Annotated in this window: 48 protein-coding genes and 11 pseudogenes (2 of these 59 cut by a window edge); 21 read left to right on the top strand and 38 right to left on the bottom strand. The window is 57.8% G+C overall.

What is annotated here, in order from left to right; genetic code table 11:
• The 3 genes from HGP17_RS11590 to HGP17_RS11580 form a co-directional block, all read right to left on the bottom strand.
• On the bottom strand, positions 1–490 hold the 5' portion of the coding sequence (locus HGP17_RS11590) for an HD-GYP domain-containing protein (protein WP_168808953.1). Its footprint begins 464 nt before the window's first position; the window shows 490 of its 954 coding nt (coding positions 1–490); the start codon lies at positions 488–490; its stop codon lies off the left edge, out of view.
• A gap of 517 nt (positions 491–1,007) precedes the next feature.
• A complete protein-coding gene (locus HGP17_RS11585) occupies positions 1,008–1,793 on the bottom strand; it encodes an ABC transporter ATP-binding protein (protein ID WP_168808952.1) in 786 nt (261 codons plus the stop codon).
• On the bottom strand, positions 1,786–2,952 hold the full coding sequence (locus tag HGP17_RS11580) for a hypothetical protein (protein WP_168808951.1): 1,167 nt from the start codon (positions 2,950–2,952) through the stop codon (positions 1,786–1,788). The genes HGP17_RS11585 and HGP17_RS11580 overlap by 8 nt, the downstream gene beginning before the upstream one ends.
• Positions 2,953–3,298: 346 nt before the next feature.
• Between HGP17_RS11580 and HGP17_RS11575 the strand changes: the two genes are divergently transcribed.
• The gene (locus tag HGP17_RS11575) at positions 3,299–3,613 is read left to right on the top strand and encodes a hypothetical protein (RefSeq protein WP_168808950.1); all 315 of its coding nucleotides are present in this window, start codon (positions 3,299–3,301) and stop codon (positions 3,611–3,613) included.
• Positions 3,614–4,114: 501 nt separating this feature from the next.
• On the opposite strand, the pseudogene HGP17_RS33440 reads toward HGP17_RS11575, so the two are convergent.
• The 5 genes and pseudogenes from HGP17_RS33440 to HGP17_RS11555 form a co-directional block, all read right to left on the bottom strand.
• Positions 4,115–4,333, bottom strand: a pseudogene (locus tag HGP17_RS33440) (ATP-binding protein); the annotation flags it as partial.
• 18 nt (positions 4,334–4,351) lie between these two features.
• A pseudogene (locus tag HGP17_RS33620) lies at positions 4,352–4,852 on the bottom strand (IS21 family transposase); the annotation flags it as partial.
• A 239-nt stretch (positions 4,853–5,091) separates the two neighbouring features.
• Positions 5,092–5,568, bottom strand: a complete 477-nt coding sequence (locus tag HGP17_RS11565; RefSeq protein ID WP_168808949.1) for a chemotaxis protein CheW — start codon at positions 5,566–5,568, stop codon at positions 5,092–5,094.
• Positions 5,568–7,508, bottom strand: coding sequence for a methyl-accepting chemotaxis protein (locus HGP17_RS11560; RefSeq protein WP_168808947.1), 1,941 nt, complete (start codon positions 7,506–7,508; stop codon positions 5,568–5,570). Before HGP17_RS11560 ends, HGP17_RS11565 begins: the two co-directional genes overlap by 1 nt.
• Before the next feature lie 366 nt (positions 7,509–7,874).
• On the bottom strand, positions 7,875–8,609 hold the full coding sequence (locus HGP17_RS11555) for an autoinducer binding domain-containing protein (RefSeq protein WP_168808946.1): 735 nt from the start codon (positions 8,607–8,609) through the stop codon (positions 7,875–7,877).
• Positions 8,610–9,519: 910 nt separating this feature from the next.
• On the opposite strand from HGP17_RS11555, the gene HGP17_RS33615 reads away from it, so the two are divergent.
• The 5 genes from HGP17_RS33615 (at position 9,520) to HGP17_RS11530 (ending at position 13,044) form a co-directional block, all read left to right on the top strand.
• Complete coding sequence (locus HGP17_RS33615; protein WP_348648918.1) at positions 9,520–9,792, top strand: hypothetical protein; 273 nt, start codon at positions 9,520–9,522, stop codon at positions 9,790–9,792.
• Between the two features lie 134 nt (positions 9,793–9,926).
• Positions 9,927–10,172 carry a hypothetical protein gene (locus HGP17_RS11545; protein WP_348648917.1) on the top strand — a complete coding sequence of 82 codons (246 nt, stop codon included), beginning with the start codon at positions 9,927–9,929 and terminating at the stop codon, positions 10,170–10,172.
• A gap of 97 nt (positions 10,173–10,269) precedes the next feature.
• Positions 10,270–11,409 carry an RHE_PE00001 family protein gene (locus HGP17_RS11540; protein ID WP_168808942.1) on the top strand — a complete coding sequence of 380 codons (1,140 nt, stop codon included), beginning with the start codon at positions 10,270–10,272 and terminating at the stop codon, positions 11,407–11,409.
• A 26-nt stretch (positions 11,410–11,435) separates the two neighbouring features.
• Positions 11,436–11,942: a GIY-YIG nuclease family protein gene (locus HGP17_RS11535; protein ID WP_168808939.1), complete on the top strand. Its 507-nt coding sequence runs from the start codon at positions 11,436–11,438 to the stop codon at positions 11,940–11,942.
• Positions 11,943–11,970: 28 nt separating this feature from the next.
• Complete coding sequence (locus tag HGP17_RS11530) at positions 11,971–13,044, top strand: hypothetical protein (protein ID WP_168808938.1); 1,074 nt, start codon at positions 11,971–11,973, stop codon at positions 13,042–13,044.
• Between the two features lie 630 nt (positions 13,045–13,674).
• Here the strand turns inward: HGP17_RS11530 and HGP17_RS11520 are convergent.
• Complete coding sequence (locus HGP17_RS11520) at positions 13,675–15,582, bottom strand: UvrD-helicase domain-containing protein (protein WP_168808934.1); 1,908 nt, start codon at positions 15,580–15,582, stop codon at positions 13,675–13,677.
• A gap of 6 nt (positions 15,583–15,588) precedes the next feature.
• On the bottom strand, positions 15,589–17,538 hold the full coding sequence (locus tag HGP17_RS11515; RefSeq protein WP_246704027.1) for an AAA family ATPase: 1,950 nt from the start codon (positions 17,536–17,538) through the stop codon (positions 15,589–15,591).
• A 62-nt stretch (positions 17,539–17,600) separates the two neighbouring features.
• On the opposite strand from HGP17_RS11515, the pseudogene HGP17_RS11510 reads away from it, so the two are divergent.
• Positions 17,601–18,221 (top strand): annotated as a pseudogene (locus HGP17_RS11510) (Ku protein); the annotation flags it as partial.
• A pseudogene (gene ligD / locus HGP17_RS11505) lies at positions 18,218–19,248 on the top strand (non-homologous end-joining DNA ligase). The pseudogenes HGP17_RS11510 and ligD (HGP17_RS11505), both read left to right, overlap by 4 nt.
• Before the next feature lie 31 nt (positions 19,249–19,279).
• On the opposite strand, the gene HGP17_RS11500 reads toward ligD (HGP17_RS11505), so the two are convergent.
• The 6 genes from HGP17_RS11500 to HGP17_RS11475 form a co-directional block, all read right to left on the bottom strand.
• Positions 19,280–19,699 (bottom strand): DUF4112 domain-containing protein, encoded by a 420-nt coding sequence (locus HGP17_RS11500; protein WP_168808930.1) that lies wholly within the window; start codon positions 19,697–19,699, stop codon positions 19,280–19,282.
• Positions 19,696–22,359, bottom strand: a complete 2,664-nt coding sequence (gene ligD, locus HGP17_RS11495; protein WP_168808927.1) for a DNA ligase D — start codon at positions 22,357–22,359, stop codon at positions 19,696–19,698. Before ligD (HGP17_RS11495) ends, HGP17_RS11500 begins: the two co-directional genes overlap by 4 nt.
• Positions 22,360–22,917: 558 nt before the next feature.
• Positions 22,918–23,691, bottom strand: coding sequence for an SDR family oxidoreductase (locus HGP17_RS11490; RefSeq protein WP_168808925.1), 774 nt, complete (start codon positions 23,689–23,691; stop codon positions 22,918–22,920).
• A gap of 34 nt (positions 23,692–23,725) precedes the next feature.
• Positions 23,726–24,520: an SDR family oxidoreductase gene (locus tag HGP17_RS11485; RefSeq protein ID WP_168808923.1), complete on the bottom strand. Its 795-nt coding sequence runs from the start codon at positions 24,518–24,520 to the stop codon at positions 23,726–23,728.
• 152 nt (positions 24,521–24,672) lie between these two features.
• Complete coding sequence (locus HGP17_RS11480; RefSeq protein WP_168808921.1) at positions 24,673–25,563, bottom strand: LysR family transcriptional regulator; 891 nt, start codon at positions 25,561–25,563, stop codon at positions 24,673–24,675.
• A gap of 162 nt (positions 25,564–25,725) precedes the next feature.
• Positions 25,726–26,622: a LysR family transcriptional regulator gene (locus tag HGP17_RS11475; protein WP_246704026.1), complete on the bottom strand. Its 897-nt coding sequence runs from the start codon at positions 26,620–26,622 to the stop codon at positions 25,726–25,728.
• A gap of 96 nt (positions 26,623–26,718) precedes the next feature.
• Between HGP17_RS11475 and HGP17_RS11470 the strand changes: the two genes are divergently transcribed.
• Positions 26,719–27,456, top strand: coding sequence for an SDR family oxidoreductase (locus tag HGP17_RS11470; RefSeq protein ID WP_168808919.1), 738 nt, complete (start codon positions 26,719–26,721; stop codon positions 27,454–27,456).
• Positions 27,457–27,467: 11 nt separating this feature from the next.
• Positions 27,468–28,145 (top strand): SDR family oxidoreductase, encoded by a 678-nt coding sequence (locus tag HGP17_RS11465; RefSeq protein WP_168808918.1) that lies wholly within the window; start codon positions 27,468–27,470, stop codon positions 28,143–28,145.
• 102 nt (positions 28,146–28,247) lie between these two features.
• On the opposite strand, the gene HGP17_RS11460 is transcribed toward HGP17_RS11465, so the two are convergent.
• Positions 28,248–28,775 carry a DUF6196 family protein gene (locus HGP17_RS11460; protein ID WP_205925924.1) on the bottom strand — a complete coding sequence of 176 codons (528 nt, stop codon included), beginning with the start codon at positions 28,773–28,775 and terminating at the stop codon, positions 28,248–28,250.
• Positions 28,776–28,797: 22 nt separating this feature from the next.
• Here HGP17_RS11460 and HGP17_RS33610 point away from each other — a divergent pair.
• From HGP17_RS33610 to HGP17_RS11445, 4 genes and pseudogenes are all read left to right on the top strand, one after another.
• Positions 28,798–28,986 (top strand): annotated as a pseudogene (locus HGP17_RS33610) (LysR family transcriptional regulator); the annotation flags it as partial.
• A 15-nt stretch (positions 28,987–29,001) separates the two neighbouring features.
• The gene (locus HGP17_RS11455) at positions 29,002–29,679 is read left to right on the top strand and encodes a substrate-binding domain-containing protein (protein ID WP_246704065.1); all 678 of its coding nucleotides are present in this window, start codon (positions 29,002–29,004) and stop codon (positions 29,677–29,679) included.
• Between the two features lie 177 nt (positions 29,680–29,856).
• A complete protein-coding gene (locus HGP17_RS11450; protein ID WP_168808916.1) occupies positions 29,857–30,912 on the top strand; it encodes a Gfo/Idh/MocA family oxidoreductase in 1,056 nt (351 codons plus the stop codon).
• 216 nt (positions 30,913–31,128) lie between these two features.
• Entirely contained in the window at positions 31,129–31,866 is a 738-nt protein-coding gene (locus tag HGP17_RS11445; protein WP_168808915.1) for a LysR family transcriptional regulator, read from the top strand.
• 301 nt (positions 31,867–32,167) lie between these two features.
• Here the strand turns inward: HGP17_RS11445 and HGP17_RS11440 are convergent, their stop codons facing one another.
• Entirely contained in the window at positions 32,168–33,013 is an 846-nt protein-coding gene (locus tag HGP17_RS11440) for an oxidoreductase (RefSeq protein ID WP_168808913.1), read from the bottom strand.
• A gap of 106 nt (positions 33,014–33,119) precedes the next feature.
• Here HGP17_RS11440 and HGP17_RS11435 point away from each other — a divergent pair, with 106 nt between their 5' ends.
• The gene (locus tag HGP17_RS11435) at positions 33,120–34,013 is read left to right on the top strand and encodes a LysR family transcriptional regulator (protein WP_168808911.1); all 894 of its coding nucleotides are present in this window, start codon (positions 33,120–33,122) and stop codon (positions 34,011–34,013) included.
• Positions 34,014–34,139: 126 nt separating this feature from the next.
• Here the strand turns inward: HGP17_RS11435 and HGP17_RS11430 are convergent, their stop codons facing one another.
• Together HGP17_RS11430 and HGP17_RS11425 are read right to left on the bottom strand one after the other, a co-directional pair.
• Entirely contained in the window at positions 34,140–34,898 is a 759-nt protein-coding gene (locus HGP17_RS11430) for an SDR family oxidoreductase (protein ID WP_168808909.1), read from the bottom strand.
• Positions 34,899–35,059: 161 nt separating this feature from the next.
• A complete protein-coding gene (locus tag HGP17_RS11425) occupies positions 35,060–36,190 on the bottom strand; it encodes a hypothetical protein (protein WP_168808907.1) in 1,131 nt (376 codons plus the stop codon).
• Between the two features lie 121 nt (positions 36,191–36,311).
• Between HGP17_RS11425 and HGP17_RS11420 the strand changes: the two genes are divergently transcribed.
• The gene (locus HGP17_RS11420; protein WP_168808904.1) at positions 36,312–37,271 is read left to right on the top strand and encodes a LysR substrate-binding domain-containing protein; all 960 of its coding nucleotides are present in this window, start codon (positions 36,312–36,314) and stop codon (positions 37,269–37,271) included.
• A gap of 209 nt (positions 37,272–37,480) precedes the next feature.
• Here HGP17_RS11420 and HGP17_RS11415 read toward each other — a convergent pair.
• From HGP17_RS11415 to HGP17_RS11380, 9 genes and pseudogenes are all read right to left on the bottom strand, one after another.
• Positions 37,481–38,356 (bottom strand): annotated as a pseudogene (locus tag HGP17_RS11415) (transglutaminase family protein).
• A gap of 325 nt (positions 38,357–38,681) precedes the next feature.
• Complete coding sequence (locus HGP17_RS33605; RefSeq protein WP_246704025.1) at positions 38,682–39,131, bottom strand: hypothetical protein; 450 nt, start codon at positions 39,129–39,131, stop codon at positions 38,682–38,684.
• A 396-nt stretch (positions 39,132–39,527) separates the two neighbouring features.
• A complete protein-coding gene (locus HGP17_RS11405; protein ID WP_168808902.1) occupies positions 39,528–39,731 on the bottom strand; it encodes a hypothetical protein in 204 nt (67 codons plus the stop codon).
• Between the two features lie 771 nt (positions 39,732–40,502).
• Positions 40,503–40,715, bottom strand: coding sequence for a cold-shock protein (locus HGP17_RS11400; RefSeq protein ID WP_168808900.1), 213 nt, complete (start codon positions 40,713–40,715; stop codon positions 40,503–40,505).
• A 313-nt stretch (positions 40,716–41,028) separates the two neighbouring features.
• The gene (locus HGP17_RS11395; RefSeq protein WP_246704024.1) at positions 41,029–41,616 is read right to left on the bottom strand and encodes a response regulator; all 588 of its coding nucleotides are present in this window, start codon (positions 41,614–41,616) and stop codon (positions 41,029–41,031) included.
• Positions 41,617–41,884: 268 nt separating this feature from the next.
• Positions 41,885–42,028 (bottom strand): annotated as a pseudogene (locus HGP17_RS34015) (amidase); the annotation flags it as partial.
• A pseudogene (locus tag HGP17_RS11390) lies at positions 42,027–42,266 on the bottom strand (response regulator); the annotation flags it as partial. The pseudogenes HGP17_RS34015 and HGP17_RS11390, both read right to left, overlap by 2 nt.
• A gap of 523 nt (positions 42,267–42,789) precedes the next feature.
• Positions 42,790–43,056, bottom strand: a complete 267-nt coding sequence (locus tag HGP17_RS11385) for a hypothetical protein (RefSeq protein ID WP_168808898.1) — start codon at positions 43,054–43,056, stop codon at positions 42,790–42,792.
• 212 nt (positions 43,057–43,268) lie between these two features.
• A complete protein-coding gene (locus tag HGP17_RS11380) occupies positions 43,269–43,460 on the bottom strand; it encodes a CsbD family protein (RefSeq protein ID WP_168808896.1) in 192 nt (63 codons plus the stop codon).
• Between the two features lie 357 nt (positions 43,461–43,817).
• Between HGP17_RS11380 and HGP17_RS11375 the strand changes: the two are divergent.
• Together HGP17_RS11375 and HGP17_RS11370 are read left to right on the top strand one after the other, a co-directional pair.
• Positions 43,818–44,998: pseudogene (locus tag HGP17_RS11375) on the top strand (aminotransferase class V-fold PLP-dependent enzyme).
• 352 nt (positions 44,999–45,350) lie between these two features.
• Positions 45,351–45,653 carry a hypothetical protein gene (locus tag HGP17_RS11370; protein ID WP_168808895.1) on the top strand — a complete coding sequence of 101 codons (303 nt, stop codon included), beginning with the start codon at positions 45,351–45,353 and terminating at the stop codon, positions 45,651–45,653.
• Positions 45,654–45,790: 137 nt separating this feature from the next.
• Here the strand turns inward: HGP17_RS11370 and HGP17_RS11365 are convergent, their stop codons facing one another.
• The 5 genes and pseudogenes from HGP17_RS11365 to HGP17_RS11345 all read right to left on the bottom strand — a co-directional run bounded on the left by HGP17_RS11365 (position 45,791) and on the right by HGP17_RS11345 (position 50,857).
• Positions 45,791–46,600 carry an NYN domain-containing protein gene (locus HGP17_RS11365; RefSeq protein ID WP_168808893.1) on the bottom strand — a complete coding sequence of 270 codons (810 nt, stop codon included), beginning with the start codon at positions 46,598–46,600 and terminating at the stop codon, positions 45,791–45,793.
• A 413-nt stretch (positions 46,601–47,013) separates the two neighbouring features.
• Positions 47,014–48,207 carry an adenylate/guanylate cyclase domain-containing protein gene (locus tag HGP17_RS33600; RefSeq protein WP_168808891.1) on the bottom strand — a complete coding sequence of 398 codons (1,194 nt, stop codon included), beginning with the start codon at positions 48,205–48,207 and terminating at the stop codon, positions 47,014–47,016.
• 215 nt (positions 48,208–48,422) lie between these two features.
• Positions 48,423–49,627 (bottom strand): annotated as a pseudogene (locus tag HGP17_RS11355) (alcohol dehydrogenase catalytic domain-containing protein).
• A gap of 62 nt (positions 49,628–49,689) precedes the next feature.
• Entirely contained in the window at positions 49,690–50,112 is a 423-nt protein-coding gene (locus HGP17_RS11350; RefSeq protein WP_168808890.1) for a heme-binding protein, read from the bottom strand.
• Positions 50,113–50,140: 28 nt separating this feature from the next.
• A complete protein-coding gene (locus tag HGP17_RS11345) occupies positions 50,141–50,857 on the bottom strand; it encodes a type 1 glutamine amidotransferase domain-containing protein (protein WP_168808889.1) in 717 nt (238 codons plus the stop codon).
• A 175-nt stretch (positions 50,858–51,032) separates the two neighbouring features.
• On the opposite strand from HGP17_RS11345, the pseudogene HGP17_RS11340 reads away from it, so the two are divergent.
• Positions 51,033–51,590, top strand: a pseudogene (locus HGP17_RS11340) (LysR family transcriptional regulator); the annotation flags it as partial.
• A 588-nt stretch (positions 51,591–52,178) separates the two neighbouring features.
• Positions 52,179–52,484: an antibiotic biosynthesis monooxygenase gene (locus tag HGP17_RS11335; protein ID WP_168808887.1), complete on the top strand. Its 306-nt coding sequence runs from the start codon at positions 52,179–52,181 to the stop codon at positions 52,482–52,484.
• Positions 52,485–52,587: 103 nt separating this feature from the next.
• Here HGP17_RS11335 and HGP17_RS11330 read toward each other — a convergent pair whose 3' ends face one another.
• Together HGP17_RS11330 and HGP17_RS11325 are read right to left on the bottom strand one after the other, a co-directional pair.
• On the bottom strand, positions 52,588–53,028 hold the full coding sequence (locus HGP17_RS11330) for a response regulator (RefSeq protein ID WP_246704023.1): 441 nt from the start codon (positions 53,026–53,028) through the stop codon (positions 52,588–52,590).
• Positions 53,029–53,446: 418 nt separating this feature from the next.
• Entirely contained in the window at positions 53,447–54,856 is a 1,410-nt protein-coding gene (locus tag HGP17_RS11325; RefSeq protein ID WP_168808886.1) for an amidase, read from the bottom strand.
• A gap of 108 nt (positions 54,857–54,964) precedes the next feature.
• Here HGP17_RS11325 and HGP17_RS11320 point away from each other — a divergent pair, with 108 nt between their 5' ends.
• Entirely contained in the window at positions 54,965–55,528 is a 564-nt protein-coding gene (locus HGP17_RS11320) for a TetR/AcrR family transcriptional regulator (RefSeq protein WP_168808885.1), read from the top strand.
• A 200-nt stretch (positions 55,529–55,728) separates the two neighbouring features.
• Here HGP17_RS11320 and HGP17_RS33595 read toward each other — a convergent pair whose 3' ends face one another.
• Both HGP17_RS33595 and HGP17_RS11310 read right to left on the bottom strand, forming a co-directional pair.
• Positions 55,729–56,394, bottom strand: a complete 666-nt coding sequence (locus tag HGP17_RS33595; RefSeq protein WP_246704022.1) for a hypothetical protein — start codon at positions 56,392–56,394, stop codon at positions 55,729–55,731.
• 355 nt (positions 56,395–56,749) lie between these two features.
• Positions 56,750–57,120: the 3' end of an N-6 DNA methylase gene (locus HGP17_RS11310; protein ID WP_168808883.1), read on the bottom strand. 1,294 nt of this gene lie beyond the right edge of the window; the window shows 371 of its 1,665 coding nt (coding positions 1,295–1,665); its start codon lies off the right edge, out of view — the gene reads right to left on this strand; it ends in the stop codon at positions 56,750–56,752.

Raw genomic sequence — 57,120 nt, 5'->3', positions numbered from 1 at the left:
CGAAAGTCATCATCAACATGCTCACTGACAGCGAATGAAGAAAAGTCGCCTCATCGCGCTTTTTCAGGCGTGCAAGGCTCACCAATGCCGCTGCATTCGCGAAACTTGACGTCATCAACTCAGAAACGGCACGCGTGGCGTAACTCAGGTCAACGGTACTGTTTCGGGCTGTTGCGAGCAGTTCGCTTATCATTGGGGCAGCGACGGCGATCGTTGCCTTCGCGTCAGAGATTTCGTGCGCGGAAAAGCGTGTCCGGATGTCCTGATCGAAACGCTCAAGATTCGACAGCTCGGTCACGTCGCAATTTCCAGCGTCAATTCCTCTTGACGTATCAATAAGCGCACTGATTGCGCACGCAGCAATCAATTTCTCAAGGTCGCGCCGATTTCGGATCAGAAAAGGCACAAACTGACCCTGCGGACGCCGGAGATCAATCTCCGTGACATACATCCCAATACGCAATTGACCAACACGGATCCGTTTAAGCATTGAGGTCTCCCAACAAGGCTGCGTCCCGTATTTTGGCAGCTTGCGTATTAAGGGACACTTACTCTCTGATACAACGGGCGTAATTATACCGGTTCTATCGAAAGATACGCGGTAGGTCATCAGATTACCATCCCCAGACGGCTGGTCGTCGCCTAGTTCGCGAAAGGCCAAAAGTGCAACCTGGCGCGAGGGTGGCATAAAAGCGATTGGATCAGAACGGACGATGAGAGGGAGCATTGTATGCTCCTTGCCACCACTTCGGTCCTCAAGCTCTTCTCACCGGATGCTTGCGTCTGGGGACGTTCGCAATCCGTTGTCAGTGTTCGCGAGCCTATCGCAGAAGTCGTCGAGCAATCTGCTTTGCATGGTCGCTTGGTAGCGATTGAAGGCCGGATGAAGGATTGCTGGCATCCGGCTTCGAGCGACCACTCTCGAATGGAGTCGAGGCCGTCTACCAGGCCAACCCGAGCCGCAATCAATTCGATTCTCCGCGGGCATTAAATTTGCGGGAATGTTCTTATATGCCGAATCTTGGCGGTACCTCCAGTTGTGCCTTGAGTGTGCCGATAACGCATTCTTCGAAAGCGCCAGGCGTCGGCCGCATTCTGGCAAGATCATCAGGCTCCCATGATCGCGCAACTTTGCCTCTGGCGAGGAAAACCGCCCGATTGCAAAGACGGGGTACCGTCTCAAGGTCGTGCGTGGAGATGAGGACCGCATGTCTTCCGCTTGCGGCGAGCTCCATCATCAGCGACTTCATCTCCCAAGCGGCGAGTGGATCCAGGCCGTTTAGGCATTCGTCGAAGATCAGCAATGGCGGAGAGCCAAGCAGCGCTGCGGCGATCGAGATCTTGGCGCGCGTACCCAATGAATATTCACCGATCGGCCGATCCAGCCACGCTGACATGCCCAGCCTCGCTGGCAGGTTGCTGTCTGGCCAATCCGCCGCCGGGCAGGAGCGAAGCGAGGCTACGAGTTCGAGATACTGCTGGCCGGAAAGCGATTGCGGCAGGTCCGCGACGTCCACGGCCAGGCCAAAGCGCGCCTTCGCTCGTTCCGGCGTTCGGGCGAGATCGATACCATCAACGACGATCTCCCCAGCGCTTGGGCGCAGTTGCCCAGTGATTGCCTTGATCAGCGTCGATTTACCTGATCCGTTGGCGCCTAGAAGGCCAACGATATCGCCGCGCTGCATCAGCAGGTCGACGCCGACGATGACGAGGTGGCCGCCATAACCTACATTCAGGTTGGATAGGCGCAAAACTTCCTGCGCTGCGGTGAACTCGCGGTCAACATCAACCATGATAGAACCTTCTGCGCGTCCTGTGGAGCAACCAGACGACAAGAGCGACAAAGCCCAGGACCACCGTCCTTCCGTATTCTGACGACTCGTAGGCCGCGTAGATGATCGCTGCGACGAAGCTGAAAGCGGCAATCAACGGCGTGCTCATGAAATAAGCGGCGAAAACCGCATAGGCGCCGTTCAGCATTAAGAGCCACAAGCCGCTCGCCGCCACCACCGACAACGAGGACGGCTCTGCTGCGAGCGCCGCGCCGGCAGGCAGCGCAAAGAAGGCCGCCGACAATTGTAGCGGAAGCCATAGGAGCCGCAGCCATGCCCGCACAAAGCCGATCGGCGCAGTACGCAGCACCGGTGACCCCAGAGGATGATAGCGCAGCGCGAACATAAACGTCGCAAGGCCGCCAGCCAGCCCCACGATCGCACCCGGCGCGGCCTGATGATGGATGAGTCCGCCGACAACCGCGATCAGAACAGCAAGGCCGATCATTAGGCCGGCTGCGGCTATGCGCCGTGATGGCCTCACAATACCAGCGCGCAGGTTCCATGCCCAGGCGCCGGACCAGGTCGGGCGGGCTCGGTCGAAACACGCGAGAGTTAGCCGCGTTCGGTGGAGGCCGGATTCATGATCGGTAGTCGTCGCCTCACCGGCCGGCTGACGGTTGAAGACGCGCATCTGTGCGGTAATGGCTGGCGCAAATCCGGCGGCAAAAAGGGCAGCGGCAACAAAGGCCCACGCGAAGGCGTAGGGTTCGGCGAGGGGTACGCAGCCCATGCCTGCAACGCAGGCGACGATCGCTCCAAACCACACCCCCGTTTTGGCCGCTGCTAATACTGCCATTCGCCGCCGCTCTCGGTTGGAGATGGGGAGGGCCTTCATGAAGGGTGCATAAGCCCGCGACAAAGCCAGGCGGGTGGTGCCGTAACCAGTGAAGACCCCCAGGAGCAATGCCGCGGCCGAAAGCCCGGCGAGCCAAAGCGATGGCGAACTCCGCAGCAATGGTGCGGCGGCATGCAGGGCTACGACGGCATCAGCTATAGCATAAGCCATAACCGCGCTGCCGCCGAGGATAAGCCACGCGAGATCGCTGCGGCGCAACGATCGGAGCGAACCCAGCACTTCCTTTCGCAGCAAGTTCAGGACGAGCCCGTCGTGTTTCATTGATCACTCTCCCTGGCCGGACGTCTTTACGATGGCCCTGCCTCATCGGAATTCAATGGCGGATTGTGTTCCTGTCATGTCAAGTGGGAGCTCACGATGCGGATTTATTCTTGCTGTGTGTGGTTTGGCAGTTAACCGTGAGATTGCGGCCGTTGGAGACCGGTAATATCTCTGGGGCGGAAAACGGGTTGTTTAGGCCCAAGTAGTCCGTTGTCGTCGCTTTGTTCGGAGAGAAAGCGATGGCCGTGCAACGGACGATCACGATCGAGGCAAGAACGATTTTGGCGACATCTGGCGGAGGGGCGCATCGACAAGAGCTGGGTGCGGCTGTTGACGGCGACCGGGGTTGTCAATTGAAGCCGGCAAGAAGATCGTGGCGGTGCTCCAGAGCGCAGCCGTGAACCATGAGGCGGAGAGCTACACTCTCTTTCGTCGGGTTCGCACGGAATGCCACACGTTCCGGACCGTCAAGGATTACACGACGCGCCGGATCAGAACAGTCTTCGGCGTGGTAAAGGTGCGCAATCCCCGCTGGATGCTGTGCGGTGATTGCCATCCAGGCATGGTGGCTGCTTTCGTGCCACTGAAGGAAATCTGCCCGGATCGAGCGACGCCCGAGTTGATGGAACTAACCGCGCGGCTGGGAAGCATGATGCCGTAGCGGCAGGCGGCGAGAGTGCTTGCTCAATTCCTACCGCTTGAGCCGACCGAGACGCATGCAGCTTTGCGCAAGCGCTCCATCAGGATGTGTGAACCGCTAGACGAGGAGCGCACAGGAGAAGAGCGGCGCTCAAGGGCTTAGTTGAAGGTATTGCGCCAACTTGAGATGCAGCGTCCCGGCAATCGGCGCAGAGAGTTCGTCGCCAGCATCGATACAGCTCATGTGCGGAGCGCCGATCCCAATTCAGCGCGAAACTTCGAGCTTGTTGCGGCCAGATATGGTCGCGGCGTTCGGGACGAACCACGTGGCGGCTATTTCGCGACCAGTCGCACAGGCCCAGACCGCAAGTCGAGATCGAATACTCCATGCGCTTCAGCAAGAAGGGTGTTGCGGTCTTGGCGACGTCACCGTGATTTCGGATGGGACGGAAATCCTGAAGCGGGTACCCCGCGCCATGCCGAGGCACACCACCCAAATCATCGACTGGCAAAAACTGTTCGGATCACGATAGGCAGGAACGCGGGCGGTCTTGATCTGATAAGCGGTCGATCGCCCCCCGTCGGCCGTTTCCGCTTTGAAGATGTGTGACAGGATCGGAACGGCAGCCTTGAACGCTGGCGATTCCTGCTCGGTCAGTTCGCCGACGGCTTGTGCCATGCCGTACGTCTTCAGTTGCCGTAGCATGTTGACGATCGCACAGCTTGCTGGATTATGACGCATCGCGGGCCTCTGTCTTTCCAGGGCATCGTATCGTTCGACAGCGGCCTTCGACTCGTTGGTAAGCGTCAGGGCTTTCCGCGCATCGATGGTCGGCGGCGAGAAGAATTTGCCGTCGACGAGACAGTGCAGCAGGTTCAGCACATGCGTCTTGCTTGGAACGCCGGACTTCAGCGCCATGTCGACCGCCGACAGGACTGCCTGTTCGTCGTGCTGAAGGACGAGCGCCAAGATATAGACCATTTCCCGGTCTCCGCCCGAATGCTTGAGCAGGTATTGCTGCAAGGCCCCGAATCATCAGGGAGTTCGACGAATGGTGCGCTGTTGCGAGGCGCAACTGGCTTACGCTGCACGACCGCCAGATAATGCCGCCAGTCGTAGATCGTCTTTCCTGTCCGGCCTGTCCTGGGAGCGATCAATGAAGCGACGATGCTCGCAAATGATCTATCCTTCTGCGACGACCACAACAAGGTCCGGATAAACGCGAAGGCTCACCAGCTGACTGGCGAAAGACGCCAGGATCAGTTGTTAGTGCCAATCAATACTTGATGGTTAGTTGATGGTTTTGAGCATCATACTCTCCCTCTCGAAATCACAAAGGGTTCCGCCGATTATGTTGCTCCAGAGTGTCAACTTCGGAATTTAATGAGCTTACCATCAATGATTCCAAGGCGCGCCGCGTGTTTATGTCCGCATTTCTCGCGTGTCGGAGTGTCGTGAGCTGCCGACCGCATATACGACGATGCGGCCGGCGGCTCGGTCTAGGCGACCTTTTCCCACTCTTCGGTAGCACTCGAAGCGAAGATGCCCTCGAGATTAAGAAGGCAGATCATGTCCTTTCCTCGCGCAAAAATTCCCTCGGCGTAACCTTTGTCTGAAACTCCAGCTGCAACCGGGACAGCTTGGAGGTCAGATATCGAGATGGTAAGGATATCGGAGACGCGATCGACCATCAGGCCAATAGTTGCGCCGCCAACAACTGTCACGACAATCGCGCTACGCTCAGTCGTCTGGGCCGGCGGCATTCCCAGCTTGACGGCCAGGTCGACAATCGGGATGACAGATCCGCGCAAGTTCATCACTCCCATGACCTCGGGCGGAGAGTGCGGCAACGGGGTGACGGGTGCCCATCCGCGAATTTCGCGGATGGAAATGGTACGTACACAGAACTGCTGTTCATGTAGCATGAACGCAATAATTTCCAGATGTTGGTCGCCGGCTGCAAGGGAGGTCGCCATCAAAACTCCTCCCACTCGCTGTTTTGTGTACTGATAGCGACATTGCCGGAGAAGGCGGAAGCAATTCTCCTTCCAAGCGCCTTGACCGGAGAACTGGTCGGCTTGTCCTTAGCGTTGGAAATACGAGCGGGCGTTATCCGTTGGGAAGCTCCCTCTCCGAGTTTGAACTGACCCAGTAATTGGTTCAGCGAGACTACTTCCCTCGCCAGGCTGTGACTTGCAGCCGTCGTCTGTTCGACCATTGCTGCGTTTTTCTGTGTGTCCTGGTCCATTTGATTAACCGCCGTGTTAATCTGCTGAAGCCCTGACGACTGCTCCTGCGCCGACTCTACGATTGCTGACACGTGGCGATTGATTTGCTGTACCTCAGCGACGATCGTCTCGAGGGCCTTACCAGTATCGCCGACGAGTTGCACACCTTGCTGGACCTGAGAATTGGAGGTGGTGATCAGCGCCTTGATCTCTTTGGCCGCATGTGCAGAACGCTGAGCAAGCTCGCGAACCTCTTGGGCAACGACCGCAAATCCCTTGCCGGCGTCGCCTGCTCGTGCGGCTTCAACACCCGCGTTCAACGCTAGAAGATTCGTCTGGAACGCAATTTCGTCGATCACACCAATGATGTTGGAGATCTCCCCCGAGGATGTCTCGATTTGCTCCATTGCCGCCACGGCACGGCGTACAACCTCGCCTGACCGCTCTGCTCCTGCCTTGGTGCGCGATACGAGCTGTCCGGCGTCTTGGGCTCGTTGCGTGGAGTTTTTAACGGTTGTGGTGATCTCCTCAAGCGCGGCTGCAGTTTCTTCTACGGCCGCTGCCTGCTGCTCGGTACGCTTGGCGAGGTCGTCGGCGGCGGATTTGATTTCGTTGGCGCCCGCATCGATGCCGCGAGCGTTTTCGGCAACATTGTTCAACGCCGCCTGTAGCTTATCTGCGGAATTATTGAAGTCACTTCGAACGCCGTCAAGCGACGCCGTGAACGGCTGGTGTATGCGGTAGGAGACATCCCCGTCCGAGAGGTTCGATAGAGCCGTAGCGAGATTCTCAACGGCAAACTGCACATCAGCGGCTTCTTTTGCTTTTTGCTGTTCTCGCTCGATACGCTCCCGCTCGGTCATCGAGTGGTTCGCTTCGGTTTCCTGCTCGAGCCGGACGCGCTCGATGGCGTTTTCACGGAAAACCTCGACGGCCGCAGCCATCTCACCGACTTCATCCTTTCGGCCGATATGCGGTATTTCGCCAGCGTGGTCTCCACCGGCAAGCCTACGCATCGAAGCATTGATGCTGTTGATCGGCTTGATTACGATGATGAAGACGAGGCAGAGAGAAAGCAGTGAAACGGCAATGATAACGGCACTGGCTAGATAATTACTTAAAGCGGTTGTTCGCGCTGCGGCATCGGAGATTGCATTGCGGCTCTTAAGGAGCGCGCTCTCCTCTCCGGCCATCTGGGCGACCTTGGCACGGATCGCATCCATGAACTTCTTTCCAGCCGCCTTGGCTTCAGCTGTGCGAGCCTGCTCACGAGTGGCAGGGTCGCGCATCATCTGAAGCTCTGTCGAGAGAACATCAGTCTGCCAGCTCTTCACGGACGCGGCGATTTCTGCGAGCCTCGATTGCTGAACCGGATTGTCACGCGTTAATTCCTTAACGTCATCAAACGCTTTTTGGAATGATTCCTCGCCCGCCTTCTGCGGCGCGAGAAACAGTTCATCTCCCGAGATCAGGTACCCGCGCAGCCCCGTTTCCTGATCGACCATCGCTGCGGTCAACTGATCGAGCCGTAGCAGAACTTTATAGGTGTGTTCTGTTAGTTCTACCGAGTCGCTCTCTTGTCCGAGGCCACGAACATTGATGATGCAGGCGGCCAACGTAAGGATAATGATAATCGAAAACGCGATTGATATCTTCGTGAGAATTTTCAAATTGTTGAACGCTGACATAGCGAGCTCCTAGTACAACGAGGGACGATGCAAAGGAACCGCCAACATCGCGACCTCTGAAGTGAGTCAGCCATATGTGTATGAACGCGCCTCGCGTCCTTCAGGCGCGCAGCATGCTACCTAACTCTTATTTCAGTTGAGTGCAAAACGCGGTGCGCCGAAATTGAGAGCGTCTGACTGACAGGATATCTCTACCGTCATGGGAAAGTCCCTGTAACCCGAATAATCGGGTAACTTCGTTTATTTTTTGATAATCGAAGGTTCGATGCTGTAGTGGGAAGTATCATACAAGCATTGGTTTCATGCGCTCAACCAATTATGTCGAGAAATATTAAATTAGATCTTCTTGATATTCAAATTTTTTTCTTAGGCAATCAGCCTTCGTCTTATCGCTTCGGCGATAGCTTGCGTTCTATTCGATGCATTCAATTTCTTAGCGGCAGCGATCAGATAGCTATTAACGGTGTCCACCTGGTAACCTGAGGACTTGGCTATGCCAGTAGTCGTGAGACCGCGACTTGCATGCATTAAACAAGCAATCTCTCCTTTTGATAACCGCAAGTTCTTCGCAGCGAAGCGCTCCATCAATGGGCGGGTGACGACCTGATGGAGGGCTTCTGAAAATATCCCGAAAAAATTTAGCTCGTTGGCGGTGAATGGAACAGCTCGCGTAAAGCCTACCGCACCGTAAATCACACTCCCGCGAGAAATAGGGAAGGTAGTGCGGTTCTTGACCCCGAATTTTGCCTGGAGATGGACAAGCTCTTCAGGTGGTGTCGACCGTGCGTAGACGTCTTGCTCGATGACAACGGACTTCGACGCCTTTGCAGCAACAAGAAAAGGGTCTGTTTTTTGCAGTTGGCCGGCTTCGTAGGCCTCTAGATAATCTGGCGGTAAATCGGTATCGATTGAGAAACCTTGCCCAAGGCGATAGTGGTCGACATCAAGGCCAGAGATGTAGATAAAATCGAATGGTACAGCGCGGCGCAGGCGTTCAACGATGTCGTTATTGCCGAAGTGACGCATCCTTGGGACCGACCTCAGGTCGAGATAGTCGTCTAGCGCGTTTGGGTCGAGAACGGAGAGCGTGCTGACAGGCATCGTAAATCCGAATCATGAAATGATTTGAGAGTTTCCCAAAGATGTCGATCGAAGCTGGTGTGGGGATAACGGCACGAAGGAGAAAATGGCGGATCTGTCGCAACCGATTGAGATCCCGCACATGTCAAGGGAGTATTTATTTTGCGCTCAGCAGACGGGTTTAATCAAGTTCGCAAATTAGATTTTCAGCGCCCGGCAATGATACCGCCGTGTAAGCGGTGTTTCGTCGCACATTGAACGAGTTCGATTTGGCATATCGAGAAATGCCGCGCGGAATTGATGGCAAGAATTCACCAGAGGTAGGCATTGCAATGATCTTGGCGCGATCCACGGCCGAGGCGCAGTGTTCTTGACCTCGGAAGCTTCTCTACGCGAGATCATTCTTTCAGCCGCCAGTATATACTCGTTGCCTCAAGGACAGAGCGGCTTCAGGGCTTCCGCGAGCGCCATCCCAGAGGCCGTTAGCGAATACTCGACCTTTGGGGGCGTCTTGAAGTCGAGCCGCGCAAGTCTATGTCACAGGACGCAGCAAGAACGTTCCAGACAGGGCTGTCACGGAAATCGGTGCAAAATGTCATAGGTGTCCAATCGGATCCAAGGAACAATGCCGATCTGGAATGCCCGTATGAGCGGGTAGCATCTGAACAAGGTCATCTCGACGTTGTTGTTGCCAATGCCTGTGGCCGTGCGATGCCGTCCTTTCGGACAGATCACGGAAGAACAAGTCGACGACACCTTCGATCGCAACGTCGAGGCGGTAATCTTCAAAGTCAGAAGGCTCTTCCCCTGACGATGACGGGATCGTGCGTCATCCTCATCGGTTGCACCTCGGGCATCGAGGGCCGACGAGGTCGCCGTCCGGAACGTGGCTCGATCCTGGGTACTGGATCTCAAAGACACGCGGATTCGCGTGAACATTTTTTCTCCGGGAGTCACCCGCACTCTTGGCTTGCTTGCTATGGCAGGCGAGAATAAAGCTCAAGAGCAGGGTGTTATTGACCTGATCGTTTCTCAAATCCCTCTGGGTCTTACAGGTGCACCGCATGATATTGCCAAGGCCGCGCTGGTTCCGCGCCTCGACTCAAGTTCTCCAACGGCGCAGAACTCTTCGCAGACGGTGGCCACGCTCAGGTTTGACGTGAGCCTTTGGGTGCGGTTGTTGGGCCGCTCTCAACTTGCTTAGGCGTCTGCGATGTCCGCTTCGGGCCGACAGCGGCTTCGCCGTTTGTTCGTCCCGAATAATTCCACGCTAAAAGCTCATCGATCCGATTCTGCTTGTGTCCTTGAAGATGACAGTGAGCGTGGTTCAAACACTCGGTGGTCGCGATGGGTATCAGCACAGTGGATACAATCTCCAATATGCTCATCGATACCTACTTCATGGGAGTAACCGGCCTTCTTCCGTATGCCGGTGCAAAAACGCGCGATCTGGAAGAGGCGGCGCTTAAGCGGCTGATATGCCTGCAATCGAGCGAAGTCTTCACAATGGTGACAGGAGATAAGCTAGGCGCGGCTTCGGCCTATAGTATTGTTCCACTTTCCGATGTCATCGGTGATAATTGATAAGGGGTACTTATCGATGGTTATAAGCTCACCCTACAATCATACCATGTGAGGAACCGAAATATTCAAATAGCGTTCCTATAAGAAATCATTTACCATGATTTCAATGGGTTACGATCTCGCGAAAATCAGCATGACAGCCTTGATGCGACCGGCTTTCGACGCCGGTTTCGCTCTGACCCGTCTCGACGAGCGCATCGCCCGTTCGCCGGTCGGGCAGGGGTGGATCGAACGCAGCCATTTTGCCGATGCCTGTGCCTCGCTGTGGATCGACGGCGAACTCGTTCACCTCGAAGACCTCGTCCTCCACGACTCCACCAGCGACATCCGCACCCCGACCCACGAGCTCACCATCGCCCGCGACGTGCTGCGCACCCGCCGACGTATCGCCGCGCAGTCGCCGGATTGGGCTCTGTCCGCGGAGGGTATGCGATCTTTGCGACAAACATCGGACATCACTCCAGTCGGCGTAGGGGAAGGGGTAACGGTCGGCGTCAACCGACCCGCGGCCCCGATGGATGCGGAAGGGGAGAGAGAGGATGGTGATGACGCCAAAGATCTGCCCGGTGTCGACTATGCCGCGATCGATGCGCTGCTTGCCCGATCGGAGGCGGCGATCGAACAGGCTAAGCGGCCCGGGCGCGCTGATATCGGCGAACGAGACCCTCTCGTCTATGATCTCGATTGGGATGAGGACACGCGGCTCGACGAGTGGCGCGCTGTGCTGCGCCAAGCCGAACATCTGCCAGTGATGTTGCAGGCGATCGTCGCCCTCGACGCCTGGAACGAGCTGTCCGTTCTTCAGCACGCACCCTGGCTTGGCCGGCTCTTTGCAGCCTCGATTTTGCGCCAGGCTGGCATCACCGCCGGCGCCCATCTCGCTGCCATCAATCTCGGCCTGAAAACCATTCCCGTCGATCGGCGCCGGCATCGAGACCGGGAGACGCGGCTGCTCGCCATTGCCCACGGTTTGCTGGCTGCCGCCGAGATCGGCATCAAAGAACATGACCGGCTGACACTCGCGCGTACGCTGATGGAACGAAAGCTGGAAGGGCGCCGGACATCGTCAAAGCTCCCGGAGCTGGTCGAGCTGGTGATGGCAAAACCACTCGTGTCGGCGGGCATGATCGCTAAAACGCTTGACGTCACGCCGCAGGCGGCGCGGCGGATCGTTTTGGAACTTGGCTTGCGCGAGATGACGGGGAGGGGGAGGTTTCGGGCATGGGGAATGATATGATTTGAAGATACGAAGGGGAGGCGCGTATGGCTGTCTATTTTTTGACTGAACTCGATAACAGCTTGGCGGGTCGGCTGTATGTGAAGATTGGAAGGTCGAAAGCCCTGAAGCGACGGATTGCAGATCTGCAAACTGGCAATCGCCGCACGTTCGCATTGATGGGAGAAATCCGAACTTCTTCGATAAAGGAGGATAAACGGATCGAGAAAGACCTGCATGGTCGATTTTCCGATAAATCTGATGAGCGCGAATGGTTCTTTCTAAGCGCTGAAGACGTGATCGAGGGTCTTAAGCGACATTCCACGCACGCCTATATTTCGGTCGGACAAGACGCTTTCGAGATTGTGTCATATGACCGGGACGCCGTACCGGAATATGCTAGTCCTTGGTTGTGGGGCGACGTCGATCTCTACGACTTTTGCCCAAACTGCGGATGGGCAGGTGGATGGACTCATAGCGAAAATTTTGGCGGTGAAATATGCCTGGAATGCGGGGCTTCAGAGCGCGACTACGATAACCCGGATCCCGAATGAACGTTTGGCCCCTCAGTGAGTGAAAGCTATGAAACGAGTGAAGAGAGACCCAGAGAAATTCGACGCCATTGCCCTTTTTACCGCGCTCGGCCGTGACCGCGGATACAAGCTCAATGTCGACGGTGACATGGAGAGCTTCCTGGACACTGTGAAAGGCTCTCTTCAGGCGTCGCAAACGAACCCACTCCTGCTTCATGGAAAGCGGGCCGAGGCTCTCTTCGCTCACGTTGCCGGCGCGCTGGGCCGCTGTCAGTTCATCAAACAGGAAGACGCCGGTGATATGTTCGTGGCTGCAGGTAATCTGATCGCACCTGACTACAAGATCGTGCTCAATGATGGGTCAGCACTATTTGTTGAGGTGAAGAACTTCTACATTAAGTCGTTCGACAAGGAGTTCACGCTGCCTGCGAAAACGATGGCCGGGCTTGAGCAATATGCGGAGCTTAACGGTCTTCCACTTAAAATCGCGATCTATTTTTCCAATGCGAACTCCTGGGCATTGCTCCCCAAGAGTGCGTTCAAAAGGATTGGCAAGCATTTTACAGTGTCTTTTGCTCGGGCAATGGCCCTCAATGAGATGGCTATTCTCGGAGATCGCACCATTGCGACGCTTCCGAGACTGTCTATTGAATTTCGGACGACACCAGACCTCGCGATGGAGCCGAACGATAAATCCGAGGTGCTTTTCACGATCAAGTCGATAAGGTTCGAGTGTGGGGACACCGAGATCGTAGGAGATGATGCTCGGGAGATCGCGTTTTATTTGATGCGATACGGCCGATGGTCGTGTGGTGAGCCGAAGGCTTTATTCGAGGGTAGAAAGGTAATCGCTCTGCAGTTCGTATTCGAACCCGAGGAGGTGCATGAGGATCAGGGGTTCGAGACGATCGGCGGACTGAGCCAAATGGTCAGCAGCGCGTATCGAGAACTGACAGTGGAGGACACAGGGGTCGTCGCCCTCGATATCCGGCACGACCCGGAAATATTCACACTCCGGATTCCCGAGGGCTTCAAGAACGAGACCCTGCCGCTCTGGCAATTCATTCTTCAGCCGAATCCCAAGTTCGGCGAAGAAGAGCTCGTTGAGTCAATTGACATGTGACTCGGTAAAATGGGCGATTGTGTAACCGTCGGCGCGGAACTTAATATTCTCTGATCGATGGTATACCATCCGATGCTCATAACCGAGGGAAGCTATGTCGACTGACGTGCATACCCAGCGTGGCAAATGGTCCGAGCCGCATGTACCACATAGGGGTTGGAGCTGCGTTGGCGTTGATGACCTGGAGGAGCCCTCCCAGGTCTGCGAAATGTGCGAGAGCGTTGATATTCGCTACGTTCACTACATGGAGCACCCAGACTATCCGGAAACATTGGCAGTAGGATGCGTATGCGCAGAACATATGGAGGAAGACTACGCGCGGCCGCGAGCTCGAGAAAAGGATCTGAGACGGCTCGCTGCGCGAAGGAAAACCTGGCGTGGAAGGAAGTGGCGGATTTCCCATGCCGGAAATTCCTACCTCAATTCCGAAGGTTTCAATTTGACGGTTTATCGCGGATCGGAAGGATACCGCATAGCCGTTTCGAGGCGTGGAACAGCGCAGCGGCAGGCCGGACGTAAATGGTATCCCTCTGAAGAAGAGGCGAAAGCAGCCGCCCTAGGTGCGCTGATTTGGGCGAAAACCCATCTATAACTATATGCTGCCGCGTGAAGAGAGATCTGGTCCACCGTCTACCCGAGGTCGATGACGTTCCAGCCTGCATCAACTAGGCTTTGACGTTGGGCCGGAGTGATGCGGTCCCTGCCCATTGCAAGAGCAAGGACATGCCGTGGTCGGCTTGCGGCGACATAGGCCTTCTTCATGAAGGACGCTCGAATCGAGACATGTGTTGTTTGATGGGCGGGATCGAAAACCGGCGCCGGCAGTGCATGGTCCATGATGTGCGGAATCATCTCCTTCAAGTCGAATAGTGTGCGGTATTTTGTTTCGAGAAGCAGGGTTGCATCATGTGTCTCCCCCTTCACGCTATGAATGGTTGCCAGTTCGATTTTAACATCAGCTTCCGAAATATAGGTATTTATGGGGACGTCGATCTCAGCCTCTACGGGCGCCGCCGCAGGTCCGTATGCTAGAAAGCTATTCAATCCGGCATTCTGGCCAGGAAGCTCGAGAAGCGCACGGAGCGCTTCAACCCGAGCATTCCATTGCTCCTCTGAGGGGTCGTCTCCAACAACCCATTCGGCGATCATCTGACGTAGCGTGCCATAGACCTGCTTTGATCGGAGATGGTCGGCTAGTCCCGAACGTGATGGTGGTTTCTCGACCCCAACCCGACTTATGAAGCGGATTCCTGCCAGCCGGAAGGCGCTCACGATCGCGTCCAGAATAAGTGAAAGGCCTTGGCCGCCGGCGCGAAGCGAGATGGCTTGCCCTACAGCTTGGCAAAGCGTGTCAGGCTTTGGATTTTGAGGCTGAAGGTTACGCTGAAAGTCAGGCCAATAGCTTTTGATGTTAAGGGGGGCGGCAGCATCCCCGCTGTTCTCGGCAACCCCACCAACCGCCTTGACGACGAGGCGCCGCGACGCCGGAAGCGTTTGCACAATTCCAGCAAAGCAGTCGAGAACCTGCGCCCGCGTGTCATTGCTAAAAAGAATTATCGCATTGCTCGGATCTCCAGGCGCCGGTTCGCGGCTGGTGGTGAGCACAAGCTTTCGGCTGCTTAGCCCGCCGAGCTGCACTGCAATAGCCGGGCAGTACCTATGGCTTTCCACAATCGGCTGCATATCGGCGCTGTTGTAAGAGATGTTGGGTAGTTCACCGCCAACTCCGTCGAAGATCGATTGATCAGGGTCTCCAAACCTCTGATAATGTACGTCTGCGTGGTCGAATATTGCACTGACTAGCTCGTCTTGAAACCCCTGCACATCCTGCATTTCGTCAATCAGGACAACGGGAAAACGGTACCGGAGGGCGTCTACGAGTTGGGGATTGTGAAACAAGGATTCCTGCGCGTAGGCATACATCTCCGAATAAAAGAAAGAACCTTCAGCCTGAAGTCGCGCCTTTATCGCCAGAAGGTTGGTATAAGATGCGGATTGTGAGGGCATCTGAAATGCCGGCGTTTTGAGGATGAGGCTATTATGTTCCCATCGGTATCGAAGCTCCGAAATCGAGGCGTGCCTGTTGGCCAAATAGGTTTTTGTGCCGGGCAGCGCCATTTGTTCAAGTCGGTCCACACAATGATCATCATCAATCTGGGTGACGGTCATGCCTTTGGAGCGGAGCGCTGGCAGCGCGATGTAGGTGTTGACGAATTCCTGTATTGTGCCAATGAAATGCGGATAGCTTCGAAGCGCAAACCCGGACGGATGGCCAGACAGGCATTTTAGGATCTCGTCTCTGGCGATATTGGTGTGGGTCAAAACACAAATGCCACGTCTTGGAGCGGTCCACTTTCTGATGAAGCACAAGAGCTTGAGGCCAACCAAAGTCGTCTTGCCGCTTCCAGGACAGGCCTGGACATCATGGTTCCCGCAAAGCGCTTGCCGACGAGAGGGGTCGAGGACGAGAGGGGATGCTCGGTTCTGATTTAGAACGAGAAGCAATTCATCGATATCGTTGTCGACTAGTTCAATCATCTCGGATCAGCCTCCAGCCGGTTGATGGACGCCGGTGACATAATCCAGTGCCCGGACCAGATAGGAGGGCAGTGCTGCTCGCAGCTCCTGGTGCTTTTGCTCTATCAGTTCGAGGTTCTGCTGCTGACGCGCCTCTGCCTCTTGCTCTGTCTCACCTGCAGTGGCCGCGACAAGTTCTGGGGTAAAACGCTGCTCGAGGATGGGGCCGAGTCTATAGGCCGTTTCGGTCTTCGATTTGTCCACCGAAATGCGGGCGTAAACGGTCAGCGCCCGCTCGGTTGGATCTGCCGGCAAATCGGCAAATGGTACGTCGGCTCCAGGCGCGGCCTCGTGGACTTCCTCGGCCAGGCCACACATCAAAAGCGAGTACTCGAATGTCCAATGATCGGAGATCTCGACGAGGACGTTCTGTCCTTGGGGGCCAAGTCGGCCTGCCACCCAAGCTGCCCTCGCCTCCGGATTTCCATCGTAATGGGATTCCCAGTACACTGCGCCTCTCGGCTTGTATTCTATGAATCCGAAAGGATTTTCCTCGGAGATTTTGGCCCCTTCTGGTCGGAGATCCATATCCCGGATGCAAACTACGGGAATGGGGAGCCAGCGGTCACGGTGTTGGTCATCGGCCATTCCAAAACGCTTGAAGATATTCGCGTAGCGGGCGAAGGCAGTGCTTCCCACGTTCACGATCGAAATGCCGTAGTCGTCCAGCGGCCGGCCGAGCAGTTTCGCTATCGTTGGCAGCAGGATGTTTTCACCGTCGCCCTCAACAATGATGACCCCTTTGGCAAAAAAGAGGTTCGCCTTGGTCACGTCGAGAAATTTCTCAAGGAAGACATAGTCCTCGTCGTCCAGTTCCGTCAGCCCCTTTCGCAAGGGAAAGGCTCTGCCTCCAGACATGATGATCAAGCTATCGAGGTCGGACTTCGATGCCAGGTTCGGACTGTGGGTCGTGAGGATGCTCTGCAGCGCTGGTTTACCGTTGCCGCCAAAGCCTTCCCGGATCGCCTTGAGAAACTTCATCTGCAACTGGGGGTGCAGGTGTGCTTCCGGCTCCTCGATGAGGAGCATCGGAAAGTCGTCCTTCTCTTCCTCAAGCAGCAGAAGCTCTGTCGCCATGAAGAGAAGATTGCTATAGCCCAGCCCTTGAATTCGCTCGTTCTCATCGATCAGCAGTTGGAGCCTCTCGAGGACGGCCCGCAGCATCTGCTTACGCTCGACTGGCCCCAGCGCGTCTAGAGCAATTCCACCGACGATTTCGATGATCGGGCTCAACGGTGTGTTGGCGAAATCCAGGCCTTTGAGCTGTGTCTTGATGCGGGCGAGGCTGTCCGCGATGCCAGGGTTTCCGAGAATTGTGACGTTCGCTTGGATGACTGCGTCGAGGAGGTTGTCGACGTGGACAACGTTCCGAAAGCTCTCGGCTGCATTTAAGACCTGGGCGAGGCGAGAGCCACGACCACCGCTCAGCTCCGCCTCAGCGTCACGCAGCGGTTTAAGATATGTCGCAGAAAGGTACTCGCGCGCCTCACGTTCTATGGACGGTCCTTCACCCAACGGGCCTGAGCGGATGTCCGAGCGAATTTGCCGTGTTCCCCTGACGACCTGCTCCGTCAGTTCGGCCGCAAGAGTAACGTACAGAGACGGCTTGCGCAGGCCGCCGACCTCTTCAAATGTCAAATGCTCAAGGAAGGCTGCCGCTTGCTGAGTGGAAAGATCGCAGAACTTGAGCCGAACTGAGAAGCGTGTTGTACCGCGGCGGAAGTCACTCTCGAGGATCCTCAACCATTCACCCGTCCTTGATGACAAGGTGTATCGGATCGCATCGACAAGCGCGGTTTTACCGGAATTATTCTCTCCGACAATGATATTCAAAGTCTTGTTTAGATCAACTTCAAGGTTCTCGAAAATACGGAAATTCTCAACCTTAACCCGTTGCAGATACATGCCTTCCCCCATGGCTCATTCCGATAGGTTTACAAAGCGCTTTTGAGAAGTCCATCATGGAAATCTACTCCGGCGGGTATCAGCGTGGCGAGAATGATTACGTCATGCTGGAAGACGAGGAGCTGGAGAACGTCGCGCTCGACAGCACGAAGACGATCGACATCTCGACCTTCACCCCTCGTGGCAGCGTTGAATGGATCTGGCTCGATACTCCCTATTACGTGTCGCCCAACGATCCGGTCGGGCAGGAAGCCTTCTCCGTCATCCGCGACGCGATGGAAGCGCAGGACATGGTAGGTATTTCGCGGCTGGTGATCTCGCGCCGGGAACGCGCCGTCATGTTGGAGCCACGTGGCAAGGGTATCGTCCTCTGGACGCTACGATATGGGGATGAAGTCCGCGATGAAGGCACCTATTTTGCAGGCATCGACGACGACGAGACGGCGGACAGCGAGATGATGCCCCTGGTACAGCAACTGATCAAGAAGCAGACGCAGCACTGGAACCCGAAGATGGTGATCGATCCGGTGCAGGATCGGCTGCTCGACATCATCGCCACCAAGAAGAAGGCGCTGAAGAAGCCGGCGAAGGCCAAGGCGAAAGCACCGGCCTCGGCGCCCGCCCCGAACAACGTCATCAACATCATGGATGCCTTGAAGAAGTCGGTTGCCGCTGAAACCCGGACCGGCAAATGAAGAGATCGGCGAAGCCCCTCCTGCAGGACGACAGTCTTTCGGCCAAATCGCAGCCGCGCCGGAAGCGCGATCCAGCGCAGCCGAATCTTCCTTTCGATCCAATGCCAGACCGGGTCGAGCCATGCCTGGCTTTGCTGAAGGCAGCCCCACCGGTCGGACCGGATTGGGTCTTCGAGATCAAGTGGGACGGGTACCGTTTGGCGATCCACATCGAGCCAAAGGGTGTTCGGATCATCACGCGCGGCGGCCATGATTGGACACATCGGTTTCCCGCGATTGCAGCAGCCGCCAGAGAGCTGGGGATCGGAACCGCCATTCTGGACGGCGAAGCTGTTGTGCTGAACAGCGAGGGTCGATCCGATTTCGGAGCGCTTCAGCGCTCGCTCGGCGGACGCGGCGGCAAGCGTGCTTCTGAGGAAGCCGTCCTCTTCGCCTTCGACCTCTTATACCTCGACGGGCACGATCTGACGAAGACCGAGCTGTCGGTCCGCCGCCATCTCCTGACCGACCTGCTCGACGGAGCCGTTGGCGCGATACAGCTTTCCGAGGAGGTGCAGGGTGACGGCGCCGAGCTCCTGGAGAACGCCCGCTCGCTTGGACTGGAAGGCATTATCGCCAAGCACCGCGAACGCCCGTACCGCTCGGGCAGGACCGGCGACTGGCTGAAGATCAAATGCATTCAGAGCGAAAGCTTCATGATCGTCGGCTACGAACAGTCAGCCACGCCCGAGGAGGGATCGGCAGCCTGCTTCTTGCCGCCCGGCGTGGCCACGACTGGATCTATGTCGGCGAAGTAGGCACGGGCTTTAAGGAAAAGGACGCAGACTACCTGAAGAAGACGCTCGACAAGCTGAAGACGAGGACGCCGGTCGTGCCGCTCAAGGGCAAGAATTACGTCTTCGCGCAGCCGACCCTGATCGCCGAGATCGAATTCCGTGGCTGGACCGACGACGGCAATCTGCGACACGCATCCTATAAAGGACTGCGTGAGATCCAGGACAATGCTGCAGTCTACGAGCTAGGCTGAGCTGATCCTGGCGGCCGTCGAACGGGCCGGTTCATTCTCGTTGCGACCGTCTGCGATCGAGATCGGAATGTTCGAGACCGAAATGTTCCAGAACGAGGTCGAGGTTACGGCGGTTGGATTTGAAGTAGACGTCGAACAGGTCCCCGACCAATGGGACACTGCCTGCCGCCGCATCGAAACCGATATTGACCAGCATCTTAAAAAGCTTGTCATTCGGCACGCCAAGCCGCCGCGCCTCGTTGACGATGTAGAGACTGATCGCAGCGCCGGCGAAGTCACCGACAACAGGCACCAATCCCATGATTGAATCTGCTCCGAAGGAAAAGCGCGTTCCGGGAATGCGCAGCGCCGTATCCATGAGCCGCGCCAACCCACGCATGCGGCGCAGGCGGGCCAGACGGTCGACATTGCGGAAATCCGTGGACTGACTATGTGCTCGTTCGTATGTCATGCCGCCGCTTTCGTCATCTTGCCGAGCCGCTTGATGGCCTGCTCCAGCGAGCGCTGTCCTTCACAATAATCCTGCCAAGCGCTGGTTTTTGCCAGAAGCGCGGGTACGGTGCGGATGGTGAAGCGTTTCGGATCGAGATCCGTCTTCACCTGGCTCCAGGTGAGCGGCATCGACACCGTGGCCCCGGGCCGGGCGCGTGGTGATAGCGGCGCCACGGCCGTCGCCATCCGGTCGTTGCGTAGGTAGTCGAGGAAGATCCGGCCATTGCGTTGGTTCTTCGCCATCTTGATCAGATAAAGGTCTGGGTTCTCGCGGGCCATCTGCAGGCAGACATCGTGTGCGAACCCCTTTGCCTCCGGCCAGCTCAGCTTCTTGCCCTTGGCCACCGCAAGCGGCGTGACCACGTGCAGGCCTTTGCCGCCGGTGGTCTTGCAGAAGCTCACGAGGCCAAGTTCTTCCAGCCGGTCGCGCATTTCCCGAGCCGCTTCCACCACGGTGGAGAAGGGAACATCCGGACCGGGATCAAGGTCGAAGACGAGACGACCGGGAACCTCCGGTTGACCCGGTTCGCAATTCCAGGGATGCAGCTCGACGCCGCCGATCTGGGCGATGGCGGCAAGGCCCTCGACCCGGTCGATCTGCAGATAGGGTTTCTTGTCGCCGAACACCTTGACCAATTCCAGCAGGTTCGATGTTCCCGGCATCGCATGCCGCTGGAAGAACTGCTCGCCGCCGATGCCATCCGGCGTCCGGATGATCGAGCATGGCCGTCCCCTGATATGCTCGATCAGCCAGGGTCCGACGGCTTCATGGTAGCGGGCGAGATCTTCCTTGGTGACCGGCACCCCGTCATTAGCATCCGGCCAGAGCGGCTTGTCCGGACTGGAGATCATCACGCCCATCACCTCGGCCTTGGCGTTCTTGCCGCGTGCCGGCCTTGATGGCTTTGTCGCGGCCGGCGTCGGGGTCTCTGTCTTCGCCGGCAATGCGGGCTTTTCCGCCTCGACTTCGGCTGCGGGTTTATCTTCCCGCAATCCCTTGAAGGCCGCCTGGCGGACGAGGCCGTCCGCCGTCCAACCGGCGAACTCAATCTCCGCGACCAGTTCCGGCTTCACCCAGACGACGTTGGGATCCTTTTTCGGCGCGCCGATCCCGGTAAACGGCGACTTAGCGGTTTCCAGCGCGCGCAGTTTGGGAAGCAGCACACCGACCTTGCCAGCGCCGTAGCCCGTGCCGACACGGCCGACATAGACGAAATGGCTACCGCGGTTGACGCCGACCAGCAGGGAACGGAACTTGCCGTTGGTCTTGGCATAGGCGCCGATGACGACTTCATGGCCGGCGCGGCATTTGGACTTCGCCCAGGTCTCGCTGCGGCCCGATTGATAGGGCGCTTGGGCCTGCTTTGAGACGATACCTTCCAGCGAGAGCTTGCAGGCTGACTTCAGGACGGCGTCGCCACCGGTTTCGAAATGCTCGACAAAACGCAGGCGTGGATCCTCGCCGGCATCATCCAGCAATCTCTGCAGCCGTTCCTTCCGCTCTATCAGAGGCAGTTGCCGTAGGTCTTCATCGCCTTCGAACAGCAGGTCGAAGGCAAAGTAGACCAGCGCGTCCGTCTTTCCTTCCGACAGTGCCGCCTGAAGCGCTGCGAAATCAGGCGCACCGTTCTCATCGAGAGCGCAGATCTCACCGTCGATGATGGCATCCGGCAGGTTTGCAAACGATGTCGCGATCGCTGGATATTTTGCCGTCCAGTCCAGGCCCTTTCGGGTCTTCAGCGTCACCTCGCCGTTTTCGATGCGCGCCTGGATGCGGTAGCCGTCGAACTTGATCTCGTGGATCCAACCCTCGGCGGAGTGCGGTCGTTCCAGCGTTTCGCAAAGCTGCGGAGGAATGAACTCGGGCATAACCGTCGTCGCTGGCTTGGCACCTTTGGCTGCGGCTGATTTCCTTCCAGTTTTGGTTTCGGCTTTGCGTTCGTCAGCAGCAAGGCCGTGGTTGCTGTCCCAGACGGCATCCGCCCTAACGTTGCCACTCTGGACCATGAACGGCTTCGGCTTTTTGCCTTTGCCGGCGGCAATCGCTTCCATGGTTCGGCCGGAGGCGACCGACGTTGCGTTCTCCTCAAGCACGGCCGCGCCATTCTCCTCGACTGAGAAGTCGTCGTGGTGCTTGATCAGCAGCCAGTTGGTGCGCTTGCCGCCGTCGCGGTCATTGCGCATCCGCACCAGAACGAAGCTGCCATGCAGCCGCTCGCCCTCCAGCGTAAACTTGAAATCGCCCTTGGCCAGAGCCTGCTCGGGCGTCTTGTTCCCTTCCGGCTCCCAGTAGCCGCGATCCCACAGCATCACCGTGCCGCCGCCATATTGACCCTTGGGGATAGTGCCCTCGAAGTCGCCGTAGTCCAGTGGATGATCCTCGACTTCGACTGCCAGACGCTTGTCGTGCGGATCGAGCGATGGACCCTTGGTCACCGCCCAGGATTTGAACACGCCATCGAGTTCAAGCCGCAAGTCATAATGCAGCCGCGTCGCGTCATGTTTCTGAATGACGAAGCGCCTGCGGTTCGACGCCTTCAGCTTCGCTGCGCCGCTCGGCTCCTGCGTTTTCTGAAAATCGCGCTTCTTCTTGTATGTCGAGAGCTTTTCGCTGGCCATGGCAGTCCCGGTACAAATCCGCCTCCAGTCACGTCTGGTTGTCACAGCGCGCGACCTTAGGAGGCAAAAAGCGACAGATTGTCGTTTTGTTCCATGGAGTTGGGCAGGGGTGGTGGACAACAGCGCCATCGGCTCTGAATGACCGACCTGGCACCGTCGGAATCGATATGCGCTCTTGGCATGACTGCGCTGCAGCAAAGTCTATTTGATAGGCGAGGAGAACCTGTATGATCCGACTATCGAAGCGATGCAATCTCCTCCCGCGTCGGTTCGATATGCAGACGTCCTACTCCTCCTCCCAAGGGCGTTTGCGGGAACAGCAACACTCCTCCTCCCAGTTGCTGTTCGGTTATTTTCGAAAAGCCTGCCGCACCTCCTCCCGCGGCAGGCTTTTTCGTTTCGAGTGTGGACATATGTCCGCTATCGCGAATTACGATTAACTGCCAAACGACACGTGTCTTCGTCGATCTCCTCGCGGCGTCACTTAATCGAGACCTGCCTCTTTAGATAGGAAGGCGAAGCAGAGACTTTTTACCTCAGTTCTTTGCGCGGCCGGGTTCAGAACAGCCAGTCGACCAGCGTTTCGCCACCAGAGACCTCAAGGACCGTGCCCGTGACATAGGGATTGGTCATCAGGAATACAGCCGCATGACCGACGTCGGCGGGATAGCCGATCCTGCGCGCCGGGAAATTGGCGCGCACCTTCTCACGGACATCTGCCGCATCTGTCGGAGACAAGAAGTTCCAGAGATCGGTGTCGATAAATCCGGGCCGAATGGCGTTCACCCTGATGGGTCCAAGTTCCAGTGCCAACGAGCGGGCCAGTGCTTCCACGGCGGCAAACGTCGAGGTGACCGCTGTCATACCGATCTTGGAGCGCGCCGCGATTCCTCCGGTCAGAAAAGTGATGGACCCATTGGAGGAAAGGTTTGGAGCCGCATATCGCGCGCATGCCCAAGAGCCAAGAAACTTGCTGTTGAGATAGCTGCGCACGCCTCGCATGTCTTCGTCCATGAATGCACCCCAGCTGCCATCGGTCGGACCCGCGGCGACAAGCAAATGATCCAGACTGCCGATAGCGTTGAAAGTGGCCCGGACGGCGTCCTCATCACTGATATCGAGCACCAGCTGCTCGAAGGGCGCCAGCTCTGAATGGTCTGCTATAGATGCTGTGCGCCGGCTTGCGACCGTCACCCTCGCTCCCGCCGCGTAAGCAGCCAGAGCCATGCCGAGGCCTATTCCTGTTTTCCCACCGACAACAACCACGTGTTGTCCGGTGAGGTCATGAGTGGGTGAATGTGGAGGCTTCAGCTCGTTCTGCGATGTGGTCATGGCAAGTTTCCTAAGAGCTATGGTTCCGGACGGTTCAGGCGATCTGCCTGAGCACGCCCCCGTCGACGCGCATGGCGGAACCGGTTGTGCCGGATGCCTGCTCCGAGCACAGGTAGACGACCATGTTGGCGACCTCTTCCGTCGTCGTGAACCGTTGCAACAGCGAGGTCGGCCGCATGGTCTTCACGAAGTTCAGTTCAGCCTGCTCTTGGGTGATACCTTCGGAGGCCGCAGTCGCTTTCATCCAGTTCGACATGATCTCAGAACTCGTCGGGCCAGGAAGTACCGAGTTGACCGTAACGCCCGTTCCGGCAACAGTTTCGGCAAGCCCCCGCGAGATCGCCAGCTGCGCTGTCTTTGTCATGCCGTAGTCGATCATATCTTGCGGGATTGCGAGGGCGGATTCGCTGCTGATGAACACGACACGCCCCCAACCGCGCTCAGTCATCTCAGGCAGGTAGTGACGAGCTGCACGAACACCGCTCATGACGTTGAGCTGAAACAGGCTCAACCAGTCTTCGTCGGTGAGATCGTAAAACGGCTTGGGATTGGCTGTGCCGGCATTGTTGATCAGGATATCGGCACTGGGAGCTTGGGACGCGAGGATGGCACCGCCTTCCTTCGTTGCCACATCCGCAACGACGCCGGTGATCCTGACGTTTGGGAAGAGCGCCTTGATCTCAGCGACCGCGGTCGCGACCCGGTCCTCTCTCCGGCCATTGATAACGACTGACGCGCCAGCACGCGCCAGACCCTCGGCGATCGCCCGGCCAATGCCAGCGGTGGATCCGGTGACAACGGCGCTGCGGCCTGCAAGTGAAATGTTCATGATCGTACTTCCTAATTGCGACGATCATTTTTCATAACGCATGCCAGAAACAGCGATAACAAACGAAATCGGTATGATATTCATATCAAAATTGAATAAATAGCGGCCGCCGAAGAGTACCACCACTCGGCTGCGCCGTTGTTTGGACAAGGTTAGAGTTCGCCTTCCAGCGAGGAGGCCAAGAAATCCGTCACGCGTCGGACCCGGGCGGAAACCAGCCGGCGTTTGGGCCAGACAAAGCTGATGTCTCTGGTGGCTTGGACGTAGTCGTTGAGGATAGTCACCACATCGGGATGCGAAAGCTCGCCGACAAGCGACGCCTTTGTGAACAGGGCAATTCCGACGCCGGCGAGCACACCTGCCCGGATCGTCTCCACACTATTGGAGGTGAGGTTACCGCACACAGCCACACTGAAATGACCCTGTGGTCCGACGAAAGGCCAATTCGCTGCCTCCTCGAAGCCGCCATATACGAGACAATTATGACGTGCGAGCTCGGCGGGCTCTGAAGGGACCCCGTGCTTTTCGAAATATTGGCGCGAGCCCACGCAAACGAGAGGGGTCTTTGCTACGCGCCTGACGACGGCGTCGGGCTCCTCGACAGCCCCCACTCTTATCACCAGATCGACCCGGTCCTCGACCATGTCCCGCCGAAGATCTGATAAAACCAGGTCCACCCGGAGATCAGGGTATTCTGACAGCAACTTCGGAATGATGGGGAGAATGTGAAGACGACCGAACGTGGTGGGTACCGCGATGCGGATCGATCCCGACATGTCGGCGCGGCTGCCCATCGCTTCTCGATTGGCGTCTTCAATCTCCTCAATCAGAGGTTTCATTCGGTCGAAATATCTTCGGCCCTGATCCGTCAGGGTGACGTTTCGGGTGTTGCGATTGAAAAGAGCGACGCCAAGGCGATCTTCAAGCGTACCGACCGCCTTGCTGACCGCCGGCTGTGACGTACCGGTTCTTCGGGCGGCTGCCGTGAAACCGCCCGTCTCGACGACAGCAAGGAACACCTCAAGCTCGGAAAGTCGATCCATCCTAGTATCCAGGATAATCGAGGGTGGTACGGCGTCCTGCCGTCCTGGCTTCTCGTTTTAGGTACATGTCAGTCCTCATAGCCTTTCGGATCATGCCGCGATGGCAGTGACGCTTCTTGCGCGCTCGGGCGCCTTAAACAACTAAGAACGGTCCTCTCTGCATCACGGACATCCGGCTCGGATCGCATCGATCACGACTCGGGTGGCAGCGGGCATATGCCGCTGATGAGAGTAACTCAGGAAGAAGCCAGGGAACGGCCTGCTCCACTCAAGCAGAAGCGGCACAAGTTTGCCTGCATGGACCAGATCATTGGCGGTATCCTCGATGCAGAACGTGATCCCGAGACCATCGGTCGCCAGTTGTAAAGCGGCGCGCCTGTCATTGACGACGATGCCAGCTGGAGGGCTGATCGAAAACCAGCGCCCGTCCTCGTAAAACTCCCAGGGAAACGGATGCTGCTGACCGGGCCACCGCCAGCAGACGCAATCGTGAGAGAGAAGATCGCGCGGTGTTTCAGGGGTGCCGTGCCGAGCAATGTAGTCCGGAGAGGCTACCGCTATCTGCCGAAGTTCTCCGCCGAGCGGCACGGCAATCATGTCCTGACTGATGACCTCGCCGATCCGCACGGCGATGTCGAACCCGCCTGCGACCGGATCCGTCACTTCATCATCGAACGTGACGTCGAGCTGGACCTCAGGGTAATTGCGGCGCAAGTCCGCCAGGACCGGCAAAATGAACTTCTCGCCTGCAGACCGGAAAGAAACGATGCGCACCGTGCCCGCTGGCCGCCCAGCCGCATCCCTGCTCTGAACCAGCGCCATCTCCATCTCGGCTACGGCTGGACGCATCCGGTCTCGCAACGCGGCTCCCGCTTCGGTCAACGCCACCGTGCGGGTGGTCCGTTGGAAAAGCTGCTGGCGAAGATCGGCCTCCAGCGCCCTAACCGTCTGGCTGGCAGCCGATGACGTGATGCCGAGCTCGTCGGCGGCCTTGGAAAAACTCAGTGTCTCAGCAACCGCTAGGAACGTACGGATGCGGGCAAAGTCGGCAGATCTCATGCCCATTACGAAGCACAGCTACGCAATCTTGTAAATATTCTCTGGATTATCGCGGCACCGGTATCGCCATAGTCTCCGCTGCGAAAGGAGATCGATATGAACCAGATCTTTGCAAACCAGGTCGTTCTGGTGACAGGCGCAGCGCGAGGAATCGGACGGGCGACAGCTTTGACACTCCAATCCAGAGGCGCACGCGTCGTCGCGACCGACGTCAGCGAAACGGTCCATGAGCTGGAAGCGCAGAACATCGTCACGCTGACCGGCGACATCGCCAACGAGGACACGGCGATCGCAAGCGTCGGCATGGCAGTGGAACGCTTCGGTGCCCTCGACATCCTCGTCAATAACGCCGGTCGCACCATGAACCGGTCCCTCGTCGATATGAGCGTTGCCGACTGGGACAGCATCATGTCGGTCAACGCGCGCGGGACCTTCCTTCACTGCCGTGAAGCCGTCCGCGCCATGCTCGCAGGGAAGGGCGGCGTCATCGTCAACGTCGCCTCGATCGTCGCTCAGGTGGCGATGAAGGACACCTGCGTCTACGCATCAAGCAAGGGTGCGATTGCGCAACTCACGAAGGTCATCGCCGTCGAATACGGCGCTCGGGGCATTCGCGCCAATGCCGTCGCCCCCGGCGTCGTCGAAACGGACATTCTCGAGGGCATCGTTTCGGACAGCCGTGCGACGCTGGCAAGCTACGGCTCCGCCCATCCGATCGGACGGGTGGGCCAGCCTCAGGACATTGCCGAAGTCATCGCCTTTCTCGCCTCTCCCGCATCCGCTTTCATGACGGGTTCGCTCGTCATGGCGGATGGCGGTTTCACTGCATTGTAAGGGACAGCAATATGCCAAGCATTCTTATTGTTGGGGCCGAACGCGGCCTCGGCCTCGGCCTTGCCGAGGCACTCAATTCTGATGGCTGGAATGTCATCGGAACAGCCCGTGGCGGCGCTGACACCACCGCGCTCGGAAAAGTCGCGCGTGTTGCCCATGTCGACGTGACACGCGCCGATCAGATCGATCCCCTGAGGGACGAGCTCAAAGGTTCCTTTGACGTCATCTTTCTGGTCGCGGGCATTTTCGGGCCTTTGCACAATTCTGTTGTCGAAGCGACCGACGCAGAATTCGCCGAGATCATGCTGACGAACTGTTTTGGGCCCATCCGGCTCGCCCATCGTCTGCTCGATCGTTTGAAGCCGCATGGTACGATCGCCGTCATGTCGTCTCATCGTGGCAGCATCGCGCTCAACACCGAGCCGGGGCTGAAGCTCGATCTTTATCGCGCCAGCAAAGCCGGCCTCAACATGCTCGCGCGGACGCTTCATGCCGATCATCCCGATCTTACCGTCCTCTCGATTCATCCAGGCTGGGCGGCGACCGCGATGGGCACCTTGGATGGCACCGTCGAGGCTGAGATTTCCGTCGAGGAAAGCGTCAATGGCATGGTGAAGGTGCTGAAGGCGCACATGGGGACGGGCGAAAACCTGTACCTCGATTGGCAAGGACGATCACTCCCTTGGTGAAAGGCATCATGCGGCTGCGGCCGAAACGTCCAAACTGTGCCGCACAGCCGAGAGCCGGTTCGATCGGCCATGGTGCTTCCGCCTCAGGGCGAAGCAATCGTTTCAACCACCCGACAATCTGAGGTTCGCTAGCTCGGCAGAGATTCCGCTGGCGAGCGATATGGGGCATCCCCAGTAGTCGTAAATACCTCCACGGTCGCTATCTTGTCCGCAGATCACGAAGACGCCGGTGCCAAATTTGTTTTTCAAGTGCGATGCGAGCCAGCCGACAAAGCCGCTGTTGTCTTCCCCTGGAGGGAAATGAAAGCTGAAGATCTGGAATTGCTCCCCGCCGCCTTTCACGGGGACCAATTGGCTCCAGCAGTGTTCGTTCCGAATGATGGCAAGCGCCTCAGGTGAAACCTGCGCTGGAAACCCATCCAGATCGAACTCCACGAACCCATATGGCCGCTCGAATGTCCTGAGCGTCGTTCGAGGCATGAGGCGCCTGAGCCGTGCGTCGGTTTGCTCGGGTGTTTCGAGGGAGATGTCGACCATATTCCGCCTGCCAATGATGTCGTTGAAGCTCTTCACTTCCAGCTGGCCTTGGAGGCTAATGCCTGTTGAGATATCACGGTAGGCAGAATTCATGGAAACCAGAGTTTAACGATCGATGATATCAGACGCCTTTGATCCCCGACTCCTGAAAGCATTCGTCTCTGTCTGTAGGCATGGAAGCATCAATCGAGCGGCGGCCGAGGACGGTCGTGCTCAATCAGCGCTCAGCACTCAGATCAAGCGACTGGAGGAGATGGTGGGTAAGCAACTGCTTCGTCGAACAGGAAGAGGCGTGATACCGACTGACGCTGGAGAAGTCATGCTGGCGTATGCAAAGCGGATCATCTTTCTGGGAGAGGAGGCCGCGGCACGCTTCCAGGAAGCGGAAGTCGCAAGTGAGCTCAGGATCGGACTGGCAGAAACGATCGCAGTCAACACCTTGCGGGCGGCACTTGGCAAAATTCGCCGCGCCATGCCAACACTTCAGCTGAGCGTGACCATCGACCATGGCAGCGGGATCGCTCAACGTTGGGCGGATGGCGCCCTGGATATTGCGATTGCCACGTGTTCTGCATTTTCGGCAGATCCGCTTGAGGTGTGGGATGTGGATCTGCATTGGGTCTGTGCGATTGACGCGACCATTGATGTCGCGCGCCCATTGGACCTCATAGTCTATGCTGAGCCATGCGCTTGGCGACGGACCATGTTTGAAAAATTGATGGACGCCGAACTCGAATTTCGTATCGCTCTGACAAGCCACAATGCTGCAGCTATGACTGCCGCGGTAGAGAACGGGCTCGGCCTGGCACTGTTGACACGAGAGAGTATCAATCCGCGAACCATGCGGGTGGTATCTTCCATGTTCAAAGGCGCTTCTCCAACCGTGAAGTACGGCCTGTACACAAACAGCAAACGATCTTACGCGACGGACAGAGTGATCGATCTGTTGCGGCAAAGCATTCTATCGCTTTCAGATCGGGCTGCAGCGACAGTCTGATACCCTGTTGAACACGGCCTGTCGCGTCCGGTGCAGTTTCCCGCAACGGTCAGCCCGGGCACCCCTTTATTTGAAACTTTTGGTTTGGCCTGTCGAATGACCGAGAGGCCTAATCTGCGGATTATCCCACCTTACGTGAACGGCATCTCAACTATTCGGTAATCCTGGAGGTTAGGTATGTCCGCACTGAGAGTAGGCGTTATCGGAGCGAATGCAAAGACTGGCTGGGCCCGTGAATCTCACATCCCGGCCATACAAGCATTAGCAGGGCTGGAACTGGCGGCCGTCGCCACCAGCACACCGGAAACGGCCGCTGAAGCCGAAAGGGCGTTCGGGGTGCACGCGTACAGCAATGGCCTTGATCTTGCGAACGCTCCCGACATCGACATCGTCACCGTCGCCACGCGTGTTCCCGATCACCGTGACATGATCCTCGCAGCGCTCGCGAGCGGAAAGCATGTCTACAGCGAGTGGCCGCTCGGCCGTGGTTATGACGAGACGCAAGAGCTCCATCTGGCTGCAGAGGCAGCCAATCGCAAGACCGCTATCGGATTGCAGCTACGCGGAAGCCCGACCGTCAAACGTGCCAAAGAGCTTCTCGACGGCGGCGCCATGGGACGCATCCTCAGTGCAAACGTGTATTCGTCGACCGCGGGTTTCGGGCCAATCGTTCCTGAGCCGTATCTCTATCTCGAAGAGCCGGAGAATTTTGCTAATCTCATCACGATCCAGGGCGCCCATACCCTCGATCTCATTTCCACACTGTTTGGTGAGGCGGTCGTTTCGAACAGCTTGCCTTCGCGCCAGTACCCGACCATCGAGGCGGGGCAGGATCGGGCCGTCCGATGCCGGACCACTTATGATCATCTGCTGTTCCAAGGCCTTTCGGAAGACGGGGTGTCAGTTGCGGTCGAAATTGCAGGAGGTCGCGCGCCTGAGGCGCCATTGCGGCTTGAGATTGTTGGCGAGAAGGGCAAACTTAGCCTCAACGGGGGCACAGCGCGTGGCTTCCAGGCTGACCGTCTGTCGCTTTTCCTCAACAATCGGGAGCAGCATGTCGATGACGGTGAATTGAAGGGTTTCCCGGCTTCCGCGGTCAATGTTGGTGGGATCTATGCCGCCTTACGAGATGACATTTTAAACTCCAGCTCAACTGTCGCGGGATTCCAACAGGCGCTTGAGCTAACCAAAAAAATCGAAGCCGTTCTTGCCGCAGGCGATCTTACCGACTGAGCGTTTTGCAAACGCCGACGTCCAGTCGTCGCGGCGGCTTTGCGGCTGAGCCTGCCGAAAGAAAGAAACGAAGCTGACTGTTGAAGCCTCGCGCCCCCTGAAGCTGCTTCACGGTCGAGTGCTCGGTCGATATGAGACGTTAGCGTCTGGGCGGCGGCAGCACGCAACTCAGCCGTCGCTCGACTGACCGTGTTGGTTTTTAGGGGGAATTAGAACATGGCCGACCGGCTGACAAAGATGATTGCCTTCGTCAAGACGGCGGAGCTTGGCTCCTTCTCCGCAGCCAGTGCGGCGCTGGCTGTGTCGTCCCAGGTGATCGGGCGCCACGTGGGGGAGCTGGAGCAATCCCTCGGCGTGCCGCTGCTGACGCGAACAACCCGCTCTCAAACGCTGACCGAGGCCGGAAGGCTCTATCTCGAAGGATGCAAACGTGCGCTGGAAGCTGTTGACGCAGCCGACGCGATCGTCGCCGAGACGGCTCAGGAACCCCGAGGAACGCTTCGGATCACAGCGCCTGTCGAGATCGGCGCCGCCGTGCTGACCCCGAAGCTCCCAGAGTTCCTAACGATATACCCGCAGGTCAAGGTCGAGCTGGTGCTCGATGACCGCGTTATCGACCTTGTGGCCGAAAATTTCGATGTGTGTATCAGGATCGGAAAGCTTCCGGATTCGGGCCTTATCGCTCGCCCGATCACGCCGTTTCGCCTCGTGACATGCGCGTCTCCCGAGTACCTCCAAACGCACGGTGTACCGCAGGCCCTGGATGATCTCCCCGGTCACACTTGCGTCGATTACGCCTTTCATAACTACCCAGCGCCTTCAAACTGGACATTCACGGAGATGGATGGTGAAGAACGACAGGTCCAGCCTGGCGTCCGATTGACCGTCAACAACGGTCACGCCCTGGTCGAAGCCGCACTTGCCGGAGGCGGGATCATTCGGGCGAGCGAGTAGGCGGTTGCGCGCCATCTTGAAGCTGGTCGGCTTGTTCCGATCCTGGGCAAGTTCGCGTCAGGCGATCGGCCGATGCACATCGTTTATCCCGGCCAACGGATACGTCTCCCGAAGTTGCGGGCCTTCGTAGACTGGGTGATCAAGTCAATTCCGGCGAGCGGTTCAGATCCCTCATGACAGATATGCTCAGCCGCCGAGGCTTCTTTGATAGGTTCGCTCGCCGCATGCCGCAGATGCGGGCCAACCACTAAGGCGAAGATCCACCGCCCGTGGCAGGCGGTGGATAATACACCACACCGGCCTATTCCCGGAAGTCGGTGCTGCGTGTGACCTCTTCCCAGGCATCTGTCTCGGCGCGGATCTCATCGAGCTTCTTGCGCAATTGGTCGAGCGCGTCTCCGCCTATCAGCAGGTGAACCGGCGGGTCCTCTGCTGCAACAGCCTTGATGATGGCTTCAGCGCCGCGTGCGGGGTCGCCAATCTGTTTGCGGTGGCCGGCGGCGGTGCCTTCCCGGGATTTCCCCGCAGTCTCCTTGTAATCGTCGATGACGATCTGCGAAAACTTCATCGAGTCCGGGCCGCGAAAATCAGTCCTGAACGCGCCAGGCGCGACAACCGTGACGCCGATGCCGAGCCCGGCGACCTCTTTCGCCAGCGTTTCCGACATCGCCTCAAGCCCGAACTTGACCATATGGTAATAGCCAACGCCCGGATAGGTCACGTGGCCACCGATCGAGCTGACGTTGACGATGTGGCCGTGACGGCGTTCACGCATGCCGGGCAACACCGTTTTGATCAGGTTCACAGGTGCGAAGAGATCGGTCTCGAAAACGGCGCGCATTTCGGCGTCTTCACCCTCCTCGATCGCACCAAGGTATCCGTACCCGGCATTGTTGACGAGAACATCGACCCTGCCGAATCTGGCGATTGCCGTCTTGTAGGCTGCATTGATGTGGTCCTGCTTTGTGACATCCAACGGGGTCAAAAGCACGGCGTCGCCATGTTTAGCAGCAAGGTCTTGCAGCTGATCGATATTTCTTGCCGTCAAAACGGCACGGTAGCCAGCGGCAAGCACCTTCTCGGCGATTGCGCGTCCGAGGCCTCTTGAGGATCCGGTAATCAGCCATACGGCTTCTTTGCTAATCATCTTATCGTTCTCCGTAGATTGACCAGATCTATCTAGGAGCTGATAAAGCGTGTGATCAGGTAGGACAGATCGTAAGGCCCGTTGAATGAGATTGAACGATTATGCAATGAAGCTCGATGACATGGCCGCCTTCGCACGCGTCGCCCAGTTAGGAAACTTTACCCGCGCAGCCCTGGCTCTCGGCATGTCGACCTCGAACCTCAGCCATACAATCCGCCGTCTTGAAACGGCCGTGGGCCATCGACTTCTTCAGCGTAATAGCCGAAGCGTCTCCGTGACCGAAGCTGGCAAAACCCTTCTGGAGGCGGTGGAGCCCTCTCTCGTTAGTATTTATGATGCGCTGGAATCGCTCGACCAGAAACGGGATTTGGTATCGGGAACCCTTCGGCTGACCGCAACACGCCAGGCGTATGAGGCTGTCGTCAGACCCGTCTTGGTCGGCTTCAGTAAAGCCTATCCTCAGGCGACGATAGAAGTCTTGATCGACACGGCCTACCGAGACATCGTTGCGGACCAATTAGATGCCGGCATTCGGTTAGGAGAAAAGCTTCAGCAGGATATGATTGCCTTGAAGGTCGGGCCAGATCTGGCCATGGCCGTCGTGGCATCACCGGATTACCTTGAAAACAAGCCGGCAATCACTCAACCGGCCGATCTCACCGGCCACCGCTGCATCAACTACAAAATGGTGACGGCTGGATCGTTATACGCCTGGGAGTTTGAAAAAGACGGAAAGCCGCTGGAGGTAAGCGTTTCCGGGCCGCTGACCAGCAACGAGCCCGAGATTATGCTGAGCGCTGCACTGGACGGGGTCGGCGTTGGCTATCTTCTTGAACACGAAGTGGCGCCCTACCTGGAAAATGGAAAGCTTGTTCGTCTTCTCGCCGACTGGACGCCGCCGTTTCCTGGTTTTCATCTGTATTACCCGTCAAAACGGCAGATGCGGCCGACCCTGAGCGCATTTTTGGCGATGGTTCGCCAACATCGGTCGGTTGCGTAGGATCGGGGAGACAAGTTGGCGAGATTCTTTTCCTGCTCTTCGGCGCCGTGGCCTCGAGCCGCTTCGGGATCCTTCTTCCTCTTCCTACCATTGTGCCCCTGAACGGCTTCGTCAGATGCCAACAAGCTAGAACGCGAGCCTCATCGTTCCTCCATCAACGGGAATGGTCGCACCATTGATGTAACGCGCCCTGTCCGACGCCAGAAACGCAATCAGATTGGCAGCATCTTCCGGCTCGCCAAAATATCCCGCTGGAATATTGGCGTCGATAAAGCTCTGTCGCGACTCTGGCGTCGGATGCAAACGCTCGAGGATCTGGCGCGTGTTCAAGCGACCGGGAGCAATGCAATTCACAGTGACGCCTTTGCTTCCCCATTGCCCCGCCGCGGCCTTTGCCCAGCTTTCAAGAGCGGCCTTCGCGGGAGATGCCGCATTGAAGCTCTTTGCAAGGATGACTCCAGTTATGTTGATGATGCGACCCCAGCCGTTTTCTGCCATTGTCCGCCCGAGCTCCTCCCCAAGCTGTCGCGGGGAAACGAAGTTCAATTGGTAAGACTCGTCCCAAGCAGCTTTGTCGTTCGGTTGTTCCATCGGCCGGGAGCCGCCTGCATTGTTCAGGAGAACATCGACTCTGCCAGCAAAGACGATTGCGTCTTCGGCAAGTTTCATCGCGGCGTCAGGTTGAGAGAGATCGCCGGTGAGGATGTGCGGCGCAGGACCCCCTGCCTGTACGACGTCTTCCGAGAGAGATTGCAGCGCCGCCGCTGTTCTCGCGGTCGCAATCAACTGCGCACCTTTGGCCGCCAACGCCAGTGCTGCGGCTCGACCAATTCCCGAGCTAGCACCGGTGACCAGGCAGATACGGCCTTTCAGGTTCAAGTCCATTTTTCGCTTCTTCTGCTTATACGGTGAAAGCGATATGCTCGATGCCGAGCTGCCAAACTGTGCGGGTCAGTCTTCCGCGACCCTCGGACCGCGACGGGTGGCCGCGGCGGTCACCGAAATGCTTCACTTCAGGACTTTGTCGACGTGTGCGTCCACCCAACTTATGATGATGTTTGCGACGTCGATATTGTTCTTGTCCTGCATGAACATGTGGCTGTTCCCGTGCAGGCCGCCGCTCGGAAGCGAAACAAATGTGATGTCTCCGCCGGCCCCTGGACCTGAGCAATCTCTTTGTCGCAGCTCGCGCTTGGGTGCTCTCCCAGGTAGTCACCAACCATCACCAGCATCGGGATCTTGGCGAGCAGCCCTATCTGCTGGTCGGTGAGGTTCGCAAAACAGCCCGTTTCCAACTGGATAATGCCCTTGATGCCACCCTTTGCCTTCAGCACAGCCTGGGTGGGGAAGCCCGAAGATTGAGAATGGCCGACCAGGATGGCACCGCCGAGCTGATTCGCCAGGTCGGCGACATTTTCGACAGTGGGGTTGTCGGTCGTAGGTGTAATCAGTTCGGTCATCAGGCTGGGGACTTCTGTTTCGAACATGTCAGGGATGACTTGCTTGTAGAACTCATCGACGCGATCCAGCGGGAACTGTTGACCTGGATAAGGCTGGCCCTCGCGCGGGCCAAAGCGAAACACCTTCCATGCCATGTCCGATGTGCCTAGGTAGATCCGCGGCTGCTTTGACGGCGAAATCTTGCCACGGCCGACCTCGTTAAAGGCAGAGGGGTTGAATCCCGATCTCGCGCGGCCCGACTGTTCCGCCAGATAGGTCGGAAATCCTTTCCGAGTAAAATACTCGAACCAGCCCATTCGGCCGTCGGGCGTCGTCTCCCATTGTTTTGAAGACAACAGGCCGCCGTGCATGAAGACAATGGGGGTGTGCGATGGTTTGACGGGAACCTGAAACTGCACGTACATCTGCTCGACGGTGATCTTCCCGGCCTCGAATGATTCCCCGAACACTTCGCGAAAACTGCCCCAGCCGGCGTCCTCCGTCTGAATCGTCCGTCCCCCAATGAAGAAGCTCCCTGCCGCTCCAATACCAGCGGTCCGGCCGTGGCCGCGACGTCTGAAACCGCCTGAGCCGACACGGTCGCCGACAACAGCGTTAGGGCAAATAGGCAAACAGTCACGAGTTTCAAAATGGTGAGGCCGAAGGGTGGCAACTGCCAGCGGGTCGTCGTGTTCTTCATGTCCAGATTCCTTGTGTTCGTGGTTATGCGTGTGCATGCACGCGGCTCGCGCCGCACAGCGGCTAACCGACAGTCATTCCCCCGACAAATATGTTGACAACCAATGGAATTGCCGCTGCTAAGATGTCCGAACATTTACGACCAAAGGGCGCCAATCGATGAACCTGCAGCCTCACTCACATCTCACTGGCATCACCGCCTTTGTCGTGACGGTCGAGCTCGGCAGCTTCACAGCTGCCGCCGGGAAGATGGGGCTTTCAAAATCCGCAGTGGCGAAAAATCTCTCGCGGCTCGAGGAGCGGCTGGGTACTCGCCTGCTTGACAGGACCACCCGACGCCTCGGACTTACTGCTGATGGACGCGCGTATCATGAGACCTGCCTGCGCGTGCTTTCCGAGCTCGACAGCGCTGAGGCGCTGCTTGCCTCTCGCCAGCGGGTAGCATCGGGTACTCTCCGGGTCAGCCTTCCCGCGACCTTCGGACCTCGATGGGTGGTTCCCATGCTGGCGGAGGCACTAAAGCGCTATCCGCAGCTGACGCTGGACGCGTCGTTCAGCGACCGTCACGTCGATCTCATAGACGAGGGGTTTGACCTCGCCGTGCGGATCGGTGAGCTGGAGGACTCGGCGAGCCTGATGGCGAGAAAGATCGGCACTCAGACCTCTCAGGTCTGCGCCTCGCCGGAGTACCTCGCGCGACATGGCAGGCCGCAGAGGCCGGGTGATATCATGGAGCACGACTGCCTCGGCGAGACGCGCGGCGGAAAGATACTGCCCTGGTTCCTGCAAGACAAGGACAGTGAAACGGTCAGGGTCGACATCAGTCCTCGTCACATCATCACCAATGGGGATGCGCTACTAAACGCGGCAGTAGCCGGCGCTGGGCTGGCGTGTCTCCCGACGTGGTTGGTTAGTGCCGATCTCAGGGCGGGACGTTTGCAGGAGGTGCTCGCAACTTCGGCTACAAACGACCGGCCAATACACCTGGTCTGGCCGCGAGCCCGCGACATCCTGCCCAAGGTTCGCGTCGTCGTGGACGAGCTGGCTGGACGCTTCCTGCCGTCTCCACCATGGGTCGAGGCGGGCCTTGTGCGGCCTGCCGACCCGACGAGTCGATGAGGTTACACAAGGTGGTGGCGTGCCGGCTTTACGCGATGGGCCGAAGCCGGTCATCCAAGGCGCATATTCACGCCGCGCTTTCGTATCAATACGCCCAAGTGATTTCGGCTTGCGAACCACGTGCCTTAGGTTCGATACCGTTCAAGAGCCGAGGAACTTGGAAACGCGAGCATTGAGTGCCGATTCGACGAGCGTTAAAGCCGCGCAGCTTATGGAGGGTTGACTGCTTTGACTTCTACGGTCACGTCCATTGACAGGAAGGCGTCTGCCGCACCCATGAAGCTCCCTAAAACCGGAACGGCCCGGGCGATGTCGCGGGTCACGGCAACTGGGATGAGGTTGGCGCCCCCCATGCTGCGGTTCGTAGGATCGAACGTGATCCAGCCAGCGCCCGGGACGAAGACCTCTGCCCAGGCATGCGTTGATCCGCGGTCCGTCGACCCAGTGAGTGAACTGTCCGGATTGAATAGATAGCCTGAGACGATCCGGGCGCCAAAGCCGAGGCTGCGCACCGCCTCCACGAACAATACGGCAAAATTCCTACAAGAGCCCCAACCCCGATCAAGAGTGATCAACGGCGCCTGCGTGCCTTCCTGTTCTCGGCTCTGGTAAGAGATAGAGGAAGTAATACCAAGGCTGATATCCTTGAGGACGGACAGCGTATCCGTCGGCGTGCCGGCGACGAAGGCGCGTGCCCATGTCGCAAGCCGGAAGTCGATATCTTCGTACTGTTGAACCGCGAGCGCACCGAGATCAGTCCAATCACTGTCGATGTACAGGAAAGGATAGTTGATTGCCGACACCGCAATGTCGAAGACGGGCCATGCCGACGCCGTCAAATCGACCGTTGCCCTGCTGTCCACCACCAAACTATCGCTGGGGGTCTGGAATGTCGCTGAAGCGATCGCATTGCCGAATACGTCGTTCGATCAGGTCAGTTCAGCCTCGGGGGAAATGGAAATCTCATGGCTTAGCAGCTTGAGCTCGCGGCCTTCACGTGGCCTGAGCATAAGGCGGTGCTGCGACAGCGACACGTTCTTTCGAAAACTGTAGGTCGTACGATGATGAATGTTGAGCATCGGCATGAAAACGGACCCTAAAAGCTGATGGCGAGGCTGCTGATCCTGCGACAGGGCAAAGGCGATCCTTCCGCGCGCCGCACCGGCTCATTAACGCATCAATCCGGCGGCACGAAGCGCATCGTTGATCACCTTGCCGATGCCCCGTCCGCCCCGACTGCCGGCGTTGTGGACCGCGCTCGGCTCTGCATAATCGATTGCATTTCTGAAGACGTCTGTCTTCCTGCCTATACGGCCCTTCCTTGAAGGGCGATGTCGTACGCGAAGAGCAGGAGTTCGGGCCCTCGCGAGGACGTCACATCAGGCGATGGGTGAAATGCTGAAAAGGGGATCAGTCATCGCTGATGGATGGGAGATGCAGTTTCACCTCGCGTCGCTGCTTTTCATCGAGGGGCTCGATATGCTCCTTCCAGAAAGACGATGCCATGGCTGGTTCATCGTCCCACTTTCGCGTGCTGACGATGTTGTCGTCGACTTTCACCCGCCGACGCCCGCCGAGGCGCAGGTACTCCTCCGCCAGCCGCAGGGATGGCGTCTGAGCATCTTCGCGAATGGCGGTATCTTCGCTGTTCTTTTTCTGCTCCAGGAACACGACCAGCGCCTCACGCTCGGGACCGAACGGCAGCTGGTTGAGGAAAGCATCGACCGACGAACTTGTCTCGTGGCCGCCAGAGGATGCATTCCCCCGGTGGAGTACGAAAAGCCTGCTGGTCGCAGCGTCTTTTCCAACGAACCACTTGTCTCCATTCGAACTCGAAGCAAATTCTTGCATATCGGTCATGTCGTACTCCTCTTCTTCAGATGTCAGTTCATGAGACACGAAAAGCCACGGCCTATCGCATAAGTCTGGTCGCGACGATGATCGTGGATCTTTGAGTGTCGCAGATCGAGGCTTATGCCGGCGTCGCAAGCGCGTCGGTCGGACCTGTCGCCAATCAAGCGAGCCGGCGTGAAAGCGGGTAACCTGGCGCGTCGTAGAGCGCACGGATCTGGCTGTGACCATACCGCGCCTCGTCAATCTCCAACATAGAGCCACGCTGCTGGCTGTGTGGCATGTCTTCTACGGCGAAACGGAGGGCTTCGGCGGCTGTCTCGAACCGCCGATATCGAGGGCCGCTTATTCCAGCTTTCGACTTGCCGGCGTAAAGTCCAGCTTCGCCTGTATAATCGAACCGGGTCACGTGAGCGCCCTCGCGGCTGTGGAATGATGTGGGAAGGAGCGGGCGGCTTCTCTGACTGTTCGCTCGCTATCGCGCAGCTCGCGCTTGCGAAGCCGCATTCCGGTCCGGACGTTCAGAAGCTTTTCGGCATTGGAGCCGGCTTCGGCGCCAGCTACGCGAAACAGCGCCTCTGCGGATTTTCGGGTGGTGTAGTTTGTCATTGAGTCCTCGAATAATGAGCGCGGTGTCGGGCAATGCCATTGGCCTGACAGGCCCCGCCGAGCTATTTCTTGCTTACACTCGCCGCGTGGCCGTTGGTAAGCTTGACCTGCGCGCCAGATGGCGGAGCCGCCACCGCTGCGGTTTTGTCTTTCTTCGGTTTACGGATTTCTCGGTTGCTACGCATTTGGCCTTTGGCCATGGGTGTGTCCTCGGATTTGCTAAAGCGGGAGGAACGTCGTGCGCTGAAGTATCGTCCGCATGCGGGTTTTCCCGTCGACGCCAAAATCAGGAAATGCTCTCATCGCCGCCAAGGGCAAGTTCCGCTGAGCGTTTCGCGTGACCGGGGTCTCGAGAAGCGCGCGAAGCGTGGATTGTTCATGATATCTGAACGTACTTGTCCGAACCAGATTTTGTGAAACGTAACCGGAATACTCGTTGGAAGACATCGCGTCCTCCTCTCGTTTGGGTAAGGCCGCCCGGAAAGACAGCTATACCTATGATGCGGCTGCTACGTCTGCCATACGCCTGCCTCGCCGTTTGGGCAGGCTATTGTCATTCCTGCCTGCGATGCGCTCGGGCCGGATATTGCGGCGGTCGAAACCGGACCCATCCTTGCGGATGGTACAGATCCAGTCCTGTCACTGGGGCATAGCCAGTGTTGGCATGCCAATCTCTATGGCGAGAAAAACAAAAGGCCGGGCATGAACCCGACCTCTCACAGTCATTCAGCTTTGCTGCCAGTACATCCGTGGTCAGCGGTGCGAATGACCTTATTGCGCTGCCTGAAGGTTGTCGGCAGAGCTCTTGCCGGACTTGCGGTCCTGGACGATGTCATAGATGATCTTTTGACCATCCGAGAGCGAACGCATGCCGGCACGCTCAACCGCAGACACATGCACGAAGACATCCGTGCTGCCATTGTCAGGCTGTATGAGGCCGAAGCCTTTGGTGGAGTTAAACCACTTTACAGTACCAGTGTTCATAACGATTTCCTTTCGAATCAATCGTCGTGGTTCCCGCGATGCCTTGCGGGATGAGATCGATTATTTGAGAGGAAATCCGACGGGAGCATGAAGCTCTGGAACGACGTCACAAGCATTGGTCGATAGGAAACATATAAGCTCAATTTTTGGTTTTGCAATGGCTATTTCGAATTCCCCCGACTTTCTGTTGAGTTTGCCGTATGTCGAACCATGTAGGGCGCGGCGTCGCGTTTCGGCAGCCCGCCGGAATCCAATTCGTCGATGAGTAGAAATCGCGCCCCCAAAGCCCACTTGTTCCTGCACGCGACCGGACTTATTGCCCGATCCCGCTCGCGGCAGCGTCGTTGAGAAGCGTGGTCAATGCGGTGACAAGCTGGGCATGAACGAAGGGTTTCTGCAGCAGAACGCTGTTTGGAACGCCTTGAGCTGCCCACTCCTTGGCGCTGTCTCCAGTCATATAGATCACTGGCATGAGCGGCTGCAATTCCCGAGCCCGGCGCGCCAGATCCCAACCGTTTTCTTCTCCTGGCATCCTTACGTCGGTTATCAGTGCGCAAAAACGAGCCGAGTCCTCCTCCAAAGCACGGATAGCCTCGTCAGCGTTCGATACTGAAAGGTGCTCGAATCCCGCTTCCGTCACAACATCTTCGAGATTTGCTTGAATGAGGGGTTCATCTTCAGCCAGGAGAACAAGCAGCTTGCTCCCGTCGCCGCTGATGACTTTTTGAGATGTGTCGTCGGAACCATCGACCATGAGCACGTCCTGCATGGGCAGGCGGGAGCTCTCAGCCCTCAGCCGCCAGCGCCTACGAATTCGTTTGCTGACGATGACGAACACATAGAGCATTGCGGTGAATTGTCCATCTCCCATGAGCACGATGTCAGGGACTTTCAGCGTCATGTTTCATGCATTCATAGGGCTTCATCCTTGCTAGACTGACCGGGATTGGGCGAGCTAGCAGGGCGCTTCCAGGCGGGCGGTATCGATCACGTACTTCCTGACGGCGCTGCTTAAATCCGTGAATCTGGGTACGTTTCCAGTGAAGCTAGATCTGGCTCGCCGGTTTCCCAGCGACTCGGCGTACCGGTGAGTGCGGTTTTCTGATCGCCGATGAGGCGAAGAAGCACGGCCTTCCCGGTCGAGAAGGCCAACTGATAGCTGTTGATTTTCAGAGCGTTGGGCGCAGACCGCGTGTCGGGCTGATGCTCTCCAGCAGGGATGCAACGTGCAGGATTGTTGATTCTGCCTGCCATTTGCCGACGATCTGGACGTTGATCGGCAGACCGTCTTTGCTGGTGCCGAACCGCATTGATCGGCGGCCAACGCTTCCGTACGAATGCGGCGAGGCGGATCCCATCCATCGTGCCCGGCATATCGACGTCGGTGAAAACGAGTGCGATTTCCGGATGTCGTTCGATAATTGCTATTGCTTCGTCGGCAGAGCCTGCCTCAAAGACAACGAACCCCTCATCCTCCAGGTCGGCGGCGATCGACAGACGAAGAAGAGGCTCGTCATCGACGACGAGCACGACAACAGGCTCCGTGGGCATACGCGGCTCGCTTCTTGAAAGAGAATGCTCCCGAGGCTTAGCGCGAGCTGATATGTCATTTGACATACCTATGCCTCAGGGTTGGAAATCCAGTAACGAACGGGTTAATCTGATCGACACCCCTTGCGTTACTCAGGAGATGGTTCGGCTGCCTCAGAACCGGGTGTCGAGTTTCACGGCTTCTGTTCAATGCCATCTGCATCATCCGTTTTTCTGTGGCCCTTTGACCGCTCAATATTTTCCTCTGCGCGTTTTTTGAGCGTTCCCGATCTTGGTCGGCGGTGTCAGGATTGCTTCGAGCGGCGTCGCTGCCGAGATCTTTGTCTTTGGTCATTTGAAGTGCCTCTATCGACCGCTGATCGACGGCAGGTGAACTATGACGTCGCGCTGCTCTTTCTCACTCAGAGTCGCCACGTGCGTTTGCCAATACGCGTCCGCTTCTTAGGGGTCATCCTCTCAGCTTCTGGTGCTGACAATGTTGTCGTCGATCATTGCCTGCCGCCTGCCGCCAAGACGCAAGTGTTCAGTCGCGATCTTCAGACCGGGTATCGGTCTCGTCCGGTTTCAACTGATCCTCTATTTCATCGCGTGATTGGCCAAGGACCTGGAGGAGAGCAGCATGCTCCGGTTTGCCGGCGCGCTCCTCAAGAAACGCGGCGAGCGCAGTGCGGGTTTCGTGGCCACCGGATGGTTCATTGGCTTTATGGATGACGGTCATGTCGCCGTCGAGGACCTCCAGAGACCAGCGGTCACCATTGCTGCTGACGGAAAATTCCTTTGCTTCACTCATATTTGGTTGCTTCCTTGCCGGTGAAAAAATGCGCCCAGACATCACTTTCGCACGCCAGGTCGCGGGATTAGCCCGTCAGGCTAAGCGCGGCGAAGCGCCCTAAGCGCTTCTGTTTTCTTGCTCCTAGCCGCGGCCAGAGCAGCTTAGCAAAAATAAAGCGGGTCGGAGCGAATTTGCTCCGACCCATCATTTTCATTCATTCACAGCCCGGCTCAGGCTTTGTCGACAACGCCTTTCACGGCGTCCTTGGCGTGCCCCTTCGCCTGCTGAGCATCGCCTTTCGCCTCTTGGGCAGCAGCTTTGGCCTCCAAGCTCTTGTTGTCGGTGGCGTCACCAACAGCCTGTTTGGCTTTGCCCGTCAGCTCATTGGCCTTGCCGGAAACTTTATCGGATGTCGAACCCATTTTCGGTCCTCCTTTGAGAGCGGTACGCGCGACCTCGGAGTCGCTACCCGGTCAGTCGCCGGGAAAGTCCATCTTCGGTAGCTTAACGACCCGCTCCTGTTCGAAATGCACCGCTCGCCCTATCGTTCCGCCAGTTTTGGTAGGAAAGCGCATTTATCTCAGCTACGCCTCTGAATTGATCAGTGCTTTCAAGGCTTACAAACCGGAAATTCGAAATTGCGACGGTCAGCAATTTCCAGAGGCGAGCAACTGACATCGGAAAGCTCACGTGTTCGAAGCCCAAATTAGCGGGCGGCATGAAGGTAATATACACGCTTAGACTGCCGCCAGCAGATTGGCAGCTTTTGAGGAAATATGATGACAATAGACGTCGAAAAAGTCAGGCGCGAGACGCCCGGTGTTCTGCATCGCATCCACCTGAACAATGCTGGCTCGGGATTGATGCCATAGGTGGTCTTGGACGCCATGCTCGGTTACCTGTCCCGCGAGACCGAGATTGGTGGTTACGAAGCTGCCGGCGAGGCGGCCACAGACCTGGATGGCGTCTACGACAGCGTCGCTCGCCTCTTGGGCGCCAGTCGCGATGAGATTGCGCTCACGGAAAACGCGACCGTGGCGTGGCAGCTCGCTTTCTACGCCCTGTCTTTCCGACTAGGAGACCGTATCCTAACAACGCGAGCGGAATATGCCGCGAACTATGTCGCCTTCCTGCAGGTGTCCAGGCGCACGGGCGCCGTTATAGACGTCATTCCGGACGATTCTGACGTGTATTGGATCCCCAGGCCCTCGAGAAGATGATCGATGAACGCGTCAAGCTCATCGCAATTACCTGGGTGCCGACCAACGGTGGGCTTCGCAATCCAGCCGCAGCGGTGGGCGCGATTGCACGGCGCCACGGTATAGTCTTTCTGCTCGATGCGTGCCAAGCCGTTGGTCAGATGCCCACACGAGTGGATGAACTCGGCTGCGATATCCTGACCGCGACCGGTCGTAAATTCCCGCGCGGTCCACGCGGTACCGGATTTCTGTATATCCGCCGTGATCTGATGCTTACGATGGAACCCCTTATGATTGATCACTTTGCCGCCCCATGGGTTGCCCCTGACCGCTACGAATTGCGTGCCGATGCCCGGCGTTTTGAGACCTGGGAAAACAACTACGCCGCTCGCCTTGGACTGGGACGCGCTATCGACTACGCACTGCAGCTAGGGCTGGACGATATCGAGGCGCACTGCAGCATCCTATCCGCCCGTTTGCGGGAAGGACTGCGAGTATTGCCCGGGATTGTCGTTCATGACCTTGGTCGCAGCCCAGTCTCGATTGTTTCGTTCTCGATCGAGAAACGCGATGCGACGAGCGCAAAGGCGGAGCTTTCACAATTGGGGTATAACGTCAGTGTATCCGCACCCTCAAGCACACTGCTTGACGCAACGGCGCGCCATTTGCCCGCGGTGGTTCGAGCATCTCCGCATTATTATAATACCGAAGACGAAATCGACAGCTTCGTCAGAGCGGTCGCCGCCCTCTGCAGGAAATGACCCTGCAATTCGCCTATCGCGGCGATCTCGAGGGCGTTCGCAAACTTGACTAACGATCGAGCACACTCAAAGGACCGCCTGCCCACTGGAGAAGGCCGTGCGGGATCGTCCGTCGCGTTCAGAGCTGGGGCCGCATGCCGCGCGTTGGGCTGACGCTCTCCGGCAGGGATGCGATATGCAGGATTGTTGACTCGGCCTGCCATTTGCCGACGATCTGGACGTTGATCGGCAGACATTCTTTGCTGGTGCCAAACCGCATCGAGACGCCAACAATCAATTGACCAGAGGGCTCCCAGAGCTTACACCCGAACTCTGCCTGTACGTCCAAGGCTCACAGCGAAAAAGGAATCACATGGACGTAAAATATAGCAACGCACGAGCCCAGTTCTTCTCCGCGGTTCGCGCACTCGCCACTTCGGCTGACAGCATTCAAAATCGACTGATCGAGGCCAATGACAGTATTCTGGCCGTCACGCTTGACGAGTTTGAAGGCGATCCGGAACTCAAAATCAAGTTTGCGAGAATTCTCGATCTTCTGGCCGTTGACCGTGACGAAATCGAAGTCGCCGCAGTCGAAAACACAGCCCATATGAGCGAGATCGAAGCGACCAAAATCGCAGAGCTGATCTGCGAATTCTTCTACGAGCTTGGATAGGCGGATCGCGATTTTTGGGTCGCTTGCCTGATGGCCAATACGATGCTGGAGGTCGGCTCACATCCAGATCTGATCCCAATCCTGTCAGGCGGGGCACGCCCGCCGATCTATCTGACACTGCTGAAATTTAGAACAGATTACTTTCGTCTAGGTTTGAGCTTTACCGTAACTACCTTTGGATGATCGCCGACACGCTCGACATCGAGGATCCCGGAAGCCTCTGCGAGATCGCTCAGCCGGGCGAAGCCGTAGTTGCGAGCGTCGAAATCTGGTGCTTGTTTGGCGAGATGAGCTCCGACTCGTCCAAGATGTGCGCGGCCATCGTCATCTGCCGACGCGGCCACCGCCTTCTCAAGCATCTGCAGGGCCGCTTCATCGAGCCTTCCCTTAGTGTACGCTGATGGCGCAGCCGCCTTCTCCGGCTCCGCTTTCTGAGGAGTGGGGGCCTTCTTCCCGGCTCGGACTGCCGCGACTCCGCGCTCTGGTGCTGAGCCAACGGGTGCCTCATCAACCTGCTCCCCGAGCACATCGAAATAGACGAACTTGTCGCAGGCGGTGATGAACGGGCGAGGTGTCTTGCGCTCTCCAAAACCGTAGACTGTAACGCCCTGTTCACGGATCCGCGCCGCAAGCCGGGCGAAATCGCTGTCGCTGGAAACGATGCAGAAGCCGGAGAAGCGACCAGTATAAAGCAGGTCCATAGCGTCGATAATCATTGCGCCGTCGGTGGCATTTTTCCCCGTCGTATAGGCAAACTGTTGGATCGGCTGGATGGAGTGCTCAAGCAGGCTTGCCTTCCATCCGTTCAGACTGGGCTTGGTCCAATCGCCGTAGATGCGTCTGACGCTGGCTGTACCATAATTGGCGATCTCAGCCAACAAGCCGGTGAAGATTTTCGGGCTTGCGTTATCGCCGTCGATGAGAAGGGCAAGGGTATCCTGGCTCATATCCTGACTCGCTTCCTCTGGGTATTGGCCGCGGGCCGCCGATCGGCTAGTCGACTGGCCTCGTTCTCGAGGTCTCAACTCTCAGCGAACCGATCGGTAGTGGACATAGCAGTTCTTCCTCTGGCTTCGTAAGGTCGGTCCACGCCTTCCAATTCGTCGGATGAAGGACGGCGACTTGGCGGTTGTGATTGGGCTTTACATCTGGCCTTGGCTCTGTCGTCAACATCGTGAATGCCGGTGGTTGGCCGTTGCGACCGGGCCGCCAGATCGCTGCAATTGCCATCAGCGGCGCGCCCACGAGCGAGAAACGATGGGGCGTTTGGGTATTTCCTCCCCTTATGCTCAAAGAACGCGCTCGCCGGAGACACCGGTGGCTGTCGCCGAAATGCTTGTAACTTCGGCCTTCCTCAGGGTCAGTCCGACCAGGGTATAAGCCCCGAAACCCGATCCCGCTCTCTCGCGACATACCACACCTCCATCGCACCCTTGCCTTTGATATCGATCGTGCCGCGCGCCTCGCAGACAAAGTCGTCCTTGATGACTTCATAGGTCGCGCGCGTGATCTGGATCGCCCCGCCTTCGCCATGGGCTTCCATCCGGCTTGCGGTGTTCACGGCATCGCCCCACAAATCATAAATGAACTTCTTTCGCCCGATGATGCCGGCCACAACGGGCCCGGAGTTCATGCCAATTCGGAAAGCTAGGCGCCTTCCCTTGAACTCTCGATCGCGGATGCAAATTCGCATCTCGAGCGCCATGCGAGCCAGGGCATGGGCGTGGTCTGCGCGCGGCGACGGCACACCCGATGCGACCATATAGCAGTCGCCGATCGTCTTTATCTTCTCCAGCGTGTATTTCTCAACAAGTAGATCGAAGCACATAAAGACCTCGTCGAGCATTCCCACCAACTCCATTGGCGCCATGGTATTGGCCATCGGGGTGAACTGCACGACATCGGCGAACAAAATGCTCACCTCCTCGTACTGTTGCGCGATGCTGCGGCGCTCGCCTTTCAGGGCATCGGCGATCACTTTCGGCAAGATGTTCAGAAGCAGCATCTCTGACCTCTCCTGGAACAGGTTCTTTTTTCCCACGAAGTAGAAAAGCATGCCGAATATAATACTCAAAACGCCGCCGATGTTCATGACATAGAAGAAAACGATCATCGAAGGCGGCAAGGTCACGACGTGTATCGGAGGCTGAAAGATGGCCCCGAGGACGACCAAAGCAAGGAAGGCCGGAAGCCAGCGCGCGGACCAGAGGACCACCACACTCGAATTGTGAAAGCCACCGAGCACGATCATCATGGCCCAAGGCAGCACCAAGATTAGCGCGAGCTGAGTGAAGCGGTAGAAAGCGAAGCGCCGCGTCAAGTTGAAGAGAACGTTACTGGCGAGCGACAGGCTGGCGTAGAGGAGTGGCATTGCTCCGGCCATCCATGCACCTGCCGTCACGTATACCAGGCCCCAGAGCGTCGCTGCGACCAGGCAGACGAGCGACACCCCGACCATCAGGACCTTCTGCATCGCGATGTCCTCGCTATCGCGGAGATCGGCGCCAACGTGCCCCAGCGACCGGACCATATATTTTTGAAAGTCGCTGGCCATGCGTCCTCTCCAGGCTCTCGACGCGAAATTTCAGGTGGTTCGATGCTGCGATCCGGGCGTCGCGAGCCTGCGATGCAGCCGGAGGCGCGCATGTGGCGCGTGTCCACCGCGATCAACACCTCGCTGGCGTGCGCAGGCACCGACCCGCTCGCCTGCTACAGTACATCGGGGCGCTCGACGGGGGAGCAGTGGAGCGCCCGCGTCGTCGACCGTCCCTAAGCGGCTTTCTTCACGCTGCCGTGCGGATCGATGACGAACTTCTTCGGCGAGCCTTCACTGAAAGTCTTGTAGGCCTCGGGCGCCTGTTCCAACGCGATGATCTCGGTGTTCAGCATGGCGCTCAGATAGGGCATGCGGTCCCACAAAATCGCCATCATCAGATCGCGGTTGTAGTGCATGATCGGCGCTTGGCCTGCCGTCAGTTTCGGCGACTTGATCCATGCCTTGCCGAAGTCAACGGGAAGCTGGCCCTTCTTCGTCAGATCGGTGCTCGCCTTCGGGTCGGCATTGGTATAGATGCCAGGGACGCCCATTGCGCCACCCGCCCGCACTACTTGTAACAGCGTGTTGATCACCGCCTCCGAGTGCTCCGTGTTCGCCTCGGGACCATTGCCGTGCGCTTCGAGGCCAACGCAATCCACGCCGCAATCGACTTCCCGCTTGCCCAGGATCGCCTCGATTTGGTCGGCTACCGGTGTGTCCTTGGTGAGATCTACCACCTCGCAGCCGTTGTTCTTCACCAGGTCCAGCCGGGCTGTGTTGGTGTCAGCCACGATGATGCAGGACGCGCCGATCAGGCGAGCTCCCGCTGCGGCGCACCGGCCCACCGGTCCGGCCCCGGCGATATAGACCGTCGAGCCAACCTTGGCCCCAGCCTCCATCAGACCATGGAAGCCGTCGGCAGGATGTCCGACAGCAGTGTGAGGTCACGCATCTTTTCCATCGCCTGGTCTTTGTCCGGAAACCGCAACAGGTTCCAGTCGGCGTAAGGCACCATGAGGTAGTCGGACTGGCCACCTTGCCAGCCGCCGAGATTGAAACCGTAGGCGCCGCAATCGACCTCGTCGTTCACATTCATACAAACGTCGGTGTGACGCTCCTTGCAGTTACGGCAGCGCCCGCAGGAAACATTGAACGGGACCGAACATATGTCGCCCTTTTTGATGAACTCGACGTCCGGCCCTACCTCAATGACTTCACCAGTCATCTCATGTCCCATTACCATCCCCTTGGGCGCGGCGAATCGACCGTGGTAGATGTGCTGGTCGCTACCGCAGATATTCGTCGTCACGATCTTGAGGATGGCGCCGTGATTGGCTTTCTTGCCGGTCGGCGTGATGAGCTTCGGAAAGTCGAAAGTCTGCAGCTCCATCTTCATCGGTCCCATGAATGTTACCACGCGATTGCCACTGCTAGTCATGGTGTGTCTCCTTATTTGATGTGTGAGTCGTCGTGAGTTCGGTTTGTGCGCTGACACGCGGCTCAGGCGGCCACGGGCAGCTCGCGTGCGGCGAAGTACGCCGTGCCCGCTTCGGCGACCGACTGATCCTGGGCGCCTAGGCCGCCGCTGACACCGATGGCGCCGACCGCACGGCCTTCCCGGCAAAGAGGGATGCCGCCGGCGAAGATCATCACGCGACCCTGGTTGGACGCATCGATGCCGAAGAAATCGCCGCCGTCCCGTGCAAGCTTCGCAAGATCGCACGTCGAAATGTCGAAGGCGCGCGCCGTGAAAGCCTTCTTGATTGCTATATCGACGCTGCCGAACCACGCCCCGTCCATCCGAACATGCGCGATGAGGTGCCCACCCCAATCAGCCACCGCGATGTTCATGGGCTGGCCTATCTCGTCGGCCATCGCTTCCGCTGCGGCAATGATCGAGCGGGCTTCATTGAGAGTGATCATAGAATACTCTTTCTCTTGGGTTGTGCTTTCACCGGGTCGACTGAAGTAACTTGGCCGCTCCGTGATGCGCTGTTAGCCGATTGAGGAGGGCTTTAGCGCCAGCCTCAGACGATGCCGGGTTTTGGCCGGTGATCAGATTGCCGTCGACGACGACGTAGGGCTGCCAGTCATGCGCCTTAGAATAGACGCCGCCGTTCTGCTTGAGTGAGTCCTCCACCAGGAAAGGCACCACGTGAGTCAGTCCAACCGCTTCTTCTTCAGTGTTGGCGAAGCCGGTCACGGACTTGCCTCTGACGAGTGCAGAGCGATCCGGCGCCCGCACGTGACGGAATACGCCTGGCGCGTGGCAGACGGCGGCGACCGGCTTGCCAGTGCCGAACATGACCTCAATCAGTCGAATCGAGTCCGGATTGTCGGCCAAATCCCACAGTGGGCCGTGGCCGCCAGGATAGAAGACGGCGCTGTAGTCGTCGGCGGTGACGGTTGACAGCCGCACCGTATTGGCCAGCGCGTTTTGAGCCGCCCGATCGAGCTTGAAGCGGGCAGTGGCCGCCGTTTGCGCACCTGTGTCATCGCTCTTGGGATCAAGTGGTGGCTGTCCGCCGTTTGGCGAAGCTAGCGTGATGTTGGCGCCGACGTCCTTGAAGACGTAGTACGGAGCGGCGAACTCCTCTAACCAGAAGCCGGTTTTCTCTTCCGTGCTGCCCAGCCGGTCATGCGACGTCAAAACCATTAGTATGTTCATCGGAACCTCAATTGGTTGTCGCACCTAAGTCGATAGGTCAAACTCGACAGAAATCTTTCTGCTGACTGGCCTGTTGCTTGCGGTGGGTTTGAAGCTCAATAATGCCGCACTTGGCATGGGCTCCAATTGACGGTCGTCAGATTCTCCCGATATTTCTCGCAAAGTTCGACGCCATCAGATCGAGATCATGTCGACCGGCCATGTGGCGAACCTGACCAACCGCGAGGCTGACGTTGCGATCGGAATCGTCTCCGATCGCAAACCCTTGCCGCTCGACCTTCATGTGCTGAAGGGTCCGGAAATGGCGGCAGGCGTGTACATCTCAGGGGACAGCTCATTGAAATGGCGTAGATCGACGCAGGATTCGGTCCGACCCATCATCATTGGCGACGATAGCGTCCCTGACTGGGTCAACGAAGGGGTGGTTCATGCGTCAGGGATTCCATTCGTGACGCCGGACGCCGATGCGCAGATCGCTGCTGTCCGGCAAGGGATCGGCATGACCCGGCTGCCGTGCTTCGTCGGAGATGCTGACCCTCTCTTTACGCGAGTTTAGGGAATCGATCCGGGAAGGAGTGCCACGCTCTGGGTTCTGATACAGGGGGAAACATGCAAGACAAAGCGCGTTAGGCTATCCACCGAAAGCATTTCGCACAGGCTTGCCGCCTATGCACCGCTTCTTGCGGGGCGGTCTACAACACTTGGTGCAGCGGTGCAGCCGTCACTGCATTGATGAAAGACCGCCGTCCGTAGGAACAATATACTCGATACGGATTATCTGTTGGGGCTGACGGCGACCGTCGAGTTCGCATCAGCCTGCAAGTCAGCTCACTGAGAGTGTCTAAGTCTGCCTACGTCCGCGATGAGACGCGCTGCGGTCTTTAGCTGATCGCGACCTCACCGGTACCGTACGAGCAACGGCGACTTTCGGGAGGCTGCCACTGGACTGCGAATGGCCGAGATGGGGTCGGAGGCAGACTTTGCCTGTCACGGTACTTAGAGGGCAGCATACTGCGGAGCAGTCCCAGAACCGGACAAGTCCTCTAGCGGCCCTATATCAGCCGGTCCCGAGAGCACGTAGCTATCTCTAAATGCAGAGTTGGCGCGAACGTATTGACCAAACGACGGGGTCGATGGTTCAATTCCTTTCAAGAGCCGTTGATACCGCGACCTTTATTTTCCAATCATTCCGAGGGATTCACCACCCTAGATAAACCCCGAGCTTTCCTATGGATTTCTTTATTTACCCGATCGCGTAACATCCGGCGGCTGAACGTGGTATAGCAGGTTGCGGCACGATCAGGTGCCCATGGAGATGGCCATGACCAAATTCGCACTCTACGTTCCGCTTGAAGCAAAACCCGGCAAGGAACAGGAGGTCGCCGATTTCCTGAGATCAGCCATACCTCTCGTCAACGCGGAGCCGGGCACGATTTCCTGGTATGCGATACAGGAAGGCCCAAGCTCGTTTGCAATCTTCGATACGTTCGACGATGAGGACGGAAGGGATGCCCACCTAAATGGCCAGGTCGCTGCGGCTTTGATGGCGAAGGCCGCCGAAGGCGACTTATTCGCCAAGCCACCACAGATCCACAAGTTATCCATTATCGCCGATAAGCGGTCGTAAGTGTCGGGCTGTTGTCGCGGTCACTCGCGGGGGCGGTTTTCTTCGCCGGAGAAGGCAGAAAGATTGAGCGCGCTAGCCGATCCCTTCAGTTCAGTTTGAAGCGCTATTGCCCGATGCTGCTCGTGGCAGCGCCGTTGAGAAGAGTGGTCAGGGCTGTGACAAGCTGGGCATGGACGAAAGGCTTCTGAAGCAAAACGCTATTGGGAACGCCCTGAGCTGCCCACTCCTTGGCGCTGTCTCCGGTCATATAGATCACGGGCATGAGCGGCTGCAATTCCCGCGCTCGGCGCGCCAGATCCCAACCGTCCGTTTCTCCTGGCATCCGCACATCGGTTATCACCGCGCAAAAGCGAGCCGAGTCCTCCTCCAAAGCACGGATAGCCTCGTCCGCGTTGGAAACGGCGAGGTGCTCAAAGCCGGCTTCCGACACGACATCTTCGAGATTTACCTTGATGAGAAATTCATCTTCAGCGATGAGAACAAGCAGCTTGCTGCCATCGCCGCTGATGAGTTTCTCAGATGTCCCGGCGGAATCGTCGACCATGAGAACGTCCTGCATTGGCAGGCGGGAGCTCTCAGCCCTCAGCCGCCAGCGCCTACGAATTCGTTTGCTGACGATCATCGACAGATAGAGCATTGCGGTGATTTGTCCATCCTCGCCCATAGCAGAAGGTGAGAAGTGGTCGGGGACCGGGCAGCGTCAGGATCAATCATTCGTAAGGCGTTATTGTTGCTCGACTGCGAGATCGGACGGGCTAGCCGCCGATGCAAGCGGTCGGTGTCAATCACACTTCCAGGTGCTCCCTGCCGCCCGCAGATCTGGCTTCCTTCCGGTCGAACTCATCTGACATGGTCGGTACCACAGCGATCGTGCACACCGGTGGCTGGCGTTAATCTTCTCAGATCTTGCCCACCAACACGGTCTTCCCAGTCGAGAAGGCTGTGCTGGTGGGCAACGATTTTCAGAGCGTCGGGTGCAGGACGCGCGTTGGACTGAGGCTCTCCAGCAGGGACGCGATGTGGAGAATGGTGGATTCCGCCTGCCATTTGCCGACGATCTGGACATTGATCGGCAGGCCCTCTTCGCTGGTGCCGAATCGCATCGAGACGCCGGGAAGGCCTGTGACGTTCAGAGGCACGGTCGCGCCCTGCAGATAGGTTGCATCGACGGTCTGGCCGTCGATCACAAATTCCTCGACACCATGCTTGTGGGCTGGAATTGGCAAGACATGGGTGATGAGGGCGTCGTAGCGGGAGAAGTAATCGGCATAGCCATCACGTAACCGCTCCGCGGCCTGTTCGGCGTCAATGTAGTCATCCATGGAGGTGTCGGGCAGGGACAACATTGTCTTCGCCATCTTGTAAAGTTCGTCTTCCCGACGACTAGCGGTCGCCTCGCGGAAGGCAGGCTTCATCTCCATGACATGGAGACGGTTGAAGACGTCAAGCGCGAAGTCTTTTTCGAGCGCAGGGATACCGACATGCTCGACGGAGAGGCCGATATCTTTCAAAGCGTCGGCGGCCGCCTTGACGGTGGCAGCAACTTCCGGGTCAACCGGGCCGAATCCTGGCCCGACCATCCAGCCCACGCGAAGCTGGCGATATGGCTGTCGACCAATGCCAGCATCGAAGGGAACGGCACTTGAGGCGAACGCATCCTGTCCGTCAGGACCTGCGAGTTGGGAGAAGGCCAGTGCGATGTCACGAACCGAACGAGCCATGGGACCAACGTGCCAGAAGCGGCGCGGCGCGCGCGGCCAAATCCCTGTCATCGGGACGCGCCCATGGGTTGCTTTCATCGAGGTGATGCCGGTCTGCGCAGCGGGACCGCGGACGGAGATGGCAAGATCGGTTCCCAGACCGAGTGGCGACATGCCAGCGGCGATCGCCGCAGATTCACCGCCGCTCGATCCGCCAGGCGTCCGCTCCAGATCCCACGGATTGTTTGAGCGCCCGGACAGCAGGTTGTCGCTTTCGATCCAGTAGGAGAATTCCGGCAGGTTGGTCTTGGCCAGCAGAATGCCGCCTGCCTTCTTCAGGCGCGCGACGCTGGTCGCGTCGCGGTCGGGCAAACGGCCTTTGAAGATCGGTGAGCCGCGCTGCGTCATCACGCCTTCTGTGTCGATGGAATCCTTGACGGTGAATGGCACGCCATGGAGCGGTCCAAGTTCTTCACCGGCCAAAACGGCCGCTTCTGCTCTCCGGGCGGCTTCCAGCGCGCCCTCCGCCACGGTTACGATCGCATTTAGCTTGGGATCGACAGCTTCTATCCGATCGAGATGGGCCTGTACCACCTCGACGGGCGATATTTCCTTGCGGCGGATGAGTTCGGCGAGCCTGGTGGCGTCGGCATAGATCAGTTCGTTGCGCATGGCATTCTCTCTAACTAACAGTTGGTAGGCTATCTAGAGCTAGGCCTTTACAATCTCGTCGTCAACCCCTATCTAACATTTGTTAGGTGAAGCGGAAGGGACATCGGCATGAGCGGAAGTGCAAGGGAAGCCATTCTCGCGGCGGGACGTCTGAGCGCCCAGTCGCACGGATATGGTGGCCTAAATATGCGCGAGCTCGCAGCCGAGGTCGGCATCAAGGCCGCCAGCATCTACCACCACTTTCCGAGCAAGGCGGATCTCGCTGCAGCCATCGCCGAGCGCTACTGGCAGGACACGAAGGCGTGGCTGGAAGAAGTTGCGAAGGAGGAGGGCGATCCTAAAACCAGTCTGCGAAAGTATCCGCAGACGTTCCGGACGTCGCTGGAGAATGGCAACCGCCTTTGTCTCGGCAGCTTCCTCGGGGCGGAGTACGACGACCTGCCTGAACAAGTCCGTCAGCAGGTGCAGACCTTCGCCGACGTCAATATCGCCTGGCTCGCGGAGCAGCTGCTCGATGCCGGCCTGACGGACAAGACGGGAAGCGAAGCGCGGGCGAGATCAATCTTTGCCGCGATCGCGGGAGCGCAGCTCCTGGCCCGCAGCAGGTCCGACATCTCGCTCTTCGACGTTATGATCGATAGCTACCAGACGGCAGGATTGCTGCCAGGTTGAGAGTATTCCACTTGAACGAATGAAGCCGATCTACGTTGAACGGCCGCTCGGCACGCCGCCCATCGGGGACATTGCGCTGGGATCTTGCTTCGCTACCGGCAAAGCCTACGACGCAAAAGAGAGTGACTTAGCCTTAGAGTCATGCGGGTCGATGGTTCCTGCCCCTGCCCAACCGCTGCCAGTCGGGATGGGCCGAACTTCTACCTCTTCGGTAAGACGGTAGAGCGGCGCTGTCTAGCTTCCTCATGCATGTTGACGGGAGTAGCTGCGAGAACACGCGTAACTAAGGACGTCAGAAAACGGGCCGGAGAGAGCTCATCTGGTGTTCGCTCAACGAGGATCGAGACTTTCGGCAGGGCCTTGACGACGCTCTCGATCGTGCTTTCAGCAAGGTGCGCGATCTCACTCTCGGCCGGATCCGTTACCGGCTGCGGGCCTGGCTCTAAAATGCCGTCGACGGGTTCTTCCTCGTCGGCCGCCGGCAGGACTGGATCAGTCGAGTATTCCATCAATACAAGACATGTCGAGTGATATGCATCGTCCTCACGGCCGAGTTTGGCGAGAAGATCGAACAACCACTCTGCCGTCTTGGGCTCCTTCTCCAAGATGTCCGATCGAAGACCGAATAGGAAACCCAGTGCTGCAAGGGGATGGCGCAAACGTAGGTTCTTGGCATCGCCGTAGGATTCCTCAATGCGGTTCGGCGCATTTTTTCCGTAGGAGGAGTCCATTCGCTTGGTCGAGATCAGTAGCTCTGGACCAGTGACCCAGTCCGTGATGATAACATCTACCTGCTTAAGATAGTTTTTGCCCAGAATTGATGCGGACGAGGAGGTCACGCCCGGAATGGACGAGTTTGACGTCAAATGGGATTGGGCCTTGGCTCTTAGAGCCGTAGGAAGAGATTTGACGAACGCGGAAACGGGCGCGGGAAGTACCCGCGGATTTGCAGGCCGCGGCCAAACCTGGTCCGTCCCAAACCCAGCCCGTCTAAGCTCATAGCTGAGCCAGACATCGAGTGCGAGAGCGGGCACGCCCGTCTGCGTCCCGACTTTGAGGTGCAGCGGAACACCAAGCAATAGCGCAAGGGTATCGTAATCTGGATGAAAGAAAGGCTGGCCGTCCGGTCCAAGCGCCCACGGACTGCTATGTTGCCCGCCGGGCGCAGCAGCTTCGACGATATGATCGAAAATTTCCCAGGCTTCTGCTTTCGAACTTGGTTTAGCGACCACTTGCTGCCCTCAGATTGCGACGCTTCGCCAGCTCGGCGCGCGCACCCCGGACCGCTTCGATTTGTGACGCCGAAATCTCGCAGTCAACCAGCAGTGTCTCATCGACAAGCTTAACGGCCTCGAGTAGCCGCCCTTTGTCCAGGAGCTTTTGAACGTCTCGCTTGATCGCGCGAAGCGCATCGGCGCGCGACGTAATCAGGGTCGGCGAGGGCATAGCCCAGACGTCCGCCTCCTTCGGCTCGATCTTCAGGATGCCGCCTCCATAGGCACGGCCAACGATTTCGGCATGCAACAGCGTAATTGAGTTCAAGCTCGCGACCGGCAGGAGTTCGCGGCCTAAGGCGGCGCATGCCTCGTTCA

This window comes from Rhizobium sp. P38BS-XIX (assembly GCF_012641435.1).
GTDB lineage: Bacteria > Pseudomonadota > Alphaproteobacteria > Rhizobiales > Rhizobiaceae > Rhizobium.
The sequence above is the reverse complement of the archived record's forward strand: the minus strand, read 5'-3'. Positions and strand labels throughout refer to the sequence as shown.

Coding starts and splice junctions, on each gene's coding strand:
- HGP17_RS11585 (WP_168808952.1), bottom strand. CDS start 1,793: ATGGTTGATGTTGACCGCGAGTTCACCGCAGCGCAGGAAGTTTTGCGC.
- HGP17_RS11580 (WP_168808951.1), bottom strand. CDS start 2,952: ATGAAACACGACGGGCTCGTCCTGAACTTGCTGCGAAAGGAAGTGCTG.
- HGP17_RS11565 (WP_168808949.1), bottom strand. CDS start 5,568: ATGGCGACCTCCCTTGCAGCCGGCGACCAACATCTGGAAATTATTGCG.
- HGP17_RS11560 (WP_168808947.1), bottom strand. CDS start 7,508: ATGTCAGCGTTCAACAATTTGAAAATTCTCACGAAGATATCAATCGCG.
- HGP17_RS11555 (WP_168808946.1), bottom strand. CDS start 8,609: ATGCCTGTCAGCACGCTCTCCGTTCTCGACCCAAACGCGCTAGACGAC.
- HGP17_RS11540 (WP_168808942.1), top strand. CDS start 10,270: ATGATTTCAATGGGTTACGATCTCGCGAAAATCAGCATGACAGCCTTG.
- HGP17_RS11535 (WP_168808939.1), top strand. CDS start 11,436: ATGGCTGTCTATTTTTTGACTGAACTCGATAACAGCTTGGCGGGTCGG.
- HGP17_RS11530 (WP_168808938.1), top strand. CDS start 11,971: ATGAAACGAGTGAAGAGAGACCCAGAGAAATTCGACGCCATTGCCCTT.
- HGP17_RS11520 (WP_168808934.1), bottom strand. CDS start 15,582: ATGATTGAACTAGTCGACAACGATATCGATGAATTGCTTCTCGTTCTA.
- HGP17_RS11515 (WP_246704027.1), bottom strand. CDS start 17,538: ATGGGGGAAGGCATGTATCTGCAACGGGTTAAGGTTGAGAATTTCCGT.
- HGP17_RS11500 (WP_168808930.1), bottom strand. CDS start 19,699: ATGACATACGAACGAGCACATAGTCAGTCCACGGATTTCCGCAATGTC.
- ligD (WP_168808927.1), bottom strand. CDS start 22,359: ATGGCCAGCGAAAAGCTCTCGACATACAAGAAGAAGCGCGATTTTCAG.
- HGP17_RS11490 (WP_168808925.1), bottom strand. CDS start 23,691: ATGACCACATCGCAGAACGAGCTGAAGCCTCCACATTCACCCACTCAT.
- HGP17_RS11485 (WP_168808923.1), bottom strand. CDS start 24,520: ATGAACATTTCACTTGCAGGCCGCAGCGCCGTTGTCACCGGATCCACC.
- HGP17_RS11480 (WP_168808921.1), bottom strand. CDS start 25,563: ATGGATCGACTTTCCGAGCTTGAGGTGTTCCTTGCTGTCGTCGAGACG.
- HGP17_RS11475 (WP_246704026.1), bottom strand. CDS start 26,622: ATGAGATCTGCCGACTTTGCCCGCATCCGTACGTTCCTAGCGGTTGCT.
- HGP17_RS11470 (WP_168808919.1), top strand. CDS start 26,719: ATGAACCAGATCTTTGCAAACCAGGTCGTTCTGGTGACAGGCGCAGCG.
- HGP17_RS11465 (WP_168808918.1), top strand. CDS start 27,468: ATGCCAAGCATTCTTATTGTTGGGGCCGAACGCGGCCTCGGCCTCGGC.
- HGP17_RS11460 (WP_205925924.1), bottom strand. CDS start 28,775: ATGAATTCTGCCTACCGTGATATCTCAACAGGCATTAGCCTCCAAGGC.
- HGP17_RS11455 (WP_246704065.1), top strand. CDS start 29,002: ATGCTGGCGTATGCAAAGCGGATCATCTTTCTGGGAGAGGAGGCCGCG.
- HGP17_RS11450 (WP_168808916.1), top strand. CDS start 29,857: ATGTCCGCACTGAGAGTAGGCGTTATCGGAGCGAATGCAAAGACTGGC.
- HGP17_RS11445 (WP_168808915.1), top strand. CDS start 31,129: ATGGCCGACCGGCTGACAAAGATGATTGCCTTCGTCAAGACGGCGGAG.
- HGP17_RS11440 (WP_168808913.1), bottom strand. CDS start 33,013: ATGATTAGCAAAGAAGCCGTATGGCTGATTACCGGATCCTCAAGAGGC.
- HGP17_RS11435 (WP_168808911.1), top strand. CDS start 33,120: ATGAAGCTCGATGACATGGCCGCCTTCGCACGCGTCGCCCAGTTAGGA.
- HGP17_RS11430 (WP_168808909.1), bottom strand. CDS start 34,898: ATGGACTTGAACCTGAAAGGCCGTATCTGCCTGGTCACCGGTGCTAGC.
- HGP17_RS11425 (WP_168808907.1), bottom strand. CDS start 36,190: ATGCACACGCATAACCACGAACACAAGGAATCTGGACATGAAGAACAC.
- HGP17_RS11420 (WP_168808904.1), top strand. CDS start 36,312: ATGAACCTGCAGCCTCACTCACATCTCACTGGCATCACCGCCTTTGTC.
- HGP17_RS33605 (WP_246704025.1), bottom strand. CDS start 39,131: ATGACCGATATGCAAGAATTTGCTTCGAGTTCGAATGGAGACAAGTGG.
- HGP17_RS11405 (WP_168808902.1), bottom strand. CDS start 39,731: ATGACAAACTACACCACCCGAAAATCCGCAGAGGCGCTGTTTCGCGTA.
- HGP17_RS11400 (WP_168808900.1), bottom strand. CDS start 40,715: ATGAACACTGGTACTGTAAAGTGGTTTAACTCCACCAAAGGCTTCGGC.
- HGP17_RS11395 (WP_246704024.1), bottom strand. CDS start 41,616: ATGACGCTGAAAGTCCCTGACATCGTGCTCATGGGAGATGGACAATTC.
- HGP17_RS11385 (WP_168808898.1), bottom strand. CDS start 43,056: ATGAGTGAAGCAAAGGAATTTTCCGTCAGCAGCAATGGTGACCGCTGG.
- HGP17_RS11380 (WP_168808896.1), bottom strand. CDS start 43,460: ATGGGTTCGACATCCGATAAAGTTTCCGGCAAGGCCAATGAGCTGACG.
- HGP17_RS11370 (WP_168808895.1), top strand. CDS start 45,351: ATGGACGTAAAATATAGCAACGCACGAGCCCAGTTCTTCTCCGCGGTT.
- HGP17_RS11365 (WP_168808893.1), bottom strand. CDS start 46,600: ATGAGCCAGGATACCCTTGCCCTTCTCATCGACGGCGATAACGCAAGC.
- HGP17_RS33600 (WP_168808891.1), bottom strand. CDS start 48,207: ATGGCCAGCGACTTTCAAAAATATATGGTCCGGTCGCTGGGGCACGTT.
- HGP17_RS11350 (WP_168808890.1), bottom strand. CDS start 50,112: ATGATCACTCTCAATGAAGCCCGCTCGATCATTGCCGCAGCGGAAGCG.
- HGP17_RS11345 (WP_168808889.1), bottom strand. CDS start 50,857: ATGAACATACTAATGGTTTTGACGTCGCATGACCGGCTGGGCAGCACG.
- HGP17_RS11335 (WP_168808887.1), top strand. CDS start 52,179: ATGACCAAATTCGCACTCTACGTTCCGCTTGAAGCAAAACCCGGCAAG.
- HGP17_RS11330 (WP_246704023.1), bottom strand. CDS start 53,028: ATGGTCGACGATTCCGCCGGGACATCTGAGAAACTCATCAGCGGCGAT.
- HGP17_RS11325 (WP_168808886.1), bottom strand. CDS start 54,856: ATGCGCAACGAACTGATCTATGCCGACGCCACCAGGCTCGCCGAACTC.
- HGP17_RS11320 (WP_168808885.1), top strand. CDS start 54,965: ATGAGCGGAAGTGCAAGGGAAGCCATTCTCGCGGCGGGACGTCTGAGC.